The following is a 57466-nucleotide window of genomic DNA, read 5'->3' on the forward strand; positions in this document are numbered from 1 at the left end:
CATCCTGACCTCCTGACCAAGGACGAAGGTGGCCGTCACACGCCGTTCTTCACCAACTACCGTCCGCAGTTCTATTTCCGCACGACGGACGTGACCGGCATTGTGTCGCTGCCGGAAGGCACCGAGATGGTGATGCCGGGCGACAACATCACGGTCGATGTCGAGCTGATCGTGCCGATCGCCATGGAAGAGAAGCTGCGCTTCGCCATCCGTGAAGGCGGCCGCACCGTCGGTGCCGGCATCGTCGTCACCATCAAGGAATAATCGACACCGGCAATCGCCGGATCGACAAGGAAAGGGCGGTCTTCGGGCCGCCCTTTTTGCTTTTTCGCCCAACGCCATAGCGCGTCAGCATCCAGCGCAAATCCTGTTGCAAGCCCCCAGACCTCAACTAGTATAGGTTGCATCGAGGGGGCTTGTTCAAATGGTTGCAAAGCACCGTTGGCTTGGCCGGGCATGGTGGTTGCCGGCGCTGATCTGGCTGGCTTTGCTTGCCGCGGGCACCATAGCTGTCGCGGCGGATGCGGCCCCGGACCTTGGCCCGACGATGCGGTTTGTCGTCGTCCGCAGCTATGCACCGGGTTGCGAGCCGACCTGCCCGGAATGGATATCAGCCGAAGGCTCGATAGAAGCCGGGACGCCGGCGCTTTTCAAACGCACGCTCAAGGCGCTTGGCGGCCGAAAATTGCCCATCGTCGTGGATTCCCCCGGGGGCAACGTCGATGCGGCTCTCGCGCTTGGCCGGCTGATCCGCAAGAACAAGCTCGATATCGCCGTCGGCAAGACCTGGTTCATCGGCTGTCTGCCTGATGAGAAGGATTGCAAGGACAATGACGGCAAGGGCGCCCGTTATTTTGGCAATCCTTATGCCAGCGGCGCCATCTGCAATTCCGCCTGCCCTTTGATGTTTGCCGGCGGCATGCGGCGGGTGGTCGGTGAATGGGCCTATCTCGGCGTCCATCAGATCACCACCACCTATATCCGAACGAAATTGCAGTACCGGACCACCTATCGTGTGGTGGGCGGCAAGAAGAAGATCCTCAACACAAAAATCATCAGCCGAAAGAGCGCCGGGAGCTACAAGACCTACGAGATGAGCAAGGCGGTGGAGAAAAGGCTGGCGGCCTATCTCAAGGAGATGGGCGTCGATCAGGGCGTGCTCGAAACGATGAAGAAAACGCCGGCTAGCGATATTCAGCAACTTGAGCCGGAAAACATGCTTCGGATGAAACTCGTTACCAGCCTGGATTCCCTCGACCTGTTGACCGCCGGAAGCATCTGCAACGCCAATCCGCTGCCCGCCAATTGCAGGGACGTAACGCCGCCAGGAAAGAAAACCAATCAGCCGGCCAAAGCCGTCACGGTTGAAGCCAAGGCGACCCCTATCACACCTGTCGAAGCTGAAACCGTGAAGCAGGGCGGCGGTGGCGATATGCGCTTCGTTCTGGTTCGGGGCAGGAGCTTCCTCTGCGACCCTGATTGTCCCGAATGGATCTCGGCGGAAGGCACGATTACGCCGGGCACACCGGAGAGGTTGCGCCAACTGCTCGACACCGTCGGCGACCGGCGGTTGCCCATCGTGATCAACTCGCCGGGAGGCGATGTGCTCGGCGCTCTGGCCACTGGGCGACTGATCCGCGAACGCAAGCTCGACGTGGCGGTTGCGGGGACGGATTTCGTAGGGTGCGAACCGGAGGAGGCGGATTGCAAGGCCGAGGGCGGCGTCTATGTCGGGCTGACCAATGATGCCGTGGGCGCATGCGACTCGGCCTGTGTGATCGTGCTTGCCGGCGGTGTCAGGCGCCTTGTCGGCCCCCAGGCGCGCTTGAGCGTGCACTCGCTCGGACTGGAGCAGAAGGTCAAGACCTATCTGGAAGACATGGCGGTCGGTCGGGGCCTGTTTGCGGCGATGCAGTCGGTGCTGTATTCAAGCCATCGCCAGCTCGAACCGGTCACGATGTTGAAATTCGGACTGACGACCGGGCGTCAAACCGTGGATGAGCTGACGGGCGCTACCGTTTGCAAGTCGACGCCGCGGCCCGAGAATTGCCGCATGCTGCCGTCACCCAACGCCCAGGCCGACTCGCCCGCCAAATTGTAGGCATCGCAGAAACTGCCCATCGAGGCAGGTTGAGCCATGCTCGCTGCTTCGGCTATCCGTTTACTTGCACCGTGCACAACAAGTCTTGCGCGGTTGTTTCAATGCCATTGCAAGCGTCGTTGCCGTAACTATTATGGGTTGCATAGAGGGGGCTTTTGCCAAGCGTGGTTTCGGGGCGCCGTTCAGACAATATGGCAAGGTGTTGGCGGGCGTTGGTTCGGCTGGCGCCGGTGCTTGTGATGGCGATGGCTGCTTTCGCCGTGAAGGCTGAGGATGTCTTCCCGAAGACATTGTCTGATCCGAGTACATGGGATCCCAGCACATGGTACATTCCCGGCATGTCGTCCGATGATACGTCGGAGAGGAGGTTTGTCGTCGCGCGCAGCAGCGCACCAGGCTGCGAGCCCAACTGTCCGGAATGGATATCGGCCGAAGGCCCTATTGCAGCCGGCACGCCAGCTCTGCTCAAGCTCACCTTGAAGAAGCTCGGCAGCCGCAAACTGCCGATCATCGTCAATTCCCCTGGCGGCAATGTCGACGCCGCGCTCCAGCTCGGCCGGATAATCCGCAAGAACAAGCTCGACATCGCCATAGGCAAGACCGAGTTTTCCGATTGTTGGCCCGGGACGGATGGCTGTGGATTCAGCTACGGCAAGAGCTCCGCTTATCTCGGCCAGGCGTCCGATGGCGCCAGCTGCAACTCCGCCTGTCCGCTGATGTTTGCCGGAGGCGTGCGTCGCGTGGCCGGCGGCTGGAACTACCTGGGTGTTCACCAGATCACCACCACCTGGTTCCCCTCCACAACGCACTATCGGACCACCTATCGCGTCAAGCGGGGCAAAAAATATCGGGTCACCACGGAAACCGTCACGCAGGGCGAAAGCTACAAAACCTATAAAATGAGCAAGGGGTTTGCGCGCAAGATCTCGGCCTATCTCAAGGAGATGGGGGTCGGAGAGGGCGTGCTCGACCTGATGAAGGCGACGCCAGCCAGCGACATCAGGCAGATCAGCCTCCACGATATGCTGACGATGAAACTGGCCACTAGCACGGACACTGAGGAGCTGTTTACCAAAGCAGCTCTGTGCATGTTCGACCCGCCGGCTCCCAACTGCAGGGAAATACCGGGAAACAAGCCAGCAGGCGGACAAACGCCCGCGGCCAAGCCGGCCGTGGTGGCTGCGATCAAGGCAAAGACCGGCGCCCCACTTTCTCAGCCGGCCAAGGCTCCAGCTCCCAAGCCGTTGCAGGGAGCGCCAGGGAATTCGACGCCAGGTATGCGCTTCGTTGTCGTTCGCGGCAGAGACTCGCTCTGCAATCCCGATTGCCCGGAATGGATCTCGGCGGAAGGCGCGATGACGCCTCAGACCCCGCAAAAGTTGCGCCAGTTGCTCGACACCCTTGGCAACCGACGGCTGCCGGTGGTGATCAGCTCACAGGGGGGCAGCCTGTTCAGCGCTCTGGCCGCGGGAAGGCTTATCCATGAACGGAAGCTCGACGTCGCCGTCGCCCGCACCACTATCGTCGGCTGCGACCCGCCCGAGGCAGGCTGCTTGGCCGATAACGGTGCCTATGTCGGGCTGATTAGCGATTTTGGAGTGGAGTGCGATTCGGCCTGCGCGCTCATGCTTGCCGCCGGTGCCAAAAGACTGGTCGATCCCAAGGCGAGGCTCAGCATGTCCTCGAGGGGACAGACGCAGTTGGTTAAAGCCTACCTGGAGGAGATGGAGATGGACCCAGCTCTGTTCGCCGCGATAGGCTCGGTCGAGCGTCAGCTCAAGCCCGACATGATGCTCAAAGTCGGGCTGACAACCGGGCCGGAGTCGGTGGAGGCGCTAACCGGCCCCGCTATTTGCAAAACCTCACCCAAGCCCGACAACTGTTTGCTTCCGCCAACCGCCAAGGCCGAGTCGCCCGCCAAACTGTAGGCATCGCAGAAACTGGCCATCGAGGCAGGTTGAGCCATGCCCGATTTCTCCGCTATCGTCGTGGCAGGCGTCGCCCAGGGGAGGATCGAGAATGAGCCGGGATATCCCGACACTTTACGAATGGGCCGGCGGCATCGAGGCGCTCAACCGGCTGACGGAAACCTTTTACGACAAGGTGTCCCGCGATCCGGTGATCGGGCCGGTGTTCAAGCACATGTCGCCGGACCATCCCGCCCATGTCGCGGCCTTCATCGGCGAGGTTTTCGGCGGGCCGAAAACCTATAGCGAAAAGCATGGCGGCCATCGCGAGATGGTGATGCACCATCTCGGCAAGCATTTGAGCGAGGAACAGCGCCGCCGCTGGATCAATCTGCTTGCCGATGCCGCCGATGCCGTCGGGCTGCCCGACGATCCGGAATTCCGCTCCGCCTTCATGGGCTATGTCGAATGGGGATCGCGGCTGGCCAAGATGAATTCCAATCTCGGCGAGACCTGCGACCCCGAGACCGAACCGATGCCGGCTTGGGGCTGGGGCGTGCCGGGCGGGCCGTACAAGCCTCCGACCAAGAGCTGAGTGCCGGTGAGCTGGGCCGCGAATTCGGGACCCAGGGGGAGGAGCTGGTCGTTGCCTGCGCGGATTTCTGGCCAAGGATATGAATCGGCCTCAGACCGCTCTTTACAGAGCACGCGGAAGCTTTTAGGAAGCGCCTGCGCCGAAACGCGCATGTACGGGCATAGCTCAGTTGGTAGAGCGGCGGTCTCCAAAACCGCAGGTCGTAGGTTCGAGCCCTGCTGCCCGTGCCATTTTCTCAAGGAAATCAGGCACTTAGAAATGGCCTTGCTAGGCCAGGACGCCGAAACTACCCTTACACATCTCTTGCACAAACTTGCACGTGCTCAGGGAGTGTCTGGCGATGGCGGAAAAGCACACAATTTTAGGCGGGAAGGTTCATGTCTATCGGCGCAACGACAGCCCGATATGGCACTGCTCGGCCTATCTCAAAGGCAAAAATTGGCGGGTCAGCACCAAGGAAGAAAGCCTATCGAAGGCCAAGGACTGGGCTGAGGACTGGTATTTCGGCCTCAAGGACAAGGGCCGGCGCGGTGAGTTGGTGGGCGAGAAGACGTTCAAGGATGCCGCCGACCAATTTGTCGCGGAATATGAGGTCCTGACTGAGGGCGAACGGAACGCCCGCTGGGTACAGGATCATTATCGGCGCGTTCGCACCTATTTGGTGCCGTACTTCGGCAAAATGGGCCTCTCCACAATCAATGCCGGCACTGTGCAGGAGTACCGCGTGTCCCGGCTGGCGCCGGAGGAAGGCAAGATGCTCCCGTCGCGCAGCACGCTCCACCACGAAACCGTGACCCTGCGCCTTGTCCTGAAGACCGCCGTTCGGCACCGGTGGCTGTCACATCTGCCAGATATCTCCCAGCCCTACAAAAAGTCAGCGAAGGTCGTTCACCGCGCCTGGTTTACGCCAGAGGAGTACAAACAGCTGTACCAGGCGACACGTGAGCATGCGCGAAAAACGCGGGAGGCCAGCCATAAAGCCAAGGAGGGCGAAAAGGCTCATCGCGTTTGGTTGGCCGAACAGCTCCACGATAAGATCCTATTCCTGACGAACACGGGGCTGCGCCCAGACGAAGCCAATTGGCTTGAGTATCGGGATGTGGAGGTCGTCAAGGACGCGGCGACAGGCCAAAAGATCCTGGAAATCCAGGTGCGCGGCAAGCGCGGTGTAGGGTACTGCAAAAGCACATCCGGGGCCGTATTCCCCTTCGAGCGGATGGTGGCCCGGAACAAGCCGAAGGCCACAGACCGGCTGTTTCCGGTCGACCATAAAAAGCAGTTCAACGGCATCCTCGACAAGATCGGCCTCAAGCTCGACCGCGAGGGCAATCGGCGCACGTTGTATTCCCTCCGTCACAGCTACATCAGCTTCCGATTGCTTGAGGGCGCCGACATCTATCAGGTTGCCAAAAACTGCCGCACAAGCGTCGAAATGATCGAGAAGCACTATGCTGTGCACCTCAAAAACCGCCTCGATGCAGCGGCCATTAACGTGCGCAGGCCCAAGCCCACGAAGCGGGCGAAGCCAGAGAGGGTCGAGCAGATTGAGAACTAGGTTGCGGGCTGACCTAGCCGGACAATCTTGAAAATTGGCGCCAGTTTAGGGCAATGCAACAGCGCACTTACGCATCGCCCAATGTGTACGCATTGGACGAAAATTTGCGATGCGTTGCTCGGTTTTCTAACCTCTGGCGAAACGCCAATCGGAGAAAACCGGCAAGTGCGCCAGGGGCAAGCCCCTTGGAACCCCGCTGCGCACCTGGAGCTGCTTTTCAACTTGACTGTACGCCGTGGCCCGACAAATTGCAGATAGACAGGTGACCAGTGGCGATCTTTCATCTGCACGTCAAAAACATCAGTCGTGGTGACGGTCGTTCCGTTGTCGCTGCGGCCGCCTATAGGGCAGGCGAAACGTTGCCAAACGACGCCGAAGAACGCGAGAGCGCGTTTGGCGGCCGACGCGACGTTGTTCACGCCGAGATCCGGATACCGGCTGGGGCTCCTGTCTGGATGGGTGACCGTGCCAAGCTTTGGAATGCCGTCGAAGCCGCCGAAAAGCGCAAGGACGCGCGGCTTGCCAAGGAGATCGAGTTCGCGCTGCCGCGTGAAGTCGCCCCGGCGATTTGGCGCGAACTGACCAGCGCGATGGCGGATGCGTATACGCGTCAAGGTTTTGTCGTGGATTTGGCGATTCACGAGGACGGGAGCAACAACAATCCTCATGCCCACATGCTGCTGACAACGCGTCGGATTACGGCTGGCGGTTTCGCCGAAAAGATCCGGGAGGCCGACGGGGTTCGCTTCGTGACCGAGGCGCGTGCCAGGTGGGCCAAAATTGCCAACGCCAGCTTCGCCAGCGCCGGCCTCGATGCCCGCATTGATGCCCGCAGCCAAGCCTCCATAGGTTCGGCTCAGCGCGCCGGCCGGCACATGGGTGCCGATCGCCAGGCGCGGCTGTCACGCCGGGCGAACATCGACGTAGAACGCATAGCCACGGTCCGACAGGAGCTGAGAATGCCCAACCCGCTTGCCGAATTGTATCCCCACCTATCCCTGAGACGCGATTGGCCGCCGGAAAGCCGTGAACCGGCGCCGGATATGAGTGAGCACGAACGTAATGAATTCTGGCTCTATTGGCAGTCGCGGGATCACGAGCAGGGCGGCCCTGTTGCCGAGCGCGATCTGCCCGTCCTGAATCCCGAAGGTGACTTGATCCCATCGCATGAACTGGAGGCGGCGCAGGACAGGATGATTGCCGAGGTCGAGCAGCCGGCCGAGCGCTATCCGCTACCAAACGATCGGGAGCTTGCTGCCGAGACCGACAGGGCGTGGTGGGTGAGCACGCAGCATCATCGGCAGCCGGAAACCGAACATGATGCGCCTGAACTGGATCGCGATGCCTGGTGGCGGAGCCGGTGATCGGCGACGGGAAGGCGTGCCACGCAACCTAGGAACGCAGTTCCCCGTGAACTAGTTTACCGTGTCTTTTGGAATGCGCTTGGCGGGCAGCGCGCCAGCCAGCATGTCGCCTCGCACGCGGGTCGCGGTATGGCTGGGTGGCAACCCTTCTCTATAGGTTCCCAGTTTCCGACGACGGTGCAGCATGTATGCATAGTAGGGTCGTTTGACCATGTGAAACCAGAACCATCCTGGCCAATCTCTCCACGGGCGGCGCTTTGCTAGCGCAAGTTCGTAGTCTAACCTTCTCATCCAATACGGCCGCATAGTAGGAGTAGGACATTATTCCTATTCCCTGTCAAAGGAAATTGCGATGGCGAAGGATCTCGATCCGGAAGCAGACATGCAGAAGCTGACCACGCGGATGGTTCAGCTCAACCGCCAGTTCGACGAGCTTTTTGAGCGTTGCTTTGAGCGGCCTGACCTCGCCTACGAGAAGTGGGTGAAGTCCGCCTTAAACGATGCGCATTCGTATGAGCTCCTGAAGAACCACCTCTTCTCGCTTGGCGAGATGCCCCGGGACGCGGCAAGAAAGGAGAACGCCATAGACGCCAGCTTACGGCTGCCGGCCATATTTCAGGAATATCGTGGTGTTCGTGACCAGTTGGATGAGATGCGCACCGTCAACCTCGCGCATTTCGACGGCAAGCAGCGCGAGATGCGAGCCGACCCCGATCCGTGGTGGGTCAAGCGAAAACCTGAATCGCCTGAGTCCGAAGACCGAGAGCAAGAGCAAGAGAGGGACATAAGCCGACAATGGCTGCGGGACCGCTAGGCCCGCAAAGAGCTCAGACCGTTCTCCTGCGTTGCGGCTGGCTTGTGACACGGTCTCGGCAGGTTTGCCCGAGATACCAGGGCACGAGCTTGGCCTGGATCGGGCGGACGCCGCGCGCAAAGACAAGGCCGGTACGGGTCTGATCCGTGGCGGTGCCACTGAGCAGCTCCGTCACTTCATCCGGCGTCAGAAGGGCACGGCCGGTATAGGCGATGCCGTGATTGACCGTGCCCGTCCCTGACCCGTTGCCACTGAAGATCGGGCCGGTCGAGGCGCTGTTGCTGGTCCCTGCTGTCCGGTAACCCCGCGTCTGGTCGCCGAGGAAGTCCGAGATCATCTCTGCGGTAAAGTGCTCGTCCGTTCCAAAGAACGTTTTCACCGATGTGTTGAAGAACGTCTTCCACCCGCCGGGGTAATGTTCTTCCAACGTGGGGACGTCCTGAAGGAAGAACCAGAGGCGGACGCCGGCGCCGGCATGTGTTCGGATTGCGTCGCGGAAGCGCGGGAACGGACCCAGGCTCAGAAACTCGTCCAGAATGAACAGGACGGGTATTTCGGGGATGGTTTCATTCTGGAGCATCGCCTCGAGAGCGGTGGTGAGCGTGATCTTCAGGAACGCGGCATACGCCGACATCTTGTGGAACGGCACGGTGATGTAAACGGTCGCCGGTTCGTCCTTCAGCGATCGGAAATCAAACGAAGCGACCGAGGTGGCACGGTGAAGCCCCGGGTCGTCCCAAAGGGCAAACTCGGTATTGATGGTATCCCGCAGGTTCGGAATGCCTTTGCCACGGTCCTTCCCGAGGACGATGTTGGCGGCGTTTGCAATCGCAGGATTGCGCGAGTCCCCCATGGTCTTGATGGCCTCGGTGAAAAGATCGAGAGGAGCGGCCGTAATACGCCGCACCTCGGCCATGTTGCGATGGCCCGGCGGCGCAGCCTCGGTGACGAACATGATGATGGCAGTCAGGACTGAGATCGCATCCTTGCGGAAGAAGTCCGGCGCATGCGGATCCGGCGGCATGATTAGGTCGGCGAGCGCCTGCGCATCGGAAAATGATGCGATGCCGTCGAGAGGGTTGTAGGCGTCAGTTTCGGACTGAAAAGGTGAAAGACGATAGACCGGCCCGACGTTCTTCCGGCGCCAAGCCGCCGTTTGGGCGTAAAGCTCGCCCTTAGGGTCGAGCACAACGCACGAGCCCTTGTAGCGGACCAGGTTGGGGATGATCGTCGTCGTCGATTTGCCTGAGCGTGTGGGCGCCACGGTCAGGAGATGGCCTTCGCCATCCCAGTGAAGTTGACCGGCGACTGCGCCACCGAGGGCCGGGTCCTCCAAGACTCCTAGCAAAATGGAAGAGGGGCTATCGAATTTTGCAGTCGGGTGCAGCAAGCCCGCGTTTGAGAGCTCCGAGGCATCAGCCCAGCGCGCCGAACCATGCAGGGGAGGTGGGTTGGCAACCGCCTCGTCGACGCGCCGTTTCTCCTCGCGCTGCTCGTTTTCCATTTGTTTGCGCGCCCGATGTTGGGCGAACATGTTGCCGATGGCGGTGGCAATCTTGAATCCGGTTGAGAGGCCTTGTCCCGCACCCCCTTTGCGAGACGATCCGAACGGCTCGACTCCCTTCAGGGGATCGAAATCCTTGAACCAATCTGGCATACCCCCAGCCCCCGCTAGACTGGATGATGTAACACCAAGAAACATCAGGCAGAAACCCCTTTAGAAGGGGCGAGATGAACTTTTCTTGTGTGTTTGCAAACGGATTTCCCGCGAAGAGAACGGCTGCAATGAATTGGACCAAAAGCTCCCGGGCCAGCATACGGAAGCATCCTTTCAAACAACACAGCAGAACTGCTGTTCCAGCGGCCTCCGGAAGCGGAGGCAATCAAACTAAAGAAGGGGATGAACATCCCCATGCCGCTTGAGTAGGCGAACGCCCTTTCCCGTTTTTTGTAGCTGTCCTTGTCTCCGGCCGCACCAGCCGAACGAACCGGTGCGGAATAGGGGGGCCGTCATTTCCGGCCCAATCCTCGCTGCAACACGGGTCGCGAGCCGCATAATTCCGGAAGAGGACAGACATGGACAACCAGCGCGCACTCGAACTTCTTCAGAACCAATCCCGGTCTTTGAAAAAAGCCGTCGACGATATCGACTATGAGATTAAAAACTGCCTTCCCCGGCTGGAGGCGGACTCCAGACCCAATCGCATCAGTTCGTTCCTGCAGGACCGTTACGGCATTCAACGGGATCACATGTATCAACTCGGCAAGGTGCAAGCGCAGATCGAGGATTTGGAGCGCCGCGTCCAGCACCGGGAGGAACGAAAGCAGCCCCTTCCCAGCCCGGCCGGGAACCACCTGGATTGGCTTTCCAAAGTCGGGACGCTGGTTCATCGATCCGATGCCGTACCGGAGCGCGCCGAAAACCACCTGGATTGGCTCGATACGGGGCGCCACGAGCCGGCCGGGGGGTAGATGACCGCCGGGGGGAGGAGTCCGACCGCAATCAGAGGTAGCACTTGCGGGAACCGAAAAGCCGCCCCATCATCAATTCATGGCCAAGTTACACAGAGGCTCGATTTTCGGAATTCCCGAACTGACGCCGGAACAGCGCGAGAAAACGCGCAAGGCGTTGGAATGGTTGGAAAAGGACCTCATCCGGCGCCGTGAGCGCCTCGCCTACTGGACCCTTCGCAAGACGCAAGCGGAGACCCTTGCCGGTATCCCCGAGGAGTTGCGCCAGGGTGCGCTCCATTCTCACGCCTGGGCCCAGGCGCTCGTCAATTCTGGCGAGAAGCTCAGGGCTTATCTGATTGTCGAGCTGCAGGAGCAGCCAGAGCACTTGCCCGCCTACCACTATGAGCACTGAGCGGAAAAAGGATGGCAATTTTCGGCGATGAGGTGACGCTCACAGACAAGAAACGGGACCCTGTCTAAGCATAAGCTCTAAGTTCGCTTGAACACAGCGCTTTGGTGCGTGATGTCGGAAGCCGCCCAGCGACGCGAGAAACCCATGAAGCGTGTGGAAAAGGCACGGCCTTTCGTGCCGACCGAAATCCATGTCGGCACGGCGACTGACGAGAAAGGCACCCTTGGCATTCTCTCGATCCGGACAACGGAAGGCCTCCTAGACATCGCACTGGACCGGCAAGCCGCCGACACCATCATCAAGGCGGTCGGCAAGATCCGGGCAAAACTGGACCCTACGGGGAGCTGAACTCTGTCTGGCCGAGGCGAGCAGAGACGTCCTGGGAACACCGACCAGCGGTCGGCGTGCCTAACTTGCGATGCCGTCATGACCGCCGGATGTAGGCCATACTTGCCTGTCGCCAAGCATCAAGCGGTAGCCATCGACCAAGCAACCCAAGACGGCTAATGCCTCGGCCGCCGAATAGAAAGTGACAACAGTTATGGCGCGACCACCGTCAATGCGCACGAGGCGGTAGGCGTCACTTTGCGCGTGCTGTACGTCCACCAACGATCAATCGCTCCCCCAGGAAAAGCACGTTTACCTGTCATTCATGACACTTCCGTGAGAGCGGCCGAGTAGGCAAGCCCTCCTACTGGACGCAAACCTGGCGCGTCACTTCGCAAGGCCGCCGGTTGCGCTGATAGCACTCGGAAAGTGCCATTTCTTCGGCGTCCTCGATCGTCGCTTCCAACTGCAGTTCATAGCGCGACCGCTTCGTCGCCGGAATGACCCGCGCCACGGCCGCACAGGTGTTGCGGAACACCTGTTTCACCTCGCATTGGCTTCCGCCGCTGAATTGGCGGCATTCGGCCAGAGCCGCGTCAGTCGCAGCCTCCAGGGTCGCGAAGCTCCGGTTCGTCAGAATGACGATGCCGTTTCCAGCGGCAGCAAATGCGCCGTAACCGCCTTGCGCCGTGGCCGGCGCTTCGCGGACGGCCGGCACGGCGGATTGCTCCTGGCTTGCGGGTTCGCCGTTGGTGAGATTGGCGATCTGATCCTTGAAGGTCTGGATTTGCCTGTCGAGGTCGACCCGGGCCGTGTCCCGGTCGGCGATCTGTCCCTTCAGCTCGAGGTTCATCTGCCGAAGCTCGTCATTCCGCCGGACCATCTCGTCCCGATCGGCGGTCATCGTGGCCAGCTGTTCGGTAAGGGAGGCGATTTGATGCTGCGTGTCGGCTTCCGGAGCCGCGGGGTGTGTTCCAGCCTCAGGGGTTTTCTGCTGGGCAAGACGCGCCGTCAGCGCCGTGCGGTCGGCGTTGGCCGCATCGAGCTTCAGGAGCAGGTCCTGCACCTGCTTGCGGGCCTGGTCGCGCTCGGCGAGGGTGTTAGAAAGGCTTACGCTGCCGCCGGAGGTCTGCTGGGCGAGGGCCGTGCGGTCGTTGGCAAGGCGCGCTTCCGCGGCCTTCACTGCCTGCTCGCGAGCCTCAAGCTGTCCAATGCGAGTGGTGGATTCGGCGTCACCGAACCACCCTTCCTTGGTGTCGGCCACCCAGTTCCAGGAGGACGACAGCGCCTGGCCTGTTGACGCCTTGGCGTCATTGAGCCTACGATCAAGGCCGTAGAAGCTCACGATGGCAGGCGCCACCACTGCCAAGACCAGGCAAACCGCGCCCAAGGTCGCCAGCCGCCGGACATTGACCTTTGCGCGAAAGGCCGTGAGGCCGCGCCGTGTCCTGCGCCCGAGGCCGTAAGCCAAGGAGGCAAGCTGCGCACGCAGAAGGCCAAGGCCTTTCGTCCCGTCGACAGCCCCAACCGAGGGCTGGGCAACGGCCGCCTTGGCGGTTTCGTGCGAAATCCCATGCGCGTCCAGGGCTTTCAGGCGCGCTTCTAGGGGCGGGTGCGTCGCGAAGAATTTGCCGAAACCTGCTCCCCGAAACATCAGGTAGCCGTACTGCCGCTCTTCGGCGGTCGGCTTGTCCGCAACGCCATGAACGCGCTTGAGGGCGCGGGCCATGGCATCGGGAGACGTTACGTGCGCTCCGACCGCGTCGGCGTGAAACTCGCGGTTACGCGAAATGCCTTTGGCGACGAGCTCGGAGGCGACGAAGACCGTTTTCCGGACAACCAATCCGCTAACCCAGGCCAGATACGCGTCCTGGCGAGCTTTTGCGCGACTCTTCTTGCCGCGCAATGCCACTTTGACGCCGGCCCGCGTCAAGATGTTCACCACGGTGACCAGCACGCGCTGAAAGCCTTCCGCGAACTGCATCCGCGCCACGTCGTTATGCAGGATGTGGCCGAGTTCGTGCCCGATAACAGCGTCTAGCTCGTCTCTCTCAAACACGAAGAGCGGCTTGCCGATCACGACCATGGACGATTTCTGGTTCGCCCCCATGGCGAAGGCGTTCATGACGTTGGTGATACCCACAGCCGGCTTGGGCAGGTTGAGCTGTTCGGCGAGGCGATGCACACGTTCCGCCAGCCAGTGATTGTCTTCGACCGGCATCACCCCGAAACTGGTGCTGACGTCGCCAGAGGCCCGCGCGATGTAACGGCCGCCAAACATCAGACCAAGAACGGACAGGACCAAGCCAACCAGAACTGACCGGTCGGCATAATAGGTTCGCATGAAGTAGTCGAAGGGTGCCCATTCCCTGTATCCGAGCATCAGCGCAACCCAGGTTACCGCGCAGCACGTGAGGATAAGCACCCCGGACAGCTGGAGTGCTGTCGGCATCCAGGAACGGTTGCGTGGCGTCAGATGCTGTTCGGCTCCGGTGGCGCGGGCCGAAAATCCAAGAAACGCACTGAACTGCGTGGCGTGGCGCAACGCGAGCAGCCGGCCAATCCGGAGGGCGGTGCGGAACTGGTAAAAGACCAGCACCCCGTCCGCCACCCACACGGTCCAAGAGTACATGGGATACGGCCAGGGGACTAAGGCCCAGGCCAAGGAGAGCGCGGTCGGTCGATAGATGTTGATGGCGAGCCAGCCGAACCGCAGCGCCGTCACAACGAGCACTGTTTTGATGAGCGGACGCAACCGCGTCTCTGACCCGAATATCGCCGTAGCGAGCGTCATGTGCCTGGCCCTCCGTCCATCGTGCCAACGCGGGTCTTGCAGGTCTCGCTCTCGGTGTAGGAGACGAGCCTGGTTTTGAAAGGCCGGGCGCCGCGGGCATAGCTGATGCTCCAGCGCCAGCCGTTGCGCTGCCAGCCTGACAGCGCAAGCGCGACGCCGCGATCTAGGTCGCCAAACAGATCAAATTTATCGGCCATATTCCACCCCAGCCCGACCGAGGCGACAGTAGCAACAGCGAAGCCGAATACAATGGGATTTTGAGAAATTGGTTGAGCTAACTTGGGACCGAAGACTCGGGCCCCAAGGTTGTTAGCTCAAGCTAGAACTATCCTGAGGTTGTTGCTGGTCAATGGTGTGCGGATAGGGAATGTTGAACACATTCTGGCTTTTTGAACGGGACAGCAGAACTGCTGGCCTCAGGAAGATATGAACATCCCCCTCTCACTTGTCCGGACGGACGCCAAGGATTTTCAATTGCTTGTGGCTGTTTTTTCTTTCGGCGCGTTACCATGAAATCTCCAACTCCGGGTATTCCGTGACAATGGGCGGACGGAACGTGCTCCTCTCAATATAGGTGTGGCGCCAGACATAGTGGAATTCCTCGGAATCGAGCCATTCCTCGAGCGCCTTGGCGGCCTCTGTGTCTGAAAGGTCGAACGCGTACTCCTGGACGACACGGTAGTGGCGATGTCCCTGCTTGGCCGCCTCGTCGATGGCGGCGGCGATCGTCGCTGGCTTGAACAGTGTATCGGCGTACTTCGTCCTCATGCCGGTGGCCATCAGGAAATTACCTTCTGCGCGTTTCATTAGAAGGCCCTCCCAAGATAGGTGTCGGTGATTTTCAGGCGGCCATGGCCGAGCTCCGCGGAAATCCTGTGGCGCGCCGCGCGGTCGGCGGCGCGTTCATTTCCGCTCATGTCACCCCAGCGCTTACCGCCTGCCAGCGGGCAGGATTGGCCGGTCAACGTCGCGTAGCGTTGCTGGGCATAGGCATGGCGCAATCCGTGGGTGTTGCGGAGGCCCGCCTTGAGCGTCTGGTACTCGAACCGCTTCAACTGTTCGACATAGCTCATGTGCGCGGGGATTAGAGAGCCTCGGCCGGGGACAAGGCGCATGACGTGTTCGAGGACCTGTCGCTGCTCGAGCGTGTTAACGGGCACGGTCCGTGCCCGGCCACCTTTCGTCCAACTCGCCTGGAGGGCGATATGATCCGCCCTGACGGCCGCTTGCGGCTGGAACTTCATCGCTTCTTCGCGCCGCAGGCCAAACGCCGCCTGAAGCAGAACGGAGGCCTTGATATGCGGGCACTCGATCTTGCCATGCTTGGCATGGTCGAGGGTCTGGGCGCGGTTGCGCGCGACTTCGCCACGTTCGGCGACGCCGTACGCGGCGTTTTCGCGGTTGACGACATTAACTTTGTTGATCTTCTCCGCCCACCAGCGCAGCCAGGTGAGGCGGTTGCGGACACTGGCGTCCGAGGTATCGGAATCGAGCCATCTTTCGACAAGGGACTCGACGTGTTTGGGTTTTAGCGAACCGGCGGACGGCAGTTTGTAGCCGAGGTCCGCGAGGTCATTTGCCATTGCGGACAGGCCGCGCCGGCGGTTGTTTTGGGTGCCGTAAGAGCCGTCCCTGTTGCGTTGGCACAGCCGCACCAGGTCCATGGTCAGATCGTCCATCTTGCTCGCTTCCTTAAGGTGAGTGTTGATGGCCGATGCACGTCCGTAGATCGTGGCACCCCGCGAAGGTCATTCGCGGCATGGCCGGAATGCGTAGTCTTCCTTACGGTACGAGCCTCCCGGGCCAGCCGGGTGGCTGGCCGATATGGTTTGCCCTGTTGGGCATCCGGTTACCGAGAGGTCGAAACCGGAGGTGTGGCCGCCGCGGCGGCGCACGAATTCGATAAGCAGGCATTCTGCTCTCCTTTGGTTGGGGAAAAGGTCGGGTGAGATGGATCAGGCTTTAGTTGCCCGGCGAGACAGTGATGGTGTTGCCTGCTGATGGCCAGCGCGTTGCATCAGAAATGATCGACGAAGCGCAGCGTCATTTGGGAGTCATGTGGCGGCGTTTGCGCAAACCCGGCATCCACCGAGGCTTTGGCGGCGGTCTGTCACTCCCCAATTCATTGGCGAGTGACAGACCGCCGGCCGCCCGCCATGTCGGACATTCCCATGCCCGACATGGCTGGTCACGCCCCTCCGCGTTCCTGGCCAATGCATTGGCCCGGCACCCGGATTGGCGTCGGCACGGCAAGCGGAGGCCCTGGTTCAGGGCCAAGCCCTTGCGGGTCGTGGCGGCGGACGCGCCTCTATCGCAGGTGGATCGCCCGGGCCTCGACATAGCATGGCTGGTCAGCCGCTTGGCGGGGGTTTCGTCGTCTTTCTCCTCTTTGTGCCGGTCACAGGTCAAAACGGCCGGAAATGGGTCGTGTGTGCACCGCGCGTGCCGTCCTGCAAGGCATCCAACCGTCTCCCAGAGGGTCCCTCGGTCGAACCCTCCGTTGCAGGCCGGCTGAATCGCCCGGCGCCTTGGTCACCCGACCGGCCGCAATGACGTGGCCGGGGTAACAAAGGAGAAAGACTATGACGAAAACCACCACCACCAAACGGCCGACCCACACCGTATTCGTTGTCGAGGGCGAGGGCGATAAGACCACCTGGACCGAAATCGGCGCGCTTTGGAGCCACGATGACCGCAAGGGCTTCAACCTCAACCTGAAGGCGCTGCCTCTCAGCGGACGCCTCGTGATCCGCGAGCGCAAGGCCAAGGAAAGCGTGGGGGCGTGAGCCCCCACCGCTTCCGCGGTGCGGACGGCCTCGCCGGTGACGCGTTCGCCGGCAGAAGTGAAGCCGATAGAAGGGAGTTGGTGCGATGAGCCGCTTCATTTCCATCCAGCGGCTGGGACCCGTCCCGGCAGCGGCTGCCGTCACGTGTCCCCGCAATAGCGTGCTCCACGGCGACTGCATCGACGTCATGGCGGGCCTTCCTGCCGAATGTGTCGACTTCATCCTCACCGATCCGCCGTACCTGTGCCGCTACCGCGACCGTACCGGCCGCACGGTAGCCAACGACAATAACTCGCATTGGCTGAAGCCGGCCTTTGCCGAAGCCTATCGTGTGCTGCGGCCTGACAGTTTGTGCGTCAGCTTTTACGGCTGGAACGCTGCCGACCAGTTTATCGAAGCGTGGCGTGCGGCCGGGTTCCGCATTGTCGGCCATCTGGTCTTCAGCAAAAGCTATGCCTCCTCGACGCGGTTCGTCGCGGCGCAGCATGAGTCCGCCTACATTCTGGCCAAGGGACAGCCTCCCTTGCCGACGGAGGCGGTTCCCGACGTATTGCCGTGGCAATACACCGGCAATCGCCTCCATCCCACGGAAAAGCCCGTAGCGCCGCTGCGGCGGCTGGTGAAGGCGTTCTGTCCGGAGGGTGGCTTGGTACTCGACCCGTTTTGCGGGTCGGGTTCGACGCTTGTTGCTGCACAGGGCTGTGGCCGAGACTGGCTGGGCATCGAGTTGAATGCCCGCCATGCCGAAACGGCGTCTCGGCGGCTAGAGCACTAGCTGCTAGCTGTGAGTCTGGACGGTGCGACGGGCACAAAACGAAATAAGGGCCGACATGGGCCCTTATTTCTCAATCTAGCATCCCGGGACGCCTAAGAGCAACGTATGGCGGATGATTCCGAAAAAGCGGCGAGACTGGATGAAAAAGACATTGCGCCAATCGCCTGATCCAACCATTTGCAACCGAAGTCCCTTGGGCGGACCATCTAACCGCCTATGACAACAGGCATCTCACGATCTATTTGGAGCTCATGGACGCATGCGCCAATAGTGCCAGCGAAGAAGAGATGGTGCAGCACATATTGGGTATCGATCCGGCGTTCCTTATCCGGGGCGTCGGCTGGTGATCACGGTCGACGGGGTATGCCGGTGGTTTTTCCTGTTGGGGAGGAATCGGCCGCCACGGTATCGTCGCGTCTAGGTGGGCCATCATTTATTTAGTAGTATCTTATTGTCTATAATGAAGTCAGTTCCAAGTTTCTGTTTAAACGCATCTAAGGAATTGTGAGGAACGATAGCGACTGCGCTGTCGTTGCCAATGTCGAATTTCGTTCCGCTCGGAGGTACAACGATGGTCTTAAATTCGGGTCCGGGCAATGTTTTCATGATAGTATTGCCAGACGGGCTACCAATAAATATAGATGCTGCGTCGGCATATCCCTTTTTGTAGCCCAGCTTGTAGGCGTCTTCCAGCGGGTCTGCCATGGTCTGGCAAGAGCTGCTGATCGAAAGGAAGACCGCTACGGATATGACGTTCCTAATCATGGTGTCGATCCCCTTCTTGAAGTCTCTTCAAGCTCTGTTTCATGGATTCCTGGAAATCAGGTGAATCGAATGTGCCATCTGGGGGAGATGCGGCTTGAGCCCCGCGGCCGAGAAAGACTGGAGCATCGAAAACTTGGATGGCGTCGCTTGCGAGGTAAACAACGCCTCCGATAAGTACTGCGCCCACGATCGAGACAATAATTCCCGGTGAACTGGACGACAGCGCCCACTTCATGCCGCCAATCGTTGCGTCACTTGTCGTCGCAACGCTGTCAACACGAGCAAGGACGAAGACCGCTCCCAAAAGAGATAAAACTGTGCCGGCGATAAGGGCGAGGAATTGAGTGTAGGCCCTCATATAGAGGGCAGAAATCGCGCGCTTGTTGCGCATACCTAGTCCGTCATGTTCAAGTCCAAGCAACACTGTGTCATTGTTAACGGGTGATGTCGACAAAATCTTACTGAAATCCATCTCGGATTTATAGGCTTGCGACGCTTCGACCATTCTGTCGAGGTACCAGAAGCCAAGTCCGATCATTCCGATTAGAGCTATGGCGCAAAGGCCACCGAACCATTTGACGGTGTTGACCTTAAACCGGAAGTCTTCTCTTGTCCGCAATGCCAAAATTGCTTGGCTTTGTACCGGGACTCCCGTGCCTATAGATGTGGTTGCTGATGTCGCGCCGGTATCGTCGAGGCCAGAATTGTCACCAGCGCCGGTCCTGCGAAGATCGGCCTGTACAGTATCAATATTTTCTGTAGCGTCTGCTGTCGAATTCCCCTCGCCAGGATCCTGAATCTTTGGAGAGGCCGGATTTTGGACGCCCGTTTCAGCCATTGCCACCCCCGAGTCAGAAAATGATTGACAAATTAAGTGTGCGTGCGGTTCAGCATAGAGATTTCTATCGAGGTCACAATAGAGATTTTGAATGCAGCCCGGCCGTTTCCATCGGGTTGCCGTGGCAATACACCGGCAATCGCCTCCATCCCACAGAAAAGCCCTTTGAGCCGCTGCGGCGGCTCGTTGGTTCCTTCCTAAAGCGCCTGAGTCCTGTTTCGCAGTGTCCGCCTACCCATCACAGGCACACCCTGGCGCCTTATGACAGCGCTTGTCCCTCGAAATGCAGCTATCGCTGCACGCTTTGCCCGCAGAGCAGGTCTTGCAGCAACCTTCGACGGGGAACGTGGACCAGGGTATCGGCGCATCCGGTTGGTTGATGATCGACCCGAGTTGCGCCGGCATCAGAACGCCGGCGATCAGCAAGGCGGCCACGATCCGAAACATGATGCTGCCCCAAGCAGAGTTTCTGTCGGCCCTGCACCATGCCGCGCACTTATTTCCCAAAATAGGCCGAAATCCGCCGATCCGCCTTGGTCTGCCAATTGTCGTCAATGCTCAGGAAGCCATCGGTCGGGCTTGACGATGCGGCGACGCCCGCCCGCTGCAGTTCGGCCGACTTCTCTGCCTCAGCTGCACGGAAGCGGTAATGATCGAATACGTCGAGGACATGCGTCGCATACGCTTGGGCAAGCGCGGGATCGCGCTGCACGATTACCAGGTTTTCGTCGTTGGAGTAGGAGGCCTTATAACCGAGGTTGTGGCTGCCAAACGCGACCACGCAATTCACCGGGTCAAGCGGGTCAATCACCAGGATCTTGTCGTGGATAATCGCCTTGCCCGCGCTCAAAATTTCCTTGTTGACGAAATTGCCGAGCTCGCGGCCGATATCCTTGTCGGTGAGCGCGGTTGCGCGCACGACATTGACGCCGCCCTGCTGGATGATGAAGGGCGAACTCGGCACCAAAGGCTTTCCATCTGGGCCGGTGCCTGAAGGCTGGTAGCCCCAAGCCAATGGATCGGAGACCGCACCGACCACCTCCAGGCTGGTATCCGCCAAACCGAGGTCGATCGCTTGCGAGATGATCGAGTGCACCCCACCTTTGGACGGCAAAAACACCGCGAACAAAATCATACGGTGCGCACGGCGCATCAGCGAGAAGAGACGGTCCATGTCCGGTGGAGGTGGCAGTTGACGCTTGGCACGCGCCGAAGGCGGCTGTTCGGCACCCGGAACGTTCGGCGAGAACCAACATTCGAAAGCAGCACCGTTAGCGAGATTGCCGGTCACCGGAGTACGGTCGGCGTCCTTCACGATATCGCCCTGGTCGGCGGCGGTGTTGGCATCCCCCGTTTGCGCGGGCTGCGGCAAGGGATGATCGAACAGGCGTTGCCAGTAGTCGAGGTATGCGCGCGCCACGTTCGTGTCTTCGATGACGATGCAATTGTTGCTCTGGCCGGAGATGCCACTCCACGTCCAGTTGGTCGAGCCGGTGAGCACGGCTTGGGGTGTTCCCTGGTCATCCGACCAGACGACGAATTTGTTGTGGCCGATGTGGCCGCTGCCGTTAAACAGCCGGTCCTGCATACGGAAGGTCGCTCCAGGCGCATCCGCTATCGCGCGCAACGCCGCGCGAGCTGCTTTGTTTCTCGTATCGTAGTCGGTATGGATGACCTTCTTGGTAACCTTGTCCTTGGTGTCGCTGGACCCGGCATCGGACAGGATCAGCTGCATCCGCGGTGCCGCCGCGACAAGGAGGTCGAGCAACTGCCGGTCCTCCAGCTCGTAGAGGGCGGCATGAAATTGCCCGCCTGCTCGGCTCAGGAACTCGGTTATCGTCGTCGGGACGTCGCCGGCCAGGTAGCGTCGCAGGGCGTCATTTGGATCGCGCAGACGAACTTCAAGTTCGTTGCGCCCAACTTTGCCATCATTCTCTTCGAGCATGCGGATCAGGAACTGGCTCGACAGAATACCGTTGGTAAAGGTGGAGACGAACGGTCCTAAGCGGCGGCTAGCCTCAACAATGTTGGTGAATGCCGCAGGAGCCAGGTAGCCGAGCCGGACAGGTGCGCCCTGATAATGATGCTCGACGCGCTGTTTGGTTTTTGCGTCCCAATGGCTTTCGGGGACGGGCACCACTTCCTCGAGGCCATCGCGCAAGCGACCTACCGGGCGGATACGGTATCGTAGCCGCTCATTTTCGGGCCGGAGACCCAACTTGTCACGGTGTCGCCGCAGCGTGAGATCACGCCAGTTAAACTTCTGAACCGGCCATACGGTTGTGTTCTGCGCCTGCCAGTCCGGGTTCGACTGCCCTTCAAAGGCGACATAGGCGGCAAGCGGGCGCTCGGCGGTTACCAGACCAGTGGCATCGAGATATTCCCGAACAATGTGGAAGCCCAGGCAATCAGGAATCGGGTCGGGGTTGGTCTGCCACGCAAGAAACGCAACTTCATTGTTGACGATTGCAGTTGCCTTGACGATCTGCACCCTCTCATCCCCCAAAAAGAACAACGACCTGATCCAGCGATCTGACCTACCGCCAATCGTACTGCCACCCAGCCGGCTCGATTTTATGAGACGGCTAATGTATAAAGAAAGCCGAAAACCTTTAAAGTTCCGGCCGTCAGCGCACCAAGAGTGTTATTCTTCAGAATAAACTGCCAAAGTAAAGTCTAGCTGCGAGAATTATTTTGGACTGATTTTGTTAGGGATCAAGCGCCGACCTTGCCGTGCGGACGCTTGCGGCCGTAATATGGGCGCCGAGTAGCGCCAGGAGGGTGGTACGGAAATATGGGGGCGGACGATGCCAAGTAGGCTTGTCATGATCATTAGGCATGCCGAGAAGCCGGTCCTAGGGAGTGCGGATTTTGGGGTCACAGAGCAGGGCGAAGTTGATCCGGCATCGTTGACCGTGCGTGGCTGGCAACGGGCGGGTGGGCTTTGCTCACTCTTTTCTACGCCGCCTGCGCCTATTGAAAGACCGGCATCGATTGTTGCGTCGGGGATGATCAAAAGAGATGGTTCGGAAACCCGGAGCAAACGGCCTAGCCAAACAATCACGCCACTGGCAAGACGCCTCGGTCTTCAACCTGATGTCACGTATTCGAAGGGCCAAGAGGCGCTGGCTGCAGAAGCCATCCGCACAGCCCCAACACCTGTGTTGGTAAGCTGGCAGCACGAATCGATTCCGAGCCTGGCGGCTGCGCTCGTCGGTGGCGCGGGTATCGCCCCGGAATCTTGGCCGGACGAGGATTTCGACAGCATCTGGGTGTTGCAGAACGATGGCGCAGATGTCTGGTCATTCTCGCGTCAGAGCCAAGGGCTTCTCGACGGTGATGGGTGACCGCGCTCACACACTGGCAAGCATGGTGTGCTAGCGGAGCAGGGGCGCCGCTCTAAGGCTGCCGTATGCACGCCGCGGCCGGAAATGACAGGCGTTCTGGCTATGTTGTCTGTCATTTTACTATGGGCTATATCGTCAGGGCAAAAGGGCCGAGCGACAGGTAAATTGTGCGCACGCATCGATTTATGAGGCGAAATGGAAAGGGCGAAGTGGACAACCCGCTTCGCGCCAACATTGCGAAGGTTCTCAAGGCCGAACGCCGACAAAGGCGGCTTCGTCACCAAGACATGGCGCAGTTGTTTCATACTTCGCCTGGTAAGGGTCTCGCCTACCGGACCTATATCAAAACTGCTCGGCGTAAAAACAATATCACCTTGCGTACCCTTGACATGATGGCCCGTTCTCTTCGGATCTCCATTGCGACGTTGTTGACAGCCAAAACCGATATCGAGCCCTGGGTTCATGAGCTTGGAGACCAAGCAATCCGGAGGCGTCTTGGCGCCATTATCAATGGTGAGCGCGAGCGCCGAAACCTTCTGTGCTATCAGATGGCAGAGTTGATTGGCGTCTCGGAGATGACGTTCGCGAAGTTGGAACGCGGCGCTGGAAATATCAGTGTCGATACAATTGCTGGCATCGCTAAATCGCTATGTCTGGATCCCACGACATTTCTCTTCCAAGACCGGATTGCTTGCGACCAGCGACCGCTCCAGCCCTGATGCCGTCAAATCGCCGCTGGCAGTGCCGTCTTTTAGGACGCGCCTGGCTGCTCCCGCACGATCCACTCCAGCAGGTCCGGGTCAACCTCATCGTCGCCGGTGAAATCTCGGATCATTTGGGCGGCGTATTCCCGGGACTGGCTTTCCGGGATTTCCCCTTCGGTGATCGCACGGCGGAGGGCGCTACGCAGGATTTCGCAATCGAATGCAGACACCTTGGCGCGTGACATTGTCAGGCTCCTGGCCATAGGCGGAAGCTCCAACGCTCGAGCCTCCGCAATGCCCTTTCTTCGATAGGGGCGATCTGGGGATCATACGCCTTGCCGCGCATTTCGCGAGTCGAACGAATGAGGGTCCATCAGCAGGACCATCGACCGTCACTACGGGAATGCTTGGGAGGGCAAACCCGGCCATCACACTTGGTGCCCATGCGGTTGGCAGTCGCCTTTTCCGTTGCTGGTCCGCCCGGAGCTGATGACGTTCCCTTCTAGCCGGCGCAGCCGTCTTGTCCCGATCCTGCCCGCTCCATTCGCTGCGCTCCCGTGTTGGGGACAAGCCCGCTTTGAGCGCCGTCTCCTTTGGAACCGTCCTCCGGGACAGAAACCATCAACCAAAGGAAAAGACCATGACCAACAACCGTAACACCAAGTCCGAGGCGAAATCGCCGCTCTACCAAGCCTACACCGTACGTGACGGCAAGGAAGGCCAGAAGGGCTTCTGGATCCGCATCGGCTCCTTCTTCGCCCACGACGACGGCGAGGGCGGGACGCTCCTTCTCGACGCACTGCCCATCGATGGGCGGGTCGTCCTCCGGACGCCCAAGGCTGACGAGTAGGAGGCCGCCATGCAGATCTTGACACAAGAGCTGCGGGAGAAGCTGCTGGCGAATGGTCGCCAGCAGCAACCTCTCCGGGGCACAGAACAGGAAATTGACTTCGTCCCGGTCGTTAAGCTGTTCACGCCGGATGCTGGCGCGACCTGGCTTCTGACCGAAATTGACCCGGAGGACCCGGACCTTGCATTTGGTCTTTGTGACCTTGGGCTTGGCTTCCCGGAGATCGGTAGTCTGAGCCTCTCGGAGCTCACTGCCGTTCGTGGCCGCCTGGGCTTGCCGGTCGAGCGTGACCTGTATTTCAAGCCGGACAAGCCGCTGTCGGCCTATGCCACCGAGGCTAACCGCATCGGCCGCATCCGGGCGTAACATCCGCCACGGTGCTCAACGCCATCCTTCGGGATGGCGTTGAGTGTCGAGGGGATAGCGGCCAGACCTCAGGCCCTGGCCTTACGTTTCGTCGCTGGTTTCTTGGCTAGAGCTGGCTTCCGCCCCAAGCCTAGCGACTTTGCCAAAGCCGATCGGGTGGCCGAATAACTTGGCGCAACCATGGGATAGTCCTTCGCCAAGCCCCATTTCGCCCGGTATTCATCAGGCGTCAGCCCATGACTGGTCGCAAGATGCCGCTTAAGCGATTTGTATTTCTTACCGTCTTCGAGGCTGATGATGTAGTCCGGAAACACCGACCTTTTGGGGTTAACTGCTGGCTTGGGCGGGGGTTCTGCTATTGGAGATGGCGGGCTAATATTCGACAACGCCGAATTCACACTCGCGATCAAATCAGACAATCCGGACACTGGCACCGCGTTTTTCTGGACATAGGCGGCAACGATATCTGCAGTAAGTTCAATCATATTATTGTTTGGTTCCCCGGGCATCGACGTGCTCCTTCAATCACCATATTCTCATATCCGTCAAAGAGACGATATGCGCTCAACCTATGCCATTTGAAATTTCCCGGATCAAGCCGGATATTTGGCATTTCAGTATGACGCAGGGGCAAAAACGAACTTTCGTTTGGTGGCAAAGCGTATGCACGCAAAACGGGCACGTTGGCTGGTATAGAGCGAAAGGATGTTGAAATGGCCTCGGTTGACGGTAGACGAGGAGCTCCAAAGGTGGGATCTGGATTATGCGAACCGGGATATCAAGGAGTATAGATCACAAATATCTAATAAAGCTTTTGCTGCTTCTGTCCATGCCCTTTGGGCTGACCATCTCAATGCTCCTGGTAGAGATCGTTAGCCTACCTATTTGAAGCTCCTGGAGGAGAGGCGTGGTTCGACGAAGCCAGTGTAGAAGAGAAGACGGAAATATTGGGTATCGATCCGTGGGAGGAGCCAGTTCGCGCCCGCGACGTGGTTCGCAGCCATCTCGGCAGCCATCTCGATCGAGTGGTGTGGCTGCTGACTACGGGGTCCAAGGAGCTTTTCAAATCCTAGCCGCAAAGTCCCATAGAATCGGCACGAATTCTTTGCCGGGTGATGGGCCAAATGCGCGGCCGGCGCGCTCGGGTGGAAAGCGGTCAAGCTTGCGCTAACGCCCAGAGCTCTCCGGTAGTTCGCCGATGCATTCCTCGAGCTTCTCCAGGCGGAACTTCGCTACGCGAAGTTCATGGCCGGCTTCGAAACGTCGATGGCGTCCCAAAGGTGCGGTCGTCGTGAGGTCGCGCTCCAGTTCGGCAATGCGCGCGCGCACCTGTCGAGCGTCGTCCTGACGCAACGCTCTAATCAATCCACGTCCTCGCATTAGTCTTCCTTGCAGCACCCAAAAAGCCATGCCTGTTTACCCAGGGAGACCCTAATTTCCGGCAAGCCGAAACGTTCGAAATTTAACTTCAGCTACTTTAGCGAAGACAAGGTTGCTCTTGGGAAAAACCTCCGGCGAGGAGGGCAGCAAAGGGCTTGGGTATGAAGTGGACCAGCAAAGGTAGCGCCGATCGCAACTGCGATGGCGGATCGGGCTGCGGGACGGCGGCTGGGGTGTGGATAATGAGCCCTGGCCTATTGCCGATTGCGCCAGCCGGCGCGCACCTTCGGAGCTATGGTGGCGGCTCATGTTGAATTGGCGTTGTTTGAGCAGTCACTCGGCGATCGCGAGGGCATACATCAACCGTTCGGTGACCGCGTGGCTGACGCCGCGGAGAAAACCGCAGGATCGGTTCTGTTCGACGTACGTGTCGACGGCGATATCTGCGTTCAGCGGATGGCTGCGATCGGATATGGCGAAACCGGCACCGCGATAATCGTGATGGAGAAGCGCGGACAGCTTAGATGCGCCTCGATCAACGGGGACACAGCTTTCTTGGTGGCAGAATTGGCTGCTTGGTCTGCGTCTCCGCTGAGTGAGCAAGCAAAGGGTGACCACCGCGGGACCGCCATGATGCTGCTAGCAGAGCTTCGTAGCTCGGGTCACTTTGTACCGTCCCCAGGCGGCTGAGCGCTGGCTTTTACGCGGGGAGGCATATTCACCGGCGGCACGGCAGCCCTAGGCAAGAAAAAAGGCCCGCGACGTCGTCGCGGGCCTTCCGTTCTGATCGGCAGGGATTCGATCAGAACGAGCGCTGGAAGCGGAGGATGCCCCCGACGCTGTTTTTCTTGTCGGCTTTGGTCCAGTTGGTGACGGTGTCGTCGCCAAGGTGCAGGTAGTCGACTTCGGCCGTGACCTTGAAGCCCTTGACGATTTCGTAGGCAATGTTGGCTGCGACGCCGAGGTTCTTGCCTTCGTCATACGAGATCTGGGTGTTGAACGAGGTCTTCTCGTTGATGGTGTAGGTGCCACCACCCCAGACTGCCCAGTTGCCGCTCCACTGCTTGTAGAAGCCGCGGCCGTGGGCGTCGATAGCGTTGCCCGCGTCGTCCAAGAGGTTGTCGTCGGTGCCGTAGCCGCCCATGATGAACAGTGACAGGTTGTCCATCGGCTTCACGTCCAGGCGAACCTTGCCGGCCACTTCCTCGTAGTTGCTGTCGTAGGCGACGACGCCGCTGATCGCACCCCAGCCCTGCGTGTACTTCACGCCGCCGACGACATGCGGAACATAGCTGTCGATGGTGCCGACTGTGCCGGAACCTTCTTCGAGAGAGACCACGGCCGAAAAACCATTACCTGCGTCGAAGTAATACTGGACGACGTTGGTGTCGAAATCGCCGTAGGGAACGAGCGTATCGTTGATGACGTTGCCGGCGTAGCCGATGAACGTATCAAAGGCCGATTCGTCCTTACCGACGCGCAGACCGCCGAGCTGGATCCAGGCGAAGTTCAGCGTAACGCCCTTGTTGAAGGCATAGTTCTGAGGGCTGTCCGGACCCGCATAGGCGTTGCGGTTGCCGAAGTTGAAGCGGGTCTCGGTGTAGGTCTTCAAGGTGCCGAGTTCTGTTTCCTGGCCGGTCCAGGTCTTCAGGTCGAAGCGTGCATTCTTCTTCCAGGTGCCCTGGTCGCTCCCGTCCTGCACGTCATGGGTGCGCGCACCATCGAACGAGCCGACGTCGCCACCGGCGATATCGTAGCGGACATAGCCACCGATGCGCAGGCAGGTTTCGGTGCCGGGGATGTAGAAGTAGCCAGCGCCGTAGACGTCGCAGATCTTGACGTATTCAGCGGGTTCCGGCTCGGCGACGACGACGGCGTCGGCGGCGCGCGCACCGGAAACTGCGATCAGGGCCGCAGCGGAGCCGAGAAGAAGGCTCTTGATGTTCATTTTTGATCTCCACTCAAAGGTTAAAAAAGGGCTGGGGTGTCTTTTCTAAAGACAGGATCCCTCCCTGGTCCCCACGATCGAAAAAGATGCGCACCGGCGCCACTTCTTCGCGCTCGACATGGCCGAATTCGCTGCAGTGCACAAACGGAGATTGAGACCGGAAAGCGGCTATTTGACTGTTGGAGAAGTATTGTTGCAGAAATATCACGAATATGCGCTCAAATTCGGCACACATTGCACAAGAGGCACAAACGAAACGTGTGCATATCCAGATCGATTCTAATTATGACTGGATATTAAATGAGAAGTTCTCGAGCAGTGCGAGTTATTACTGTTGCAAACTAATCGATTTGAAAACTAGAAAGTCAAACTGAAGAGTTGATACTGCAGGTCGACAAAAAGTCGCGTGCGGCCATCACGACTTCGCGCACCATGTCGTGCTTGAGCATTTCAATGGGAGAACGACCATCGAGATCTTGTGAAGGGCGGGCCAACCAGAACCAGGCCAGCCTTGGATTGGGAATCAGCGACAACACCTCACTGATCCCTAGCGCCGGCCTTCCGTCGACGAACTGGGCCAGCGGAAAGACATGCTTGCGGCCGCCCTTGCGCAAGGCAATGACTTCGTTGCGCCTTTGCCAGCGATGAAGCGTCGAGCGCGGTATGCGGAGCTTCTCTTCCAGATAGGTCGATCCGGCAACTTCGCCCGCCCAGTCCTCGATCACCATCGATTGGAGCTCTGGGGCTCCCCCGACGAACGCAGGCTGGCGGAGACCGGCTGGCGGCGCTGGGCTCTCGGAGGTGCGGCCCGTCCCGGTCGAGCCGCCGCGCGCGATCTTGTCCGCCATCGTGCGGAAGAATTCGGTGGCGAGCGCCGTGAAGTCGCCCTTGAAAGAGCCGATCGCGAGCCGCTGTGCCTGCGACAGGAAGGGCAGGGCGGCGACCAGACTCCCGGCAATCACGCTGGCGGAAATGAGCGCCTCGGCGTCCAGCAGGACACCATGCTGCAACAATGCCTGTTGCACCGCCTCGGACACCAGGCTTGCCAGGGCCGCTTGTGAAATCCCGTCAGGCGGGTTCTGAAATCTGGTCATGTATCTGTCTGCGGGCCACGCGGGCTCGACCCTCGCCGCGGCTGGTCGTACGGCGGGAAGTGGAACGCGCAACGACAAAAGGTGCAGCGACCAAGCAGGCAGCTGTCTTGCATTTTTTACACCCCAACTGGCTGCCCCGAAATGTCAGTCGCGGGACGCCTGAGTTTGCCTGTAGGTGCGCTCTATGACAGATTCACGACAGGGGCGTTGTTTGATGCCGTTATAGGGTAACTTACCTTTACTATTGCGATCTTGCTGCCTTTCTGCGCGGGGCCGGTCGGGCGTCGCGGGCCGATATGCAGGGTCGCCAGGCCGGCCCACGCGAACCAAGTCGCTCCGTCAACCAAGGGAACTACCAACCGACCTCTGCCCGTTGGAGGACATCTGCGAGGGGTCGATTGGCGGTGTCCGACGATGAATATGGTGCCCTTCGCCGGGGGCGGTCGGTCCCGCATCCCGCCTGCGGCGGCGCTATGCTGATGCTCCTACGGCCGCCCTGTTGAACCGGTCTCAGGGCCACGAACTTTCTCCAGCACCGAACTGACTTGGTCCCGCTGGCGGACATTTCGGTGCTTCCGCCTTGTACGCCCTTCTATGTTGGGGCCGCCCTAGCGGCACGGCTACGCCGATATGGATGTGCCTGGCGGCACGTTTCCTCTGTACTGGGGAAAGAGGCGCGCGGCCCTCTCTCCCAGCAAGCCGCCGCGGGCGGTATCCCCCATCTTCCTGCGCTACGCTCCGTGCAGACCGGGGACACCCCTCCGCCCCCGGGGCTTGCCCCCTCTCTCCCCGCTGCTCGCCGCGAGGCAGGGGTTCMGGATGGCCTGAACCCGCTGGGGAAAGGGCTGTCCTGAAACGACAATCAAAGGAGCAAGACCATGAATACCGCTGAAATCACCATCCCGCTCGGCAAGCTGGTGCCGAGCAAAGCCAACGTCCGCCGCGTTAATTCCGAGGCAGGCAGGGCCGAATTGGCGGCCAGCATCGAGGCCCACGGCCTCATCCATAACCTTGTGACCCGCAAGGCACCGAAGGGAGCCAACAAGTTCGAGGTTGTCGCCGGAGGGCGGCGTCTGGGGGCGTTGCGTTTGCTGCTGGAGGAAGGCCGCACCGTGCAGGGTGTGGCAGTGACTAAGGATTTTCCGGTCAGGGCCATCCTGCGCGAGGAGGGCAGCGACACAGAGATTTCGCTAGCGGAGAACGACCAGCGGGAGCCGATGCACCCGGTGGACGAGGTCATTGCCTACCGCGAGCTTGTCGAACAGGGCATGGCCGCCGAAGACATTGCGGCGCGCTTCGGTAAGTCCATTGTTACCGTTCGCCAGCGGCTGAAACTGGCCAATCTGTCGCCACGCATCCTCGACGTCATGCGCGCGGGTGAACTAACGCTAGAGCAGGCCAAGGCCCTTGCCGTCAGCGATGACCACACCGCTCAGGAAGCGGCTTGGTTTGAGCAGGATGGCTGGAGCCGCAACCCGGCCAACATCCGCTCGTTCCTGACCAGTGCCCATGTGCGGGGCAATGACCGGCTGGCACGCTTTGTCGGCATCGAAGCTTATGAGGGCGCAGGGGGCGGGGTGCTGCGCGACCTTTTCGCCGAGGATGGGCAGACTTTCCTGACCGACCGGCCCTTGCTGGTGAAGCTTGCCAGCGAACGGCTTGAGGCGGTAGCCGACGAGTTGCGGATGCAGGGCTGGAAATGGGTGGAAATCAGCCTCGACAACACGTTCATCCACAGCGGCGGGTTTGGGCGCATCCATGCGGTGCGGCGCGACCCGACCGAGGCCGAACAGGCCGAACTGGCGGCGCTGGGCTTGGAGTACGACAAACTGGCTGAGGCCGTTGATGCGTACGCCGAAGGCGACCCGCAAATCGAGGCCGACGAGGCCAAGTTGCAGGCGTTGGAAAGCCGCATCGAGGCCATCCAGAACGCGGCGGAAGCCTTTGATGCCGGTGAGATGGTGTTGGCGGGCTGTGTCGTGGGTATCTCTCACGGCGACAGGTTGCAGGTCACACCGGGATTGGTGAAGGCCTTAGACCGCAAGGCGCTCGCTGCGTTGCAGAGCGGCGGCGTAGATGAGGGCCAGAACGAAAGCGACGAGGCCAGCGAAGCCGGGGAGAAGGAAGGCCCCGACGAGGAAGCCGTGGGCATATCGGCAGCCCTGACCGAGGAGTTGACCGCCATTCGCACGGCAGCGCTGCGCGTCGAGCTCTCGAACCGTCCCGACGTTGCGCTGGTTGGCATCGTGCACGCGCTGGTGAGCCGAGTGTTCTATGACTACCATGGCCGTATTGAGCCAGCGGTGGAGGTCACCGGCCAGCGCCGAAACCTTGCGCCCTCCATCAAAGAGCCGGACGCCTGCCGTGCGTTGACGGGGTGGAATGAGGTTATAGAAGGCTGGGCAGACCACTTGCCCGGAAACCCTGTCGACCTGTGGCCGTGGCTGATGGCGCAGCGGCAGCAAGCGCTGCTTGACCTGTTGGCAGTGGTCACTGCCGCCAACCTCAACGCCGTGGTGGCCCGCCACGAAACCGGCAAGGAGCGCATAGCCCAAGCCGACCTGATGGCCGACGCGGTCGGGCTGGACATGGGCCTGTGGTGGGCACCGGAAGCGGCGTTCCTCACGCGGCTGTCGAAAGCCGATATTGCTGGCGTGATGCGCGAGGCCGGATGCCCGGAAGATGCCGCGAAAGCGGTCGAGCGCGGCCCCAAACCCGAGGGCGTCTTACAGGCCGAGAAGGAACTGGACGGCAAGGGCTGGTTTCCCGCTGTGTTGCGGAAGCCGGTCAAGCCCGAGGGCGAAAGTCCTGATGAGATGGCGATAGCCGCCGAATAAAGACCAGATGAAGCCCGGGGCAGCGATGCCCCGGGTCTTTTTTTGCGTCCGGCCGAGGCCGGGCGAGGGTCCCCTGGACCCGACCCTCGCGCTCCCGCCCACCCCGCAAATTCTTCGTCCTACAGTAGGAAAGGTGCGCTCAGCGGCCACCTCGGCGGGTTTTCGGCCTGCCTTACACCGTCCACCAAGTGGCGAATGCTATCGCGAAGACGGTTACCACGATCCAGAAGATACACGTCCGATCTCTGTTTCGGCCAGATTCCCCATCTTCGAACAAGTCGGCACCTCCCATTTCTCCAAGTATAAGCATTCCATACCACAACAGGAACACGATCAAGCTGCCCGCGAGCGAGGGGAGTGACATAAGTCGGTTCAGTCTCCGCCAGAAAAGTCTCGGGACGTACCATTGGGGTCGGTAACCCGTATCCAAGGCCTACCGGGTACTCGACCAGGCTTGAGCGGTCGCGGAATCGCTTTCACCACAGCGTGAACATGGCTTTGAGCCGCGACTGACACGCTATGGACGATCTCTGAGCCGTCCATCTCATCGACTTTGAAACGTTCCATCGACCAGCTTCCTCGCGCCGACCATGACCAAAATCCGAAACAAATGGAACTCCCACAGGCCGCGTCTTCGTGAACGGCCGGAAGGTTGCGAGATCAACAAGAATCCTGCTGTACTGTCGGATCGGAAATGGAGATAATGCAAAATTCAAGAACTTAGACTCAACCGTAGTGCCAGTGTGGCTTTGGCTCTGTGCCTAAGAACATTACTCCGAGCTTGTCTGCTCGTCGCCACCGAACAACTGTCCTATATCCTATGCCGTCATTCGGGATGTAGAGAAGGAATTCATCCGGAACGCGCGCTTCCATTGACACCTGCAGCTCCGCGCCTTCGGAATGCATGTTTCTGACAGTGCACTTGACTTCTGAATTTGAGATACCTGTCAGAATCGTCGCTCCCTTGAGAACGCGCCGACGTCGCCTTTTTCTCAATTCTTCACCGCCGTGCATAAAACACCCATGAGCGAGTAACGTTGGATTGCCTCTGGTGCTTCTTTACTTTTCCGCGACGTGGTCGGCAAGCCAGAAGCCGCTTGTTCACAGAATAAGCAGCAAGCCTCATTCCAACTTTTCTACTGACGGCAGTAATAGGGATGGCCATTGACCATTTTCATGGTGCCGTAGGTGGATGGACCGCAGGTGATGGCGGGGCCGTCCGCCAAGTGCAGTACGGTGGCTGAGACGGTGCCGGAGATCTGACTGACGCCGAGATAGCCCCACGTGGAAGCGCCGCTGGTGAGAGAGACATAGCCACTAGCGCCATTGGCGATGACCTGGGCGGTGCCGGAAGTAATGCGGTCGGCGGTGGCGACGGTGGAGGAGGCGTCGGCAAGGTTGGCCCAGCCGCCGGTGCCGTAGCAGACCTGGAAGGTACCGCCAGTGTAGCGGATGGCGGAGTAAGAGCGCAACAAGCCGCCCGGTGGGGCGGCTTGTCAGTTGCCTCAGGCCTAGTTGACGATGTTGGCCGCGTAGCAGAGGGTCACGAGGTTGGCGGTTGGCTGCGCGGTGGGAACCGTAGCAGCGCCGCCGATGGTGCCGTTCAAGCAGGCTGCAGTGCCGTAGACCACGCGGCCCTTGGTGGCATCAACTGCGCCATCAACGGACTTGTCGGCTTCCTTAGCTTCAGCCAGGGGGATGTCGGCGAACTGGACGACCATGTATTTGTCGGTACCCACCGTGGACATGGTGTTGACCTGCTGCGTGATGATACCGGTGGTAGACGAACCGCTACCGAAGCCGTGGTAAACCACGGCAGCCGTACCGGTGCCGGTTACGCGGAAGCCAGGGAGGATGTTACGCAGGTCGGTTTGGTCGATATTGGAAGCCCAGCTAGCTGCGGGAATGCTGTTGTTAACCAGCACAGCCATGTTGCTGCCGGGAGTACCGGTAGCGGAAAGAGCCACGTTGGGCCAGACGTGCTGAGCGGAATAGAACTGGCCGTTGGCGTCTTCAACCTGCTTGAGCTGGGCACCGGCCTTGGTACCGCTGGAGCGGTTGATGAGCTGCCAGCCCACGGTGATGATCACGAGGGTAATCAGAATGGCGATGATCGCAACGATCAGAATGGTCTGGTCAATCGTATAGCCCTTGTTGGAGGACATGCGGCTGAGCAGGCGGTTGAAGGTGAGTTGCATTGTCAGAAGGTTCCTTTGCTGTTTGGTGGGTTCTTGAAACCTATGCTACCTCGCTCCAGATGTTCTGACAGGCGATAGGGAAATTTCTGACAGGCCGGTGTGTGATTTGTGCACTGGCCCCGTGGGTTACATTGTCAGGTAGGAAAAACGAGGGAGGCGGAGCTCAAGGCTGTGCCTCCTTCTTTTTTCACTTCTCCTCCAAAGGGCGATACTTGGTCGAGAGGAAGCGCCGCGCAAAACAGATCGGGCGAGGGGGCAGTGGGTGGCACGATCGCGGACGAGAACCCAAGCCGCCCCTCCGCCCCATTCCAATGACTATTCATGCCGGATGATCGTCCCGATCCAAAGATCGGTTACATGAAAGATACATGGGAAGAATCGACTGGATCGGTTTCCATGTAACCATTTGAAAACTTTGGCGCACCCGACGCGATTCGAACGCATGACCCCTTCCTTCGGAGCGCCAACCGTACGATAATACGAGATTATTGAAATTCGTAATCATTTGTTTTTTGGTCATTTTTATTGACCTAGTCAACATCATTACTTCACCTTCCATGTAACATTTGCTATAAATTGGTTACATGGAAGTTACATGAAATGCCTAAACTGTTTTTGACTGACGATCTTGTTTTTACTGCAAGTTGCCCCTTGGGGAAAGGCCAGGAAATTTACTGGGATTATCCCGTTGGAGTGGACGGTCGAATACGAAGTGACTCGGTTTCGGGCCTGGGACTCCGGGTGACTGAGTTGGGGCACAAGGCCTTTGTCCATGCCTACAGGTTCAACGGCAAACGTTATCGAACAGTGCTCGGGTCTACCGTCGTCCTTAACGTATCATCTGCCCGGCTGGCGGTCGGCCAACGGCAACGCCGCCTGGAGGCTGGGGATAATCCAGATTTCGACCGAACCGACCCTCGCCGTGCTCATCTTCTAACGGTCCGTGAGGCGATCGACCGCTATTGGGAAAGCCATGTAAGCGGCCTCTCGGCTGGCTACCGCTACAACTTCGCGATCTTTGTGGCGCATTGGCTGCGGCCCACGCCGAAGGTGGAAAGCAAGCGCGGCCACAACAGTCGGCGTCGTTACAAAGATTTCGGGACGATGTTCGCCGACCGGCCGCTTTCCTCGATCAAACCGCTAAATATCGAGGAATTCCAGAAGCAATTTTCGTCGGGATACGTGTTCAACAGCGCGCTGCGGCACGTTCTGGCGCTCTATAACTGGGCCATCCGTATGCAGTTGGTGGACATGCGCAACCCCTGCACCCCAATCCGAGCCCGGAAGGTTATACGCCGTCGCCGGGACTACTCAACGGAGCAGATCCGCCAAATCGCAGCTCACATCTTCTATCCGGTGTTCGAGGCACCGCTTGAAATCGATCACCTGGAAGGGTTCGCCAAACGGAACATGGCTCTGGTCAAGGGACAGGTGGCAACCGCGAACGACCAGATGGAGGAGCTCTGCAATTTCATGGGCATCCTGTTCCTGACCATGGCGCGGCCCAGTGACCTGGCCAATGCTGAATTCGACCACTTTGATTTGGAGAAGCTCGTCTGGCGTAAGCACAACACCAAAGGCATCAAACTGTCGCGCTCGATCTATGAACACGCCTACCGTTCGGTGCCGATCCATCCCCGGGTTGCCGGGATGGTTCAGGCCCAGCGCCTTCGCTGGCCTGAAAGCAGGTTGCTCTTCCCATCACATTCGGATCCCACCAGGCCCCGTGACAACTTCCGGAAGGGGTTGGACAGATTCAAATCCTTGCCCGGCGTACCAGACTATTTCCAGCTCTACGACCTCAAACGGATTGCCATCTCATTGATGCTGACTGCCCAAGGCGTTTCGCATGAGGCGGTATCACACTACGTCGATCACAAAGGAAATCTCGGAACGACGATGATCTACGATCTCCACCTGGTGGACCCCTTGCGTCCGGTCACTGAAAGGCTCGGCGCCTTGCTCGGCATCAAGAGCTAGACGTCATTTTCGGCGTGTGAGGCAATGGTCGGGGGCAATCTCCGTCGCAAAATCCCCGCAAGGAAAGTATGGTTCATGGATGCCTTGCAAGCGCTGGTGCTGACGAGTACCCAATTGCGCGACATGCTGACCGAAGCAGCGAGGCTGGGAGCCGTACTTGCCGTCACAGAGCTCCGCGCAGATCTCCACCAGGCACCCGAAGACGTGACTCTACAAAAGCTCCGCGGCTATCTGTCCGATCCCGCCTCCCTTTCAAACCCGAATGACCATTGGGCGCATAGCGAGCTCATTCGCCGGATTCAGCCGACGGCATCCGGCAAACCCAAATCCACGGCGTGGTTTATGCGGTTCCAGAGGGAGACAGGACTAAACCAGTGCTTTACCCGCCCGAGCCCCACCTACGGTCGACGCAGGGAATGGACATTTGCGGATATTCGATTGGCGTGGGATGCATATTACCGCAAAGGGTAACATTCCATATTGCGTTGGGGGCGATGACAGAGGGCAAATATCCGGGGGAGCTCGCCTCCCCGAAGCAGATTCATAAACTGGCTGAAGAGTACCGGAAGGCGGCAACCGAGCTCCTTAAGCTCGGCCGATCCGGCAAGCCGCTTACTCGAGCGCCGTTCAGACTGTGCGCCATCCACGCGATCGAACTCTACCTGACGGCGCTTTTGCTCCACCGTGGGCACAATCCCAATCAGATCCGCAAGATGCAGCACGACTTGGCGGCGCGGTCGGCGCATACAGTCGACGCGGGGCTGCGCCTTCGCGCGAAAACCGCCAATCATCTTCAGTCCCTCAGCCAGAACCGGGAATATCTCATCACCCGCTACGGCCCGGAGCTGGCGGCAACTGCATCGCAGATCAACCGGCTTACCGCCACCCTTGAGGAGGTGGCGGTAAAGGTCACGGTATTGATCGGGCTGCCGCCAGGAACGCCGGCAGGCCCAGTTGCAGGCGGCGAGGCTCAAGGCAGGGATTCAGCGGCCTCTCGGTCCGCTTCGGTTGCCAATCCGATGACATGATGAACCAGGAATACATCGACGTAGTACGCAACTTCGTCGCGCGGCATCGGCAGCTTATCGATGAGGTCTGTAGCCAGCCAACTGTCGATGTAGTCACCGGCATCCCAGAGGCTTCGGGTCAGTTCCTCATTGTTTGGCTCAATCCCCTCGATAACGCGCTCGAATGCGGTAACGGTGAGCGCCGCCATCTTTACCGACACCGTACACGGAACGTCCTTTTGGCGCTTGCGCGCAGTAATGTTATGCGGCGGTTGCCTAAAAAAGAAGCTCGGCTGAGGGACAACCCCGCCGAGCTTAAGATGTGCAGGCTGGACGGGCATCCAGCGTAAAACATTTTGCAGACACGTACTTAAAGCTCGTAAACGTGGAAGTATATTTATGAAAGGATTCCGGCTCGCGAGTTTTGCGTATCATCACAAGACGGACCTAATCCGTAGTAGACTGCCAAAGCAATACACGCAGCGATATCCCTGGTGTGGACAGTCACAGAAGAATCAAGCACACCGGCAGGCAAGACTGCAATGGCATCGGTAGCAATTAAATTTCCAAGCCAGTCACGTTCGGCTGTGCATCGATTTGGCGCTCAAATCATCCAACCTCGAGATCTCTAGACAGGAACTAGATGAGTATTCGCCAAGGTCAGAACGTGAGTTAAATGCTTGCGAGAAAAGGCAACTAAACTCTGGTCTGCTTGCTTGCAAGTTCGCGTGAAACATGGATATCTGAGTTCGGGTGTACTGCTTCAGGCGCAAGCCTCTCGAGATCGCGGCATTGGGGTTGTCGATATGTATTTTCCAAGGTTTCTTGTCGGTGCAACGATCGCCCTGCTGGTGGTCGTTGGCTGGGTTTACTATGCAACAGATTCGATCTGGCGTACGATCGGTTGGGCGGTATTCATAGCTACCATTCTCCAGGTGGGGTATTTTGCCGCGGTAGTGTTGATGGTCTATCTCGGCGTGTCCAAGCGCGCGGAGACAATTGATTCGAGCACTGGCGATGAAAGTGGTTCGCTTCCGATCAGGCGAGACGGCATATCTCTCTGATATCTCTGAAGGCGTATGACCTTCTGAGCCGTCGTGGCGGCGAGGCCGCTCGCGAGGCCGACGCAATTAGCAACCCAGTCCAGCACATCAACATCGCGCGCGATCAATGCCAGCCCTTGGAGAACCTCGATATTTGGGCCGGATCGGTGTGGGGCAGGGGCCATGTTGTTCGCGCACGATTGCATCGGTTATGACGACTGCAGTGAACGCTGGGTTGAAAGAATCTATTCGACCGTCACTGATTTCGCCAGATTGCGCGGCTGGTCGACATCGGTGCCCATGACCACGGCGGCGAAATAGGCCAACATCTGGATCGGCAGCGCGTAGATGATCGGCGAGATGATTTCCGGCACGTCGGGCAGGATGATCGTCTCCATCGTCTTCACGCTGGCCTGGGCCGCACCCTTGCTGTCGGTGATCAGGATGATCTTGCCGCCGCGCGCCGCCACTTCCTGCATGTTCGACACAGTTTTTTCGAAAATGCGATCGTGCGGGGCGATGACGATGACCGGCATGTTCTCGTCGATCAGGGCAATCGGCCCATGTTTCAATTCGCCGGCGGCATAACCCTCGGCGTGGATATAGGAGATTTCCTTGAGCTTGAGCGCGCCTTCCATGGCCAGCGGAAAATTGGTGTCGCGGCCGAGATAGAGCACATCGGAGTAGCGCGACAGTTCGTGCGCGATCCTTTCGATCTGCGCTTCGAGTTTAAGCACCTGGTTGGCATAGCGCGGCGCTTCCGAAAGCGCACGCACCAGAGTTTTCTCCTGCTCCTTCGAGATCGTGCCGCGCGCCACGCCGGCGCGCACGGCAAGCGATGCAAGCACCGACAATTGGCAGGTGAAGGCCTTGGTCGAAGCGACGCCGATCTCTGGGCCGGCAAGCGTCGGCAGCACCACATCGGATTCGCGCGCCATCGTCGATTCACGCACATTGACGATCGCGCCGATCTTCATCCCCGCCTTGCGGCAATAGCGCAGCGACGCCAGCGTGTCGGCGGTTTCGCCCGATTGCGAGATGAAGAAGGCGGCGTCATTCGCCGACAGCGGCATCTCGCGATAGCGGAATTCCGAGGCGACATCGATGTCGACTGGYAACCGCGCATAGCGCTCGAACCAGTATTTGCTGATCAGCCCGGCGAGATAGGCGGTGCCGCAGGCTGAGATCGCCAGCCGGCCGATCTTGGCAAAGTCGAATGGCAGGTCGAGCGGCTTCGAGACCCCGCCGACGAAATCCACATAATGCGCCAGCGTGTGCGAGATCACTTCCGGCTGTTCATGGATTTCCTTTTCCATGAAATGGCGCCGGTTGCCCTTGTCGACCATGAAGCTGGTAGAGAGCGACTGCTGGCGCTTGCGCTCGACCTTTTTGCCGTCCATGTCGAAAATGCTGACCCCGTCGCGGCGCACCACCGCCCAGTCGCCGTCTTCCAGATAGGTGATCGAATTTGTGAACGGGGCGAGCGCGATGGCGTCGGAGCCCAAAAACATCTCGCCGTCGCCATGGCCGACGGCCAGCGGCGGGCCATTGCGGGCGCCGACGATCAGGTCTTCGTCGCCCCTGAACATGATGGCCAGCGCAAAGGCGCCTTCCAGCCGCTTCAGCGCCTGGTGCGCCGCCTCGACCGGCTTCAACCCCTTGGCCAGTTCGCGCGCCACCAGATGCGCCACCACCTCGGTGTCGGTCTGCGACGAGAAAGAATAGCCGTCGCGGATCAGCTCCTCGCGCAGCTCGGCGAAGTTTTCGATGATGCCGTTGTGCACGATGGCGACGCCATCGGAAAAATGCGGGTGCGCGTTGGTCTCGTTGGGCACGCCATGCGTCGCCCAGCGCGTGTGGCCGATGCCGATCGTGCCGTCGAGCGGCTCATCCTTGAGCCGGCGCTCGAGATTGATCAGCTTGCCCTCGGCGCGGCGGCGGCCGAGCTGGCCATGCTCGATGGTGGCGACGCCGGCCGAGTCATAGCCGCGATATTCGAGCCGCTTCAGCGCATCGACGATGAGCGGCGCAACCTGCGAATGGCCGACAATCCCAACGATACCGCACATGGCCATTGCTCCCAATTCCCTGCATCCCGGCCCCATCTGAGGATTGCCGGCCTGCCGTAAAAGTCACTTTGCGTTTCGTTCCGTGTCAACCGAATGACAAACCGCTCTTGCGATCCGGTTACTACAATTGTTCGATTTGTTATTTTGCAGTCGCGGCTAGCCGTAATGCCAAATTGGCGTGGGTTCTGATCCCAAGAACAACACGCCGATATTATCTGCTCGTTTCCACTTAACCACTGTCTTATAACCTATGCCGTCAGTCGGGATGTAGAGAAGGAATTCATCCGGAACGCGATCTTCCATTGACACCTGCAGCTCCGCGCCTTCGGAATGCATGTTTCTGACAGTGCACTTGACTTCTGAATTTGAGATACCTGTCAGAATCGTCGCTCCTTTGAGAACGCGCCGACGTCGCCTTTTTCTCAATTCTTCACCGCCGTGCATAAAACACCCATGAGCGAGTAACGTTGGATTGCCTCTGGCGCCTCTTTACTTTTCCGCGACGTGGTCGGCAAGCCAGAAGCCGCTTGTTCACAGAATAAGCAGCAAGCCTCCTTCCAACTTTTCTACTGACGGCAGTAATAGGGGCGGCCGTTGACCATTTTCATGGTGCCGTAGACGCCTGGGCCGCAGGTGAGGGCAGGGCCATCCGCAAGCTGCAGGACGGTCGCGGAAACGGTGCCGGAGACTTCCAGAGCGGCTGCGGGGGTGATGGTCCCTATGCCTACCTTGCCGCCGAAATTGGTGGCGCCCAAATAGGTCTGACTGACGCCGAGATAGCCCCACGTGGAAGCGCCGCTGGTGAGAGAGACATAGCCACTAGCGCCATTGGCGATGACTTGGGCGGTGCCGGAAGTAATGCGGTCGGCGGTGGCGACGGTGGAGGAGGCGTCGGCAAGGTTGGCCCAGCCGCCGGTGCCGTAGCAGACCTGGAAGGTACCGCCAGTGTAGCGGATGGCGCCGGAGCGGTTGGTGTCGCAGGTATTGAGCGTGGTGGAGGTTTCCTGCGCGATACGGATAGAGCCGTTGACGTGGAGGGTGGTGGAGGGTGCATTGCTGCCTATTCCAAGATTTCCGCCGTTAGAGATCCAGCTATTCGCTCCGGTGGCGGTATTTAGGCGGATATTTTCTACGTTATTTCCCCATAGTGCCATGACGGCATTATTACCGTTTGTAACGTACCAATTGTGCGTCAGAATTGCACCTGAATAAGCAATCAGAATGTTATTACTTGTGGCGTTCCAAAGACGTATCCTCAATCCATCATTCGTGCTTGCGCTTGTCGATACATCAATAGCGTAATTTGATGAGGGCACCCCGATACCGAGATTTCCTGAGAGATATGCCGATGTGGCGGAGACGCGGCCAGTCGCACTCACCCCACCCGCCACCCAGACGCCGTTGTAGTAGTAGCCGGTGGTGACGCCGGATTCGGTGATGCTGATGCTGTTGGTGGTACCGTTGGCGATGACCTGGGCGGTACCAGAAGTGATGCGGTCGGCCGTGGCAACGGTCGAAGAAGTGTCGGCAAGGTTGGCCCAGCCGCCGGTACCGTAGCAGACCTGGAAGGTGTTGCCGTTGTAGCGGATAGCGCCCTTGCGGCCGGTATCGCAGGTGTTGAGAGTGGTGGAGGTTTCCATACCCATGCGGATGGAGCCGTTGACGTCTAGGGTGGTGCTGGGAAGCGTTGCGCCAATGCCGACGGTGGAGTCGGAAGTGATGACTAAACTGTTGGGGTAGTTAAACGAGCCGAATGAGAAGGCGTCCTGGGTGCCATTGGTGGTAACGCGTATCCCAAACTTGGTTGGGAACCCCGTGCGGGTGAAATAGAAAGGTTGAAGCCCGACGGCATTGAACTGCAATTGGGACGTCGGGGCGGCCGTTCCGATGCCGACATAACCGTTGCTCTGGATGACCATGGTTTGGCTGCCACCATTGGTGAAGATGGTGCTGGCGCTATTGTTGACGGTGACGTTGGTAGTGCCGGAGACGATGCGATCAGCGGTGGCGGCCGTCACGCCAGTTAGGCCGGAGCCGTTCCCCACAAACGTGCCGGTAATGGTCGAGCCGCTAATAACCGGCGCGTCCGCCGGGCATCCGATGTCGCCCCGGCTTCCCTCGCCGTAGCAAAGCCGGTTGCCACTGATACCCATGGTGGCAGAGACATTGACGACTTGACCCCAATCCTGCGCTTGTGCCGTCGCCGACAGGGCGGTTATGACCGCCACCATCATCCATACGCGCAGTTGATTTAACACCGCGCAATCGTACGCTTTTTCGGGGCCGACGGCTACCGCATCGCCTATTTCTTGGGCTGTGGCGTGGCCATTCAGCCGCGGTCTCTGGCTAGAGATGAACCATGGCGGATGTGTCAATTAATTTTTATCTTAGCGTCTGAAATAAGCTAAAAGCACGGAATTTTGTATGTACAGTAATATCATATCACATGTAAAGTTGAAGAGCTCCGGCTGACGAGATAAATTAGTATCCGCATCTTCGATATTTCGAAGAGGAGCCTCAAAAATATCGCTTTAACACGTTCAAAAACGCATACCAGACCGTTTGGCAAGCCCCGCCATGATCTTCAGCAATGGAGCTGCAAATTGGTTAAGTCGTGCCGGCGCTAGCACACCTGCACGGATCGCTTCGATCTCATCTAGGACGTCTTCAACCTCGCAACGCAGTCCGCTTTTGATACTACGGTAGCGAGGGTACAGGATCAGCGCTGCAGCCACCATTTCGTCAAGCGTAGGACGCCGCGTCCTTCTCGGACAGGAAAGGCAGTCATGAGTTAGGCCCCAACCAGCATAGAAGGGCATTCCATAGGTCGAAACTGGTACCTCACGCATCAAGGCCTCAAACCCGGCGAGCGAAGTTGCAACGTGTATCCGCTCCGTCGTTGTCAGCCAACTAGAGAGCGAACCGCCCGTAGATTGAATATCGGCATGTAAGCTCGTACGATCACCGTTCCTTAGACCCGCCGCGACGTCAGGGTGGGCACGGTACGCGATCTTAGCGCTCGGATGAAGCGCTCGGACCAATTTCACGAGCTGATCGCCGGGTCGCGTGAGGGCACCGCCCATCAACACAGATTGGTCATCGACGACTTGACCTATTACAAGATGCACACAATCGTCCATGACGGGTCGGGTGCCATCGTCGACATTGTATTTCTCGATCGCAGACCCTACTATTCGCTCACGAAGCCTCGCGGCGCGGTCCACCAGCGTGTCCGTCAGTCCCTGGCCCGATTCGATGAGGGTCTCAATGCGGCTAGGCCGTGACGCGTCATAGTAAAGCCCAATGGGATCAAAGACGAGCGATGCGGGACTCACGAGGGCGGCTCCCAGACCCACCGACCGAATGAAACCGTCTTCGACGCTTATATAACCTTGCTCGCCATCTAAGTCCTTTCCGAAGGCACCCCAGATCAGGCTATTTCGGCAGCTGTTGAGTGCCCGAGGGCGAAGTCGCATAGAGAACGACACAGAAGCCCCAGGATGGGCTGCCATCGCTCGGACGGCTGCCCGTTTCCACCTGCCAGTTCCGTAGATTGTGATGGGCTTGTCATCGAAACGTTCTGCCGCAGCCCAAGAGGCAAGTCGATGCAGGGCTTGAAGCGCATCGCAGCGCTGGCGCTTCACTGGATCCCACCACAGGGTCATGTCCTCTAGCGCAACGGAGACGACAATGTCCGTCCGTCGCAGGATTTCATCCTCGGATTGCGGCGGGTCGCAGGCCCGCCGCCCCAGCGCCGCGACAGCATCCGCAGAACACGCGAGATCGGTTGTCAGGCCGAAACCCGCATAGAATGGCGCACCGAAGCATGTAACCGGAATACCCCGTACTAGGGCCTCGAAGCCCGCACTGCTGGTGAGCGTTAGAACCTCGTCAATCTCATCGAAGAAGATGGGCGCCGAGGAGCGATCCGACGTTTTGATATGTATTCCGTATGCCGCGCACATACGCGGCAAGATGGAAGCGAGCGCCGAATGGCCCCTTCCAGCGGCAACGTCTGGGTGGGTTCTGAATACGAGCTCGGCATCCTCGCTGAGCGACCGGTTGATGGCGTATTTGGTCATGGCAATCACAGCACTATCGCTGCCGCCACCGTGCAAGAGAGAACGGTCATGTTTAACTTGGTCGATGATCCCTATTCTAATTCGGCCTTGCTGTCGGATGGGTCCTAGTGAGTTGGAGGGGAGATTATACTTGCTTAGCCGCGCCCCGATTATTAAGTCCCGCAAATCCGTTTTCGGCCGGTCTCCTTGGTCGCCAATGCGGGTCACCATCAACCGTTCGGCGGCAGATCCCGCTCCGCTACAGTCATAAGCTGGTTGATTGGCATCAATCATAACGCCCACCGAAGGCGTAGCGTAGGACTGTTTCGAAAGCCCCCAAGAGCGAAAATAAGGATCCTCGAGGAACAAGAAGGGAAGTCCGCGCATCGCACACAGGGTGCTTATCGGTTCATTACGCGGATTTCGACCCCAGCCACAGCCACCTTCGAACCCTCGGGCATCACCGGTCCTCTGGACGAGGCGAGCGTCTAGCAGCAAACCTATTTGCGTATCGCGTGAAAGCGCTCTGGAGCCCGCAAGAATGTTCGCGCCACTGCGCCAGGGCAGCGAAGGCCCGCGGGAAGACCTTTGGCTGTTTGCTGTATTCGTCAATGTATCAGCCAGCCATCTGAGCGATCGAAATCGGCCCCCGAATGATGCCGTAAGTTTGGCTGACAAGGCCGAGGAACTTGTCGATCTCGACCGAAGGAGCGTTGGCCACATAGAGGATATCTCGATCCAGAATGCGTACTCGGCTCATGACCAACAGCGAGGCGGGATCCGACAAACGAACGCGGTAGACTATTGGGAAAACGTAATCAAGGGATTGCGCGTTTCCCCGCGCATTGCCCATGATATCCCAACCGATGACGGAGGGATCGATGCGATTGCCGAGCGCCCGAACAAGTTCGGGGCGTTCGAAGCGAAAAAGAAAGACGCCCGACTGGTCTGCGCGACTGTCATTTAGCCCTCCTGCAGCTCCCAAGGCTTCCGACAAAGTGAAATCATTAGACGGAATCGGCAGCGTGCCTTGGCGGATCACGGCGCCTAACGCCGTAAAAGCGACGCGTTGCCGGATCACAAGAATGGTGTCTTGCGGTTGCACATAGATATTCTCGCTGGGTCGCGAGATTATCGTGTGTAGAGCGACAGAGGCCGTGCGCTGGCCACGCATCAGACGGACGATTACTTCTTGCTCCGGAGCCTTGATCCCTCCTGCCGCAGCGATGACGTCCAGAATTCGTTCGCCACGGATACCAAGATTGACCTTGCCTCCACTCGTAACTTCACCGAGCACCGACGCTGTGGCCGCTGCATTGTTGGTGAGGGAAACCATAACTTGCGGCTCAAGCGCGCGAGGACCAAGCTTTTTCTGGATGTCCGCGGCAACCGCCTTTGGCGTGCGACCTGCAGCTCGTACTGTTCCAGCATAAGGAATGGTTATCGATCCGTCTCGGTCAATGGTCTGGTTAGGGATCACGGTCTGGTGCCCACCCGCCGCAAACGGCCCGTCGGTCTGCGCGGTGAACAAACCACCTGGGCCCGCCTCGAATACGGTGACGGAGAGGGTGTCGCCGATCCCGAGTTGTTGCGAAGGAGCCCCTGGGTGGCTGCCAAACCCATCTGCCAAGGAGGAGCCCGATAGGCGCTCAAGGATCGAAGCCACGTCAGCGTCAAGGTCGATTACTTGATAGCCTTGGTTTGCGCGGCGTCCCTTCGGGTCTATTGTCGACGCATTTGGTCCGGACGCGGGGAGAGAAGCGCAGCCCCCCGTTGCAAAGAAAAGTCCAAAAATCAGAGTCCGCCGGGCGATCATGCGAAAGGCCGAATTGCGATTTTTAGCAACATTGATTCAGGGTATCCATTCTTCTACGTCGACGTCATGAATCAGCCGCACAAACACGATTTAAACGCACCCGTCGTCATCGGAGGACATACGGGAAGATCGCGAGTTGATCAAGCGGCTCCAAGTCGATAAGTGAGCGATTCACTTGACGATGGTAAGTACAGCACATTTTGTCTCAAGCGCGTCTTTGATCCTCGGGCACTTGAGTGGTCTGATGAATGTAAAAAGCATTCGACCGGGCATACTGCTTTCGTATATCAGATCGGTCACAGATCTAGTACAGGAGCGTAACAGAAGTTCTCGCCTGCCTACTCGGTCACGCTGATCTAGGGATGAACCCAACACTCTTAACGAAGAATATGTTCCTGCCAACTTGACAGCATGGCAAAGATTGCGGGCCATTCTCTTCGCCAGTGCGCTCGTCGGTCGCCCGGATTATTGCTGAGAAATCGCTCGCCCGCCGGTTCTGTTCCCATCTTAAGTGTCAGATTTGGCATTGTTTCTTTTTGACGCCCAAGTTGTCCAAATTGATCGATGGCTTCGAGGTGCGCCATGTAGGTGTAGGCTTCGCCCTTGCTCCGGTCGGGAAATCTCGAACTGAGGCACTGACACCGATGATGGCATTTTGTCGCATGACCACATCTTCATTTCACCCGATCTAGGGGAATACTGCCGCCTTCCGGCCTCGTATCGGACGAAAGCTGCTAGCTCCTTTTTCTCGGATAATTTCATGACTGCAACCTGCGGTTACTATTGCTTTTTGACAGCTAGGTTGCTCGGCAAGGGCTAGCCTCGACAGTCGCTGGATAGATCCTGCCATGGGAGGGCGCCGCGGCTCCGAGCGATCCCGGTTTCGGCTTCTTGGGAGTCCTCGGCAAGCGTCTGAACCGGCGACTCGACACCGCCCCAACCGGTCGTGTGAAAGCCTTCCTCGATAACCGCAGCCATCAATAACCCCCTTGAGTTGCCCGAAACGGATATCAAGAATCGGAGTAACGAGGCCGTGTAAACGCAATTGTAATCCCGACCCCGTTCTCGGTTGTTTTTTGATGGGATCAGTAATGCCGTAATTACAATTTAGACGGCATACAACCCTATCATTCTCTTGTTCGAAATGAGCTTGACTCAGCAAATATGGATTGCCATAACCCCGGCACAAAAGAGAACGACAAGCATTGCAGCGAATGATGGCGAAGGCTAAACGTGACAATGACTTTTTGATAACGCCATAATATTAGAGATTTGTAATAAGATGCGGATAGTGACGAATATTGTAGTCGTGTAGTAATACATGTGTCTTGAATAGTGAAGTATTGTTGGCAAGTATACCTAAGCCCATATGGGATCTGTGCGATCGACCAGTAGATGTTATGGGGAATCTTATGCTTGGTGTTGTACGGGCTGATCAGAAAGCTTCGAGTGTAACCGCTTTTTTCGCCGAGACGACTTTCGAAAACATCTTTGTCGTCGACGAAGAGCAATGTCTGCAAGCCGAAATCCGCCATCATGAGTGGCGCCGTCTGCTCGCGCTTGGCATTGATGATCAAACCTGCATCGAGCTCTTGCTATCTTCTTATGACGAGATAGAGCGCAAATGCCGAACGCCTGCGCGCATGGCTCTTAAAAGCCGCTTCCCACAGATCGAGGCGAAATATGAAGAGCCTGGGCAGCGTATTGTGCACACAGAGATTCGCATGCCAAGCGCCACAAAGCTCGACGCGCACGGACTAATAATGGCAGGCGGCTTCGGTCGCAGGCTCGGCGATCTGACAAAGACCACACCTAAGCCAATGCTGGATGTTGGCGGTAAACCCATTGCCGAGCATTTGCTCGACAATTTGGTAGACAATGGCATCAGTGATATTTTCGTGTCGCTCTTCTTCGAAGGGGATGTGGTTAAGAGTCATTTTGGCGATGGATCTTCTTTCGGTGCTCGCGTTCGCTATCTCAAGGAAACTACACCGTTTGGCACGGCAGGCTGCCTTTCGCTTCTACCTCGCGAGATCAAACACCCCCTCCTCGTTGTCAACGGCGATGTCGTAACCACTGCGCAGTTCGGGCGCCTTATCGAGTTCCACAACGCGGCAGGTTATGACATCACCGTTAGCGTCCGTCCCTATCCTATCCAGATGCAATTTGGCGTCATTGATCAGGTCGACGGACTTATCTCCCGAATTCGCGAGAAGCCAAAAATCATCCACCAAATCAACGTCGCAATCTACGTCCTGTCACCGTCGGTTCTGGAGCATGTCCCGGCCGGCAAAGTCGACATGCCGTCACTGATCGAAACTCTAATTCCACTCGGCTTTCGAGTCGGCGCGTTTCCGTTGATCGAGGACTGGATTGACGTCGGAACCCCGCCTGATCTCGAGCGGGCTCGAACTAAAGTCGAGGCCGGCCACCATCGTCATGAGCTATCCATTGATAGCGCCAAGGTCATGGTACTCAAGGAGACTAAGGCTGCACTATGCACATAGACGACATTTCAACAATTTCGGGCAAAACAGTTCTGGTGACTGGCGCGGACGGATTCATCGGTTCGCATCTCACCGAGGAGCTTGTTCGCCAAGGTGCTAATGTCCGGGCCCTCACAATGTACAATTCACTTGGTACGAAAGGGTGGCTTGAACATGCTGATCGTGACATCCGCGAGGCGATTGATAACCGTCCGGGCGACATCCGCGACCCATTCTTTGTGAACACGATCACGAAGGATGTCGACATGGTCTTCCATCTCGCCGCGCTGATCGCCATACCCTATTCGTACGTAGCTCCACAGGCGTATGTGGAGACTAACGTTGGCGGGACCACCAACGTTGTTGAAGCGGCGCGGTCTAATTCTGTTGAACGTTGTATCGTCACGTCGACTAGTGAGGTTTATGGCACTGCACGTGCGGTTCCGATAACGGAGGACCATCCGCTGCAGGCGCAGAGTCCGTATTCAGCCTCGAAAATTGGGGCAGATATGATAGCGCTTTCATACCATAAGAGTTTCAACACGCCAGTTTCGGTGGTTCGCCCGTTTAATACATACGGTCCTAGGCAGTCGGCTCGAGCCGTTTTGCCGACGATCATCACGCAAATTGCTGCTGGGATCACTTCGATCAAGCTCGGGGATACGCGTCCGACGCGAGACTTCAATTATGTAAAAGATACAGTTTCTGGTTTCATAGCGCTCGCCAAATCGGCGAAACCGATCGGGCATGTGACCAATCTCGCATCAAACTATGAGATATCGGTCGGTGATGCGGTGAAACTGATCGCCCGCAAGATGGGTGTAGAGGTTGCGATCGAAATTGACACGGCTCGCCTGCGCCCAGAAGCAAGTGAGGTCGAGCGCCTCTGGGGCGACAATGGTCTTGCGCTTACCCGGGCAGGTTGGAGGCCGACCTACGCTGGTCTTGACGGCTTTGAGCGGGGTTTGGAAGAAACGATCGCCTGGTTCCGCGATCCCGCTAATCTCGCTCTCTACAACCCTGGCCGCTACGAAGTCTGACGATGCAAACCGTCTCGACTATCCCGCTGGCTGTACCTAATATTGGTCCCGAGGAAATCGCTTCTGTCAATGCCGCAATCACCGATGGTTGGGTGTCTTCCGTTGGCCCCGATGTTCCTGCGTTCGAGCAAGCTGTGGCTGCTGCTAGCGGCACCACCTCTGCGGTAGCGGTTGCCTCCGGAACTGCCGCCCTCATGATCGCGTTGAGGGCCTTGGGGATCGGCCGTGGCGATCTGGTTCTATGTCCAACATACACTTTCATTGCTACCGCCAATGCGATTCACTCAGCAGGAGCTGACCCGATCTTCGTGGACATCGACCCGGCAACTTGGGCAATTGATGTAAACCAAGCGGAACAGATGGTCAGCCGACTGGTTGCGGTTGGCTTGCCCAAACCGAGGGCAATTATAGTTGTGTACCCAATGGGTAACCCGATCGACATGACTGATGTCAAGGTGTTCGCAGAACGTCATGGAATCCGGGTTGTTGCCGATGCCGCCGCGGCAATCGGGTCGACCTTTGATGGGCGGCCAATCGGAGGGCTCGCCGACGCAACCGCCTTTTCCTTTAATGGCAACAAGACCATGACCACGGGGGGCGGCGGGGCGATCGTGGGTGATGACGATGTTGTCGCAGCGGCAAGGAGCTTGGCGTCGACTGGGCGGTTGGGAGTCAATTATGATCATGATAGGCCCGCTTTCAACGAGCGGATGACCAATATCGAAGCGGCTCTCGGGCGAGCGCAGATTGCACGCCTAGATAGTTTCATCGCGGCCAAGGCGAGAATACGAGCGCGGCACGATCTTTTTGCGCAGAAGCACGGTCTGGACGTATTTCCGCGACACCGCTTGGCGGAGCGCGGAGATTGGTTTTCCGGTGTAATCTTACGGCCTGAAACAGATATTCGAGGTATCGTTTCCGTGCTCAACTCTCGTGGTGTTGGCGTTCGACTCTTTTGGAAACCGATGCACCTCCAAGAGGCCTATGCTCCGCTTCTCAACTCTTTGAAGCAGGCAGGTCTCTTGGTCAACGATCTCTACCCCGTGGCGGACGCCCTATGGCGAAGAGTTCTACCTCTCCCGTGTTCGACCAACATAACCGGTCGACAGATCGACAAAGTGCATGCCGTTTTGTCCGACGCTCTAGCCAAAACCGAAGGCGCCAATGATATTCTGTTGACACAACTGGCGGCAATCGCTTGACCAGACGTATCGGAATCATACTTGCGCGGGCCGGCTCTGTCCGTCTTCCAGGCAAGAATACCCGCGAGTTCGCAGGCAAACCAATAATAACTTGGACCTACGAACGCGCGCTCGCTCTAATCAACCTGGGCCATCTCGATCATGTCGTGGTCTCGACCGATGACCCCGAAGTCATCTACCTGGCGCCCGAAGGTATCGAGGTGATCGAGCGTCCTATGCATCTGGCGACGTCAACCGCCACATCGTTCGATGCCGCCGTTCATGCACTTTTGAATGCCGAAATGCGATTTGGGCGGATGGACATTGTCAGTCTTCTACAACCCACTTCGCCACTTGCATCCGTTGCATCCGTCGCGAGTGTGATCAGATCGGTGTCTTGTGGCTTTGCCGGCTCCGCCATTACAGCTTGCGCCATTGGTGAACGTGACCCTTTAACTGGATGGGCGCCCACGCTGAAATCAAACGGCATGCGGCGTATCACCGATATCTCGACAGGCCTAACTTTCCCGACCAAAGATCCTGAAGGTCAATTCAATATCGTGAGTATGAAGAGGGCTGAAGATTTCGATAATCCGACGCATGTGATCACAGGAGCGGCTTACTCGGTGGAACGGAATGCCTTCGTCGAACGCCAGGCGTTTATACTTTCCCGTTGCGCCGGCACACTTGTCCCTGCATCTGAGGCAATTGACATTGACACGATAGAGGATTGGGACACAGCTTTGAGAATTGCCTTGGCAGGGGCGACCGATATGGGCGCGACTGAATGACGGATGGAGAGCCAAAACAAGGGGAAGCGCTGGAATCGGAAATCCTGACGAAGGTCACGACGTGCCTGCGCAAGGGTGACCTCGGAATGGCTGCAAAGTGGCTAGGCTCGCTGGATCGGGACCGCGTGCCGACGGCAACTCAAGTTATTCTGGCTAGCCGATTGTCGCGAATGATCGCTGCGGCCCTCCGTGGGCCGCTAGACGAACAGCGTCTCGTCGAACTCATTGCGATTGCCATCCAATTGTCGCCAACCGACGAAGTAGCAGTCGACTTCTCAAAGGCCCTTGCTCAAGGATTGCGTACGCTGGTTGCGTCCACCGTCGCTCAGGGGGAGTCTGTCACCGGCACATTCGACCTTCTCGTAACGACGCTACCGCTCCTCTCAAGCAAAAGGATCGACGGCGACTTGTTCGACGCCGTTCTGTTCGCGATTGGGCATATCCCTGATGCACCAGAACTTACGCAATTGCTTTCCGAGATAGCAGGCCAATGGCGCAATGTCGGATTTGACAGTCTCTCATCCGAGCGTATCGAGGGTCTCGCCGAGACAGCCTCAAGACATCTTGCTTCGCTGTACCCCGAAACCACGGGAAGAAATGCTCCTAGGGAGGCCAAGACGGTAGGCGATATGGCGAATTTAGACAGGTCCACGTAGAATGCAGAACCGCCCTAAGTCCCGGACAAAAGGCCATTCCATGTCAAATAAAATAGGTAAGCACGCGCCGGAGAGCCAGAAAAAGGTGCGGAACCGTAGGATGCCGGCGCGCCTGAATACGCCTGAGCTCCCTGTATCCGATGTGGCATTGGGTGTTGCCCGACGCGAAGCGAGCCCAGGGCGCGGAGACCATCGCATGATATCGGCGCGGGACATGGCCCGTACCGGCGATCATGAAGGCGCGACAAAAATTTATATGGATATTCTTTCTGAGCGACCCAAGGACAAGCCCGCCCTTGCGGCCATTGCGCGTATTGGCATTTCGCGCAACAACATTGACATACTTTGTACTGCAGTCAAGCAAGCTGGCCTTCTCGATCGGGCGATATTGGCATCGGTGGTTGGTCTTCTTCTCCGACTTGACGCGGTATTTGTGTTGCGCGATATGATCCTGCGAGAAGGAATGCTTGCTGCTGATTTTGCCGCCCCGACGGTCCGCCGGTGTCATGCCATGCTGCGCAATATCGATGGTGGCATTGATGAAAGGCGCGCTCGTCGGGCTCTTCTTTGCCATTGTATTCTCGACATCGCTTCCGACGATGCGTCCGCCCGGAGCGGTCTAGCCCGCCTGTTCGAGAAAGACCTCGTTGCCGCCCGTAAGCTTTCGGGGACCGAGCTAAGGAAGGCCGCGGAGAAGGTGCTCGAAGAAGACCCGCGAAATGCCGAGGCCTTGCGATTGCACGCAGCCGCATGCCTGGACACGGGCGACCTTGCTTCCGCCTATGTTTCGCTGGCGCGGCTTCCTAATGCCGATTTGACACAACCTAGGCTTTCGGCCCAATTCGTCGTTGCCTCGTCTGCATCGCGCTCACTAGAGGAGCAAGCGGATGATCTGCGTCGGCTCGATGGTAGCAAAACCGATAAGAATGCTGTGCTCGTGCATCGCGCGAGCAGAATAGGCCTGAAAGCCGCGTCCACGGCAGGGAACTACGTGGCTGTTGTTGCCTTCGCTGACCTAGTGCTGGCGCAAAATGAAGGCGACGTTACCGCAGATAAACTGCGTTCGGGTGCCATCAAACAGCTTAATCGAGGCGTCCAGAGGGCCATACGAGCCGGGGCGGCTTCCCAGGTTGAGGCCTTGTGGGACAGTATCGTCAATGTCGCTGACGTTGAGGTGAGTGGCACCGCTATGCGCTTTTTTCTCCGCACAAAGGACTATGGACGGGCAGAGGCTATCGCTGAGAATCTGTTGCTGATCGACCCTGAACACTCGATGGCTAATGGGGTGAAGGCAAAACTACATCATGAGCGCGGGGAATATGGTCAGGCGCTTCACCGGGCAATGACCGTTCTCAAGAACAACCCACAAGATTTGGCCATGATGCGCATCATCAAATATGCTGGTGCAAGGCTCACTCCTGCGCAGCGCCCGAGAAGTATATCCGCGAATAATGTCAGGAACGGATGAGTCCGGAAGTGCAGGAGCCTGCCGTCTTGGATGTATCAACGCTCTCCATGGAGGCCGAAGCATCTGCGCGGATCGCGATATATAACAGATATGTGGAGCAAGCCAATGGAACTGTCGAGCGTCTCCGGCGTGAGATTGAGGTCCTTGCTTTTGAATCGGGGCGTCGAAAGAAAATAGCTGAGTCGCTGGCTCGCAAGGGTCGTACTAGTGTTGGCAGTTCGCGCGCCGACGCAATCCTCATACAATCGATCGGTGGCACTGGGGGCGCCGTGGAAGCGCCGCGTCCGCCACGCCGCGCGCCTGCATTGGTTGTTTGGTCTGCGTTATGGGGGTTAAGATTCCATACTGATATGAATAGTGATCGGCTCGGTATGTTCTGGTGGCTTTTTGAGCCTCTCCTCCACGTGGTCCTGATTACGTTTGCTACACTTCTCTTTCACGGCGGAGACGTGTTCGACATGCCAGCCTTTCCATTCGCGATTATTGGCGTCACGGTCTGGCTTACCTTCCGTGCGACCTTTTTAGCAGCGCTAACCGGCCCAGGCGCCTTGGTGCGTTTGATGGATCATCCTGAAATTTCACGATTCGATGTGATAGTGGGTAGTTCGCTCAAAGGACTGATCGTTAATGGCTGCGTTGGGATTGTCATGCTTGGTGGCTGTATCTCGGCCGGGATGACCAGCCTGCCCGAAAATCCGCTGATCGTTACGGGAGCACTCGTGGCGACTGCCGCTCTAGGGCTTGGTAGCGGTTTAATTGCATACCACTTTTCCATATATTATCCAGGTCTCAGAAAAATTTACGTAATAGTTCTTAGAATGACGGCGACAGTCTCTGGTCTATTCTTTGTAAGCGAGCAGGTCCCCGGGGAGTATGCGGGGTATGTGTTGTGGAATCCAATCTTGCACCTATCGCAATTTGCGCGAAGCGGCTGGTTTCATACGTATGATAGCACGGACGCTTCGTGTATCTATGTCTTCGCCTGGCTTTGCGCTACGTTAGCTATCGGATTTGGCTGTGCCGTTATGAACCGCCGTACACGCGCAAGACACGGGGAATATGCGTGAGGGCAGCAGGGCGCATAAGCTTGAGGGGCGTTCACCTTGTTGAGCGGGTTTCGCCGGTAGGGCGTTCTTCTCGCCGTCGTATAGTATTGTCAGGTGCTAGCGTCGACATTACCGCTGATCGCTATATACTTACAGGTGAGGAGAAGGATCGGCGTTGCCTGGTAGATCTGATCGTTGGACGCAGGGACCCAGCACTGGGGTCTATTACCAGACAGGGTCGCTGCTCCTATCCAGTGGGGAGGACCAGTGCCTTCGCAATTCCGGTACGTGGGGCCGAAATCGTGAATTTCATGGGGGAGCTATATCGTTTCGACGCAAGCCATGCATTGCGCGAGCTTCACGATATTCTGCCATGGCCCAACATACTCGAAACCAGGCTCGACAAGGCTCAAGGTCATCAGCTTCTTGCATTGTCAATAGCTATGGCAAGGTTTATCGATGTTGATATTCTTGTCATCGACGGCGCTTTGGCTCACCCAGCCTTTCCTGAGCGATTCCTTCGCTACATCGGGGGACTGCTGTCGGAGAACGTAGCGGGGCGTCTCGTTTTGTTTTCTTCACGGCAGTTTAACGTCGCCCGCGCGTTTGCGAATGTTTCAGTTAATATCGCCAACGGGAAACTCTTTATAAGTAAGGAGATTGTGGGGCCTCTTGCGTCCAGCGATGTTGAAGAGGAGCCCGAGGGTGAGCCTGAGGTGGTGTACGGGGAGGTTGATTTGATCTGACGTAGAGACTTGGGCTGTAATTACTAAGAGGGCGTCAATGATTCTTTGGTTGCGCCTCGACTGCGGTAGGCGCTGAACAACTGGAACAATGACGTGAAAAAGTTTTTGAGAGACAAAACTCAGATACTGGCTTCCAAGCGATCCAGGTCGTATATGATAGAGGCATCTGAACGGCCGAGCGCGTTCAGGTTAACGACAATTCATTGGATCTATTTGCCCGTGTGATGTGAGCACGAAGGCTCAATCGTCCAGACAGTCAAAGGTACCCTTATGAGCAATGCAGTAAACGTGCGCACCGAGAAACGCGTCTCAGTGGAACAGTCAATAAGCCAATCTATAGCACTAATGAAGGCAGGCGACCTCGACAAAGCATCACTGATTTGCGACGCAATTATTCTGCTTCAACCGTCAAGCACACTGGCTTTGCGTCAACAATATCGCATAGCCGCTCGGCGTAGCGATACCAGCGATTTTGAGAAGCTGCTCCCAAAGCTCATCGATCACGCTCCGGATCTCGCAATGTCCGCCTGCAAATTGCTCTTCCGTGCAAAGAGATACGAGGTCGTCGCCCAATCACTCATCCAGATGAATGCTAGCCTCAGAACTAAAGAGGTCGAAGATCTCTCACTGCTTGTTGCAAAGCGCTTAGTTTCCATCGCCAGGGTTATGGCAACTGATATAGAGGAACCCTTAACCGCTACGTATCTTGGCCTTGCGATTCACTTAGCGCCGACCCTTTCTGAACCGCGAACAATACTAGCTAGATTTATTGCGCCGACTGTACGATCCGCCCAGCAAGCACTGCGAGCTGGAGATACGCAGGCCGCCCGAACGCACTATCTGGCGGTTTTATCTGCCGATCCTGACCACGTAGTCTCTCGACGAACGCTCGCTCTGATGCTGTCTCGTGTTGATTTACTCGACGAAGCCAACACGCATTTTGAGATTCTGTGGAGTGGCGGACATCGTGACGTCATTAAATCAGCTATATCCTGCGCCAGAAAGACGAAAGACACCATGCTAGTTCTGCAATGGCTAGAGCGCCTGGCCGGGCATGACGGGGCGGAATTCGATGGATCGGACCATATAGTGAAGATAGCAATTCCTATTGCGCGAAGTGCTATGGCAAGTGGTGATGCGGTAAACGCGGTCCGCGCTCTCCTCCTGGTAAACAAGGTTTCACCCAGCCACGCAACGGTATCACGCCTTCTGGCCAGTGCGCGAGCAGCCCTTGTACATTCACTTGGGGCGTGTTTGGCTGGTACTGACCGTGCTGAAGGCGTTGTACGGGCTAAGCAAGCCGTTAAAACTGATCCAGACTACCCACCTTTATTGAAGATTGCGGCTCGCATTTTTGTTGGCGCGGGCGCCTTCAAAGAAGCCTCAGCGTGTTACGCATCTCTGGTCAGTCAAGAGCCGGACAGTGGTGAACTCGTCGCGCGTTTAGCGGTTGTCGCGTTGCAAGCGGGAGATGCTACGATCGCGAAAGAGGCGTCGGAACGGGCATTGAGGCGTACGCCTGATGATGTGCGTATGCAACGCGTGTCGTCGCGGGCCGATGCCTTGCTGAAGAACCGCTCATAGCGCACACCCCCAGGGATCATCAATGAAAGCGCTGAACGAGGCGGATCTTAAACCGCAGCGCAAATACATCTTTTGGGTCGAAGGCCGACGGAACTACAACGATGTCGCTGTCTTGCTTCGGCGCGCCTCACTGAAGCGAGTGCGTCTTTTTGTGGGTAACAGCAAGCAGGGTAGCCTCCTCGGCGAGACGTTGGCTTCGCTGGACCCTATGTCATATAAGGTGCTGCCATTCAGCACCGTTGACCCCGACGTTGATGAAGATCTATATCGGGTGAGCCAAT

General features: G+C 58.2%; 53 protein-coding genes and 1 tRNA gene (1 of these 54 cut by a window edge). 33 read left to right on the top strand and 21 right to left on the bottom strand.

Annotated features, from left to right (window positions below):
- The 8 genes from AC1D0N_RS28840 to AC1D0N_RS28875 all read left to right on the top strand — a co-directional run.
- On the top strand, positions 1-264 hold a 264-nt coding region (locus AC1D0N_RS28840), incomplete at its 5' end, for an EF-Tu C-terminal domain-related protein (RefSeq protein ID WP_477249701.1).
- A gap of 160 nt (positions 265-424) precedes the next feature.
- Complete coding sequence (locus AC1D0N_RS28845; RefSeq protein WP_477249703.1) at positions 425-2101, top strand: COG3904 family protein; 1677 nt, start codon at positions 425-427, stop codon at positions 2099-2101.
- A 239-nt stretch (positions 2102-2340) separates the two neighbouring features.
- Positions 2341-4029 carry a COG3904 family protein gene (locus AC1D0N_RS28850; protein ID WP_477249704.1) on the top strand — a complete coding sequence of 563 codons (1689 nt, stop codon included), beginning with the start codon at positions 2341-2343 and terminating at the stop codon, positions 4027-4029.
- A gap of 91 nt (positions 4030-4120) precedes the next feature.
- Positions 4121-4603 (top strand): group II truncated hemoglobin, encoded by a 483-nt coding sequence (locus AC1D0N_RS28855; protein ID WP_477249706.1) that lies wholly within the window; start codon positions 4121-4123, stop codon positions 4601-4603.
- A 154-nt stretch (positions 4604-4757) separates the two neighbouring features.
- A tRNA-Trp gene (locus AC1D0N_RS28860) sits at positions 4758-4833 on the top strand.
- Positions 4834-4943: 110 nt separating this feature from the next.
- Positions 4944-6158 (top strand): site-specific integrase, encoded by a 1215-nt coding sequence (locus AC1D0N_RS28865; RefSeq protein ID WP_477249707.1) that lies wholly within the window; start codon positions 4944-4946, stop codon positions 6156-6158.
- Positions 6159-6427: 269 nt separating this feature from the next.
- A complete protein-coding gene (gene mobQ / locus AC1D0N_RS28870) occupies positions 6428-7522 on the top strand; it encodes a MobQ family relaxase (RefSeq protein WP_477249709.1) in 1095 nt (364 codons plus the stop codon).
- 352 nt (positions 7523-7874) lie between these two features.
- Positions 7875-8336, top strand: a complete 462-nt coding sequence (locus tag AC1D0N_RS28875; protein WP_477249711.1) for a hypothetical protein — start codon at positions 7875-7877, stop codon at positions 8334-8336.
- 13 nt (positions 8337-8349) lie between these two features.
- On the opposite strand, the gene AC1D0N_RS28880 is transcribed toward AC1D0N_RS28875, so the two are convergent.
- On the bottom strand, positions 8350-9993 hold the full coding sequence (locus AC1D0N_RS28880; RefSeq protein WP_477249713.1) for a type IV secretory system conjugative DNA transfer family protein: 1644 nt from the start codon (positions 9991-9993) through the stop codon (positions 8350-8352).
- 419 nt (positions 9994-10412) lie between these two features.
- On the opposite strand from AC1D0N_RS28880, the gene AC1D0N_RS28885 reads away from it, so the two are divergent.
- From AC1D0N_RS28885 to AC1D0N_RS28895, 3 genes are all read left to right on the top strand, one after another.
- Positions 10413-10808, top strand: coding sequence for a hypothetical protein (locus AC1D0N_RS28885; protein WP_477249714.1), 396 nt, complete (start codon positions 10413-10415; stop codon positions 10806-10808).
- 79 nt (positions 10809-10887) lie between these two features.
- On the top strand, positions 10888-11202 hold the full coding sequence (locus tag AC1D0N_RS28890; protein WP_477249716.1) for a hypothetical protein: 315 nt from the start codon (positions 10888-10890) through the stop codon (positions 11200-11202).
- Between the two features lie 144 nt (positions 11203-11346).
- Complete coding sequence (locus tag AC1D0N_RS28895) at positions 11347-11550, top strand: hypothetical protein (RefSeq protein ID WP_477249718.1); 204 nt, start codon at positions 11347-11349, stop codon at positions 11548-11550.
- Positions 11551-11893: 343 nt separating this feature from the next.
- Here the strand turns inward: AC1D0N_RS28895 and AC1D0N_RS28900 are convergent, their stop codons facing one another.
- The 4 genes from AC1D0N_RS28900 to AC1D0N_RS28915 all read right to left on the bottom strand — a co-directional run bounded on the left by AC1D0N_RS28900 (position 11894) and on the right by AC1D0N_RS28915 (position 16002).
- Positions 11894-14323 carry a M48 family metalloprotease gene (locus AC1D0N_RS28900; protein WP_477249719.1) on the bottom strand — a complete coding sequence of 810 codons (2430 nt, stop codon included), beginning with the start codon at positions 14321-14323 and terminating at the stop codon, positions 11894-11896.
- A complete protein-coding gene (locus AC1D0N_RS28905) occupies positions 14320-14520 on the bottom strand; it encodes a hypothetical protein (protein WP_477249721.1) in 201 nt (66 codons plus the stop codon). Before AC1D0N_RS28905 ends, AC1D0N_RS28900 begins: the two co-directional genes overlap by 4 nt.
- A 307-nt stretch (positions 14521-14827) precedes the next feature.
- Entirely contained in the window at positions 14828-15130 is a 303-nt protein-coding gene (locus tag AC1D0N_RS28910) for a hypothetical protein (RefSeq protein WP_477249723.1), read from the bottom strand.
- Entirely contained in the window at positions 15130-16002 is an 873-nt protein-coding gene (locus AC1D0N_RS28915; protein ID WP_477249725.1) for a phage integrase N-terminal domain-containing protein, read from the bottom strand. Before AC1D0N_RS28915 ends, AC1D0N_RS28910 begins: the two co-directional genes overlap by 1 nt.
- A gap of 903 nt (positions 16003-16905) precedes the next feature.
- Between AC1D0N_RS28915 and AC1D0N_RS28920 the strand changes: the two genes are divergently transcribed.
- Entirely contained in the window at positions 16906-17109 is a 204-nt protein-coding gene (locus AC1D0N_RS28920) for a hypothetical protein (RefSeq protein WP_063172270.1), read from the top strand.
- 85 nt (positions 17110-17194) lie between these two features.
- Entirely contained in the window at positions 17195-17884 is a 690-nt protein-coding gene (locus AC1D0N_RS28925) for a DNA methyltransferase (RefSeq protein WP_477249727.1), read from the top strand.
- Positions 17885-18313: 429 nt separating this feature from the next.
- On the opposite strand, the gene AC1D0N_RS28930 is transcribed toward AC1D0N_RS28925, so the two are convergent.
- The 3 genes from AC1D0N_RS28930 to AC1D0N_RS28940 all read right to left on the bottom strand — a co-directional run bounded on the left by AC1D0N_RS28930 (position 18314) and on the right by AC1D0N_RS28940 (position 21978).
- Entirely contained in the window at positions 18314-18649 is a 336-nt protein-coding gene (locus AC1D0N_RS28930) for a hypothetical protein (protein ID WP_477249728.1), read from the bottom strand.
- Positions 18642-19487 carry a hypothetical protein gene (locus tag AC1D0N_RS28935; RefSeq protein ID WP_477249730.1) on the bottom strand — a complete coding sequence of 282 codons (846 nt, stop codon included), beginning with the start codon at positions 19485-19487 and terminating at the stop codon, positions 18642-18644. Before AC1D0N_RS28935 ends, AC1D0N_RS28930 begins: the two co-directional genes overlap by 8 nt.
- A gap of 496 nt (positions 19488-19983) precedes the next feature.
- Positions 19984-21978 (bottom strand): phospholipase D-like domain-containing protein, encoded by a 1995-nt coding sequence (locus AC1D0N_RS28940; RefSeq protein WP_477249732.1) that lies wholly within the window; start codon positions 21976-21978, stop codon positions 19984-19986.
- A 334-nt stretch (positions 21979-22312) separates the two neighbouring features.
- Between AC1D0N_RS28940 and AC1D0N_RS28945 the strand changes: the two genes are divergently transcribed.
- Positions 22313-22834 carry a hypothetical protein gene (locus AC1D0N_RS28945; RefSeq protein ID WP_477249734.1) on the top strand — a complete coding sequence of 174 codons (522 nt, stop codon included), beginning with the start codon at positions 22313-22315 and terminating at the stop codon, positions 22832-22834.
- 209 nt (positions 22835-23043) lie between these two features.
- The gene (locus tag AC1D0N_RS28950) at positions 23044-23553 is read left to right on the top strand and encodes a helix-turn-helix domain-containing protein (RefSeq protein WP_477249736.1); all 510 of its coding nucleotides are present in this window, start codon (positions 23044-23046) and stop codon (positions 23551-23553) included.
- Positions 23554-23585: 32 nt separating this feature from the next.
- On the opposite strand, the gene AC1D0N_RS28955 is transcribed toward AC1D0N_RS28950, so the two are convergent.
- A complete protein-coding gene (locus tag AC1D0N_RS28955; protein ID WP_477249738.1) occupies positions 23586-23783 on the bottom strand; it encodes a hypothetical protein in 198 nt (65 codons plus the stop codon).
- A gap of 395 nt (positions 23784-24178) precedes the next feature.
- Between AC1D0N_RS28955 and AC1D0N_RS28960 the strand changes: the two genes are divergently transcribed.
- Both AC1D0N_RS28960 and AC1D0N_RS28965 read left to right on the top strand, forming a co-directional pair.
- The gene (locus AC1D0N_RS28960) at positions 24179-24388 is read left to right on the top strand and encodes a hypothetical protein (RefSeq protein ID WP_063173695.1); all 210 of its coding nucleotides are present in this window, start codon (positions 24179-24181) and stop codon (positions 24386-24388) included.
- A 9-nt stretch (positions 24389-24397) separates the two neighbouring features.
- Positions 24398-24754, top strand: a complete 357-nt coding sequence (locus AC1D0N_RS28965) for a DUF2958 domain-containing protein (RefSeq protein WP_477249740.1) — start codon at positions 24398-24400, stop codon at positions 24752-24754.
- A 68-nt stretch (positions 24755-24822) separates the two neighbouring features.
- Here AC1D0N_RS28965 and AC1D0N_RS28970 read toward each other — a convergent pair whose 3' ends face one another.
- A complete protein-coding gene (locus AC1D0N_RS28970) occupies positions 24823-25263 on the bottom strand; it encodes a Ros/MucR family transcriptional regulator (RefSeq protein WP_477249742.1) in 441 nt (146 codons plus the stop codon).
- Positions 25264-25921: 658 nt separating this feature from the next.
- Complete coding sequence (locus tag AC1D0N_RS28975) at positions 25922-26107, bottom strand: hypothetical protein (protein WP_477249744.1); 186 nt, start codon at positions 26105-26107, stop codon at positions 25922-25924.
- 321 nt (positions 26108-26428) lie between these two features.
- Here AC1D0N_RS28975 and AC1D0N_RS28980 point away from each other — a divergent pair, with 321 nt between their 5' ends.
- A complete protein-coding gene (locus AC1D0N_RS28980; RefSeq protein WP_477249746.1) occupies positions 26429-26824 on the top strand; it encodes a hypothetical protein in 396 nt (131 codons plus the stop codon).
- A 112-nt stretch (positions 26825-26936) separates the two neighbouring features.
- Here the strand turns inward: AC1D0N_RS28980 and AC1D0N_RS28985 are convergent, their stop codons facing one another.
- Entirely contained in the window at positions 26937-28082 is a 1146-nt protein-coding gene (locus AC1D0N_RS28985; RefSeq protein ID WP_477249748.1) for a porin, read from the bottom strand.
- 365 nt (positions 28083-28447) lie between these two features.
- Positions 28448-29176 (bottom strand): antitoxin Xre/MbcA/ParS-like domain-containing protein, encoded by a 729-nt coding sequence (locus tag AC1D0N_RS28990; RefSeq protein ID WP_477249750.1) that lies wholly within the window; start codon positions 29174-29176, stop codon positions 28448-28450.
- 878 nt (positions 29177-30054) lie between these two features.
- Here AC1D0N_RS28990 and AC1D0N_RS28995 point away from each other — a divergent pair.
- Positions 30055-32013: a ParB/RepB/Spo0J family partition protein gene (locus tag AC1D0N_RS28995; protein WP_477249752.1), complete on the top strand. Its 1959-nt coding sequence runs from the start codon at positions 30055-30057 to the stop codon at positions 32011-32013.
- 726 nt (positions 32014-32739) lie between these two features.
- Here AC1D0N_RS28995 and AC1D0N_RS29000 read toward each other — a convergent pair.
- The 3 genes from AC1D0N_RS29000 to AC1D0N_RS29010 all read right to left on the bottom strand — a co-directional run bounded on the left by AC1D0N_RS29000 (position 32740) and on the right by AC1D0N_RS29010 (position 34211).
- Entirely contained in the window at positions 32740-33027 is a 288-nt protein-coding gene (locus tag AC1D0N_RS29000) for a PilZ domain-containing protein (RefSeq protein WP_477249754.1), read from the bottom strand.
- 122 nt (positions 33028-33149) lie between these two features.
- The gene (locus AC1D0N_RS29005) at positions 33150-33485 is read right to left on the bottom strand and encodes a hypothetical protein (RefSeq protein WP_477249756.1); all 336 of its coding nucleotides are present in this window, start codon (positions 33483-33485) and stop codon (positions 33150-33152) included.
- A 39-nt stretch (positions 33486-33524) separates the two neighbouring features.
- Positions 33525-34211, bottom strand: coding sequence for a hypothetical protein (locus AC1D0N_RS29010; protein ID WP_477249758.1), 687 nt, complete (start codon positions 34209-34211; stop codon positions 33525-33527).
- 600 nt (positions 34212-34811) lie between these two features.
- On the opposite strand from AC1D0N_RS29010, the gene AC1D0N_RS29015 reads away from it, so the two are divergent.
- The 3 genes from AC1D0N_RS29015 (at position 34812) to AC1D0N_RS29025 (ending at position 37219) form a co-directional block, all read left to right on the top strand.
- Positions 34812-36191 (top strand): tyrosine-type recombinase/integrase, encoded by a 1380-nt coding sequence (locus AC1D0N_RS29015; protein ID WP_477249759.1) that lies wholly within the window; start codon positions 34812-34814, stop codon positions 36189-36191.
- 75 nt (positions 36192-36266) lie between these two features.
- Positions 36267-36662 carry a hypothetical protein gene (locus AC1D0N_RS29020; RefSeq protein WP_477249761.1) on the top strand — a complete coding sequence of 132 codons (396 nt, stop codon included), beginning with the start codon at positions 36267-36269 and terminating at the stop codon, positions 36660-36662.
- A 23-nt stretch (positions 36663-36685) separates the two neighbouring features.
- Positions 36686-37219, top strand: a complete 534-nt coding sequence (locus tag AC1D0N_RS29025; protein ID WP_477249763.1) for a HEPN domain-containing protein — start codon at positions 36686-36688, stop codon at positions 37217-37219.
- On the opposite strand, the gene AC1D0N_RS29030 is transcribed toward AC1D0N_RS29025, so the two are convergent.
- Positions 37162-37407, bottom strand: coding sequence for a hypothetical protein (locus tag AC1D0N_RS29030; RefSeq protein WP_477249764.1), 246 nt, complete (start codon positions 37405-37407; stop codon positions 37162-37164). The two genes, AC1D0N_RS29025 and AC1D0N_RS29030, sit on opposite strands and share 58 nt — an antisense overlap.
- Positions 37408-37926: 519 nt before the next feature.
- Here AC1D0N_RS29030 and AC1D0N_RS29035 point away from each other — a divergent pair.
- A complete protein-coding gene (locus tag AC1D0N_RS29035) occupies positions 37927-38262 on the top strand; it encodes a hypothetical protein (RefSeq protein WP_477249766.1) in 336 nt (111 codons plus the stop codon).
- A 224-nt stretch (positions 38263-38486) separates the two neighbouring features.
- Here AC1D0N_RS29035 and glmS read toward each other — a convergent pair whose 3' ends face one another.
- The 4 genes from glmS to AC1D0N_RS29055 form a co-directional block, all read right to left on the bottom strand.
- A complete protein-coding gene (gene glmS, locus AC1D0N_RS29040; RefSeq protein ID WP_477249767.1) occupies positions 38487-40310 on the bottom strand; it encodes a glutamine--fructose-6-phosphate transaminase (isomerizing) in 1824 nt (607 codons plus the stop codon).
- A 566-nt stretch (positions 40311-40876) separates the two neighbouring features.
- A complete protein-coding gene (locus AC1D0N_RS29045) occupies positions 40877-42685 on the bottom strand; it encodes a hypothetical protein (protein ID WP_477249769.1) in 1809 nt (602 codons plus the stop codon).
- Positions 42686-42850: 165 nt separating this feature from the next.
- Entirely contained in the window at positions 42851-45094 is a 2244-nt protein-coding gene (locus tag AC1D0N_RS29050) for a capsular polysaccharide export protein, LipB/KpsS family (RefSeq protein WP_477249770.1), read from the bottom strand.
- Positions 44988-46037 (bottom strand): polysaccharide biosynthesis/export family protein, encoded by a 1050-nt coding sequence (locus AC1D0N_RS29055; RefSeq protein ID WP_477249772.1) that lies wholly within the window; start codon positions 46035-46037, stop codon positions 44988-44990. The genes AC1D0N_RS29050 and AC1D0N_RS29055 overlap by 107 nt, the downstream gene beginning before the upstream one ends.
- Before the next feature lie 1562 nt (positions 46038-47599).
- Between AC1D0N_RS29055 and AC1D0N_RS29060 the strand changes: the two genes are divergently transcribed.
- The 10 genes from AC1D0N_RS29060 to AC1D0N_RS29105 form a co-directional block, all read left to right on the top strand.
- Positions 47600-48694, top strand: coding sequence for a nucleotidyltransferase family protein (locus tag AC1D0N_RS29060; RefSeq protein ID WP_477249774.1), 1095 nt, complete (start codon positions 47600-47602; stop codon positions 48692-48694).
- Entirely contained in the window at positions 48685-49713 is a 1029-nt protein-coding gene (locus AC1D0N_RS29065) for an NAD-dependent 4,6-dehydratase LegB (RefSeq protein ID WP_477249776.1), read from the top strand. The genes AC1D0N_RS29060 and AC1D0N_RS29065 overlap by 10 nt, the downstream gene beginning before the upstream one ends.
- 2 nt (positions 49714-49715) lie before the next feature.
- Positions 49716-50915, top strand: coding sequence for a DegT/DnrJ/EryC1/StrS family aminotransferase (locus AC1D0N_RS29070; RefSeq protein ID WP_477249778.1), 1200 nt, complete (start codon positions 49716-49718; stop codon positions 50913-50915).
- Positions 50912-51685, top strand: a complete 774-nt coding sequence (locus AC1D0N_RS29075; protein ID WP_477249779.1) for an acylneuraminate cytidylyltransferase family protein — start codon at positions 50912-50914, stop codon at positions 51683-51685. Before AC1D0N_RS29070 ends, AC1D0N_RS29075 begins: the two co-directional genes overlap by 4 nt.
- On the top strand, positions 51682-52341 hold the full coding sequence (locus AC1D0N_RS29080; RefSeq protein ID WP_477249781.1) for a hypothetical protein: 660 nt from the start codon (positions 51682-51684) through the stop codon (positions 52339-52341). The genes AC1D0N_RS29075 and AC1D0N_RS29080 overlap by 4 nt, the downstream gene beginning before the upstream one ends.
- Positions 52342-52555: 214 nt before the next feature.
- Entirely contained in the window at positions 52556-53809 is a 1254-nt protein-coding gene (locus AC1D0N_RS29085) for a hypothetical protein (protein WP_477249782.1), read from the top strand.
- A 26-nt stretch (positions 53810-53835) separates the two neighbouring features.
- Complete coding sequence (locus AC1D0N_RS29090; RefSeq protein WP_477249784.1) at positions 53836-54876, top strand: ABC transporter permease; 1041 nt, start codon at positions 53836-53838, stop codon at positions 54874-54876.
- Positions 54877-55157: 281 nt separating this feature from the next.
- Positions 55158-55601, top strand: a complete 444-nt coding sequence (locus tag AC1D0N_RS29095) for a hypothetical protein (protein WP_477249785.1) — start codon at positions 55158-55160, stop codon at positions 55599-55601.
- 270 nt (positions 55602-55871) lie between these two features.
- Positions 55872-57185 (top strand): tetratricopeptide repeat protein, encoded by a 1314-nt coding sequence (locus tag AC1D0N_RS29100; RefSeq protein ID WP_477249786.1) that lies wholly within the window; start codon positions 55872-55874, stop codon positions 57183-57185.
- Positions 57186-57207: 22 nt separating this feature from the next.
- Positions 57208-57466 carry the 5' end (the start) of a hypothetical protein gene (locus tag AC1D0N_RS29105; RefSeq protein WP_477249788.1) on the top strand. Its footprint extends 1652 nt past the window's final position, so 259 of the gene's 1911 nt are visible here — the first part of the coding sequence; the start codon lies at positions 57208-57210; its stop codon lies beyond the right edge, outside the window.

The organism is Mesorhizobium sp. P2_E10, from assembly GCF_056404235.1.

Bases quoted from the DNA above. Each gene is read 5' to 3' on its own strand.
- AC1D0N_RS28880 (WP_477249713.1), bottom strand. From the start codon at position 9,993: ATGCCAGATTGGTTCAAGGATTTCGATCCCCTGAAGGGAGTCGAGCCG.
- AC1D0N_RS28930 (WP_477249728.1), bottom strand. From the start codon at position 18,649: ATGATTAGGAACGTCATATCCGTAGCGGTCTTCCTTTCGATCAGCAGC.
- AC1D0N_RS28875 (WP_477249711.1), top strand. From the start codon at position 7,875: ATGGCGAAGGATCTCGATCCGGAAGCAGACATGCAGAAGCTGACCACG.
- AC1D0N_RS29070 (WP_477249778.1), top strand. From the start codon at position 49,716: ATGCAAACCGTCTCGACTATCCCGCTGGCTGTACCTAATATTGGTCCC.
- AC1D0N_RS28965 (WP_477249740.1), top strand. From the start codon at position 24,398: ATGCAGATCTTGACACAAGAGCTGCGGGAGAAGCTGCTGGCGAATGGT.
- AC1D0N_RS28995 (WP_477249752.1), top strand. From the start codon at position 30,055: ATGAATACCGCTGAAATCACCATCCCGCTCGGCAAGCTGGTGCCGAGC.
- AC1D0N_RS28845 (WP_477249703.1), top strand. From the start codon at position 425: ATGGTTGCAAAGCACCGTTGGCTTGGCCGGGCATGGTGGTTGCCGGCG.
- AC1D0N_RS28910 (WP_477249723.1), bottom strand. From the start codon at position 15,130: ATGAAACGCGCAGAAGGTAATTTCCTGATGGCCACCGGCATGAGGACG.
- AC1D0N_RS28920 (WP_063172270.1), top strand. From the start codon at position 16,906: ATGACGAAAACCACCACCACCAAACGGCCGACCCACACCGTATTCGTT.
- AC1D0N_RS28905 (WP_477249721.1), bottom strand. From the start codon at position 14,520: ATGGCCGATAAATTTGATCTGTTTGGCGACCTAGATCGCGGCGTCGCG.
- AC1D0N_RS28915 (WP_477249725.1), bottom strand. From the start codon at position 16,002: ATGGACGATCTGACCATGGACCTGGTGCGGCTGTGCCAACGCAACAGG.
- AC1D0N_RS29015 (WP_477249759.1), top strand. From the start codon at position 34,812: ATGCCTAAACTGTTTTTGACTGACGATCTTGTTTTTACTGCAAGTTGC.
- AC1D0N_RS29080 (WP_477249781.1), top strand. From the start codon at position 51,682: ATGACGGATGGAGAGCCAAAACAAGGGGAAGCGCTGGAATCGGAAATC.
- AC1D0N_RS29010 (WP_477249758.1), bottom strand. From the start codon at position 34,211: ATGCAACTCACCTTCAACCGCCTGCTCAGCCGCATGTCCTCCAACAAG.
- AC1D0N_RS29025 (WP_477249763.1), top strand. From the start codon at position 36,686: ATGACAGAGGGCAAATATCCGGGGGAGCTCGCCTCCCCGAAGCAGATT.
- AC1D0N_RS29020 (WP_477249761.1), top strand. From the start codon at position 36,267: ATGGATGCCTTGCAAGCGCTGGTGCTGACGAGTACCCAATTGCGCGAC.
- AC1D0N_RS28890 (WP_477249716.1), top strand. From the start codon at position 10,888: ATGGCCAAGTTACACAGAGGCTCGATTTTCGGAATTCCCGAACTGACG.
- AC1D0N_RS29030 (WP_477249764.1), bottom strand. From the start codon at position 37,407: ATGGCGGCGCTCACCGTTACCGCATTCGAGCGCGTTATCGAGGGGATT.
- AC1D0N_RS28970 (WP_477249742.1), bottom strand. From the start codon at position 25,263: ATGCCCGGGGAACCAAACAATAATATGATTGAACTTACTGCAGATATC.
- AC1D0N_RS28895 (WP_477249718.1), top strand. From the start codon at position 11,347: ATGAAGCGTGTGGAAAAGGCACGGCCTTTCGTGCCGACCGAAATCCAT.
- AC1D0N_RS28945 (WP_477249734.1), top strand. From the start codon at position 22,313: ATGATCATTAGGCATGCCGAGAAGCCGGTCCTAGGGAGTGCGGATTTT.
- AC1D0N_RS28885 (WP_477249714.1), top strand. From the start codon at position 10,413: ATGGACAACCAGCGCGCACTCGAACTTCTTCAGAACCAATCCCGGTCT.
- AC1D0N_RS28990 (WP_477249750.1), bottom strand. From the start codon at position 29,176: ATGACCAGATTTCAGAACCCGCCTGACGGGATTTCACAAGCGGCCCTG.
- AC1D0N_RS28855 (WP_477249706.1), top strand. From the start codon at position 4,121: ATGAGCCGGGATATCCCGACACTTTACGAATGGGCCGGCGGCATCGAG.
- AC1D0N_RS28955 (WP_477249738.1), bottom strand. From the start codon at position 23,783: ATGTCACGCGCCAAGGTGTCTGCATTCGATTGCGAAATCCTGCGTAGC.
- AC1D0N_RS28900 (WP_477249719.1), bottom strand. From the start codon at position 14,323: ATGACGCTCGCTACGGCGATATTCGGGTCAGAGACGCGGTTGCGTCCG.
- AC1D0N_RS29060 (WP_477249774.1), top strand. From the start codon at position 47,600: ATGCTTGGTGTTGTACGGGCTGATCAGAAAGCTTCGAGTGTAACCGCT.
- AC1D0N_RS28935 (WP_477249730.1), bottom strand. From the start codon at position 19,487: ATGGCTGAAACGGGCGTCCAAAATCCGGCCTCTCCAAAGATTCAGGAT.
- AC1D0N_RS28865 (WP_477249707.1), top strand. From the start codon at position 4,944: ATGGCGGAAAAGCACACAATTTTAGGCGGGAAGGTTCATGTCTATCGG.
- AC1D0N_RS29085 (WP_477249782.1), top strand. From the start codon at position 52,556: ATGGCCCGTACCGGCGATCATGAAGGCGCGACAAAAATTTATATGGAT.
- AC1D0N_RS28850 (WP_477249704.1), top strand. From the start codon at position 2,341: ATGGCGATGGCTGCTTTCGCCGTGAAGGCTGAGGATGTCTTCCCGAAG.
- AC1D0N_RS28960 (WP_063173695.1), top strand. From the start codon at position 24,179: ATGACCAACAACCGTAACACCAAGTCCGAGGCGAAATCGCCGCTCTAC.
- AC1D0N_RS29050 (WP_477249770.1), bottom strand. From the start codon at position 45,094: ATGTGGCCAACGCTCCTTCGGTCGAGATCGACAAGTTCCTCGGCCTTG.
- AC1D0N_RS29065 (WP_477249776.1), top strand. From the start codon at position 48,685: ATGCACATAGACGACATTTCAACAATTTCGGGCAAAACAGTTCTGGTG.
- AC1D0N_RS28985 (WP_477249748.1), bottom strand. From the start codon at position 28,082: ATGAACATCAAGAGCCTTCTTCTCGGCTCCGCTGCGGCCCTGATCGCA.
- AC1D0N_RS28980 (WP_477249746.1), top strand. From the start codon at position 26,429: ATGGTGGCGGCTCATGTTGAATTGGCGTTGTTTGAGCAGTCACTCGGC.
- AC1D0N_RS29000 (WP_477249754.1), bottom strand. From the start codon at position 33,027: ATGCACGGCGGTGAAGAATTGAGAAAAAGGCGACGTCGGCGCGTTCTC.
- AC1D0N_RS28925 (WP_477249727.1), top strand. From the start codon at position 17,195: ATGAGCCGCTTCATTTCCATCCAGCGGCTGGGACCCGTCCCGGCAGCG.
- AC1D0N_RS29100 (WP_477249786.1), top strand. From the start codon at position 55,872: ATGAGCAATGCAGTAAACGTGCGCACCGAGAAACGCGTCTCAGTGGAA.